We start from the raw sequence: 57,671 nt of genomic DNA, 5'->3' as shown, positions 1-57,671 counted from the left end.
AGACGTTTTTTCGTTTATCTACCAACTTTTTAAGAAATGAATAAAAAAACTAGCGAAATATAGTGCGTTCAGGACTAAAAAACGACCGTTTAGGATAGTTTGGCTGCTTTTGCTGAAAATTACTCTATAGTTAAGTTATAGAAAAGAGTGTTCAGAATGAAAGTGAGGGAGCCAGTGGGACAATGAAATTTGTAGAACAGTTTGATGCTTGGGTATATCAAACATGGAAGAAATTCAAAGGCTTGACGGAAAAGCAGCAGCAATTCACCTATTGTTTGCTGATCCTTCTCGCTTTCTTTTTAATCAGCCTGATCAATGAACAGGCTGACAACAATGCGATGTGGCTGGATGGAAGCTGGAAAGGTCCATCTGACGTTTATTTGATTAAGAGCAAAAAAGACGAGTGTCAATACTGGGATATTAAGCAAAACGACTTTTTCTTAATGGAAAATGCCCAAATCGCTGTGAACTCATCGAAACGAAACATTGTACTGACAAAAACTAGCGGTAATACGGAATACCACATCATCAAATTAGATAGAAAACGAATAATATTGCAGATTTTTAACAATCAAAAGAAAATAAAAGAGTTGGGATTGGAGAGAAACGACTAAATAAAAAGCCGAATGGGCAAATTGCTTTAGTAATTTAAAGTAAATTGTCCATTCGGTTTCATTTTGTTAAGTATTTTTCAAAACGACCTTTGAGTCAGTAGTGAAATTTTTTACTCTACCTCGATTTTCTGTCGCTGTGCTTTGCTGATGACAAGTTCAGCGTCAGCTAACACATAAATCCCTTGCACATCACCCGTGTTTAGTGCGGCAATCGCTTCATTAGAAAAGTGCAGGGAGCTTGTTTCAAAGCTCAGCTCTTTTTTCCCATCTGTTACGGTGAAGGTTTTTGTCGCTGGTTGATTGATTAATTTGAATTGTTTGGGCATTGATTCAAGCTTGCCTAAGTTTTCTTCGATGATGAGATCTTCGACTTTTTGATAGCGAGAGACAAGAAACTGATTTTCTTGTTTGGTTACCAAGATAGCAGCAAAATGACTGTCATTGATCAAACTCAAAATACCAATTTTCCCATTATTGATGGCGGTGGTGTCTGCAACATCGACAGTGAATGCTTCTGCCTTTTCTGTTTGCCGAATTCCGAGAAAGGCGGGGGTGGCTTCTTGCTCGATAGCTATTGAACGTCCTTTTAGGGTCAAGGTGTCGTTTTGCAAAACGATATTTTCCTTCAGCGAATCACGTAAGCTTAGCCATTCAGGATTTAAAGCAGGCTGTTGGAAGGTATCGCAAAAGGCAACGGCTTTCTGTTCATTGGTTAGAGCACTCTGATGTTTTGGGAAGTCTGTCATATCGACGGTTTCGCTTGGAATCCCGTTATTGATTTCAGGCCATTCGCCTTCCCAGTTGACTGGGTAAAGCAGGGTCTCGCGTCCCATATTGGTAATCTGCTTGAAGCCGATCGTCGAAGGCCGTGTTCCTAAACATGTCAGCCACCAATTTCCTTGCACATCTTGAAACAAGTCAGCATGCCCGATGTTCTGCAAGGGTTCATTTGCCCGATCACGGTTTGTAAAGATTGGATTGATGCTACCTGTATCTTCAAACGGTCCCCAAAGATTTTCTGATTGAAACATCGTGATCATATGTCCTACACCAGTACCGCCTTCAGCGGCAAGAAGGTAGTAGGAGTTGTTTCTTTTTATAATATGCGGCCCTTCAACATCTCGTCCCCCAGTTCCCATACTAATGACTTCTGGTCCTCTGACTATTTTTCCAGTTGAAAGCTCGATTTCTGCTTGCTGGATGGCCTTTGTCCCTTTCTCGTCAATATACCCAGTGAAGGTGACATAGGTCCGCCCATTCTCATGATATAGATCAGGGTCAATCCCCATAATATCAATTTCTACTCGCTGTTTTTCCCAAATGATTTCGTCAGTATCGGTTAAGCGGCCTTTAATAATAAAGTTCTTGAACTCGGCAAAATTTGTTGTAATGACATAGAAATGATCGTTAAAAAAGCGAATACAAACGGCAAAAATTCCTTCATTTGACTTAGCCTTCGATAGATCTGCTTGTTCTTTCGATTCAGTGATTCCAGGTACCTTTGTCCAGTTTAATAGGTCCGTGCTTTTGCTTAATGCAATTCCGGGGAAATATTCAAATGTACTATTGACCATATAATAAGTATCCTTCACTAAGACGATACTAGGATCAGGGTACATACCTCGTAAAATTGGATTTTGATAACTTTCGATCATAGGAAACGCTCCTTTTGCCAGAGACTATAGCTTGTGCGAATAGTCTCCAATTTTAATTCAGATGTGGTTAGAAAGGGAAGGTTAGCGGACTTCAGTTCAGGATTAGCTCCAACTGCAACTGAGAATGCGCCGATTTCATTGATAGCAGTAATTCCGGCAATGGCATCCTCGATTCCGATACATTCTGACGGATGGAGGTCCAGTGCTTTTGCTGCAGCGATAAATATATCTGGAGCGGGCTTGCCGCAGGGAACCTTACTCGGATCAGCAATGGCATCAAAAGCTTCGCTCAACGCCAATTTTTCCAAAATGACTGGGCCGTTTAAGCTAGCTGAGGCTAATGCGAGCTTCACGTGATGCTGCTTTAGTTCAGCTATGAATGTCGTGATCCCCGGTAGAATGTTCTTAGGGGACAACTGCTTTAGCGAGTCCTTGTAATGTTCATTTTTCTCCAGCAGTAATTGGTGGAACATACTATCGGAAACGGCAACATCAAGATAGTTCAGAATAACATTTAGCGAATCGCTGCGGCTTACTCCCTTCGTTTGATCCTCTATACTTGGGGGCAGTTCGGCAGCAAAGTAATTTCTTGCAAGATCTTGCCAAGCCTTGAAGTGCAAATTGGAGGTGTCAGCAATGACACCATCCAAATCAAATAGAGCGCCTTTAAACAAGAGAAACTTCCTCCCGTTCACTTAGAATAGGCGTCGAGGCCAATACTTCATTAATTTGCGCAAGCTTTTCCGGTGAAATTTGAATAAAAGGTAAGAGGGTATTCAGTTTAGTCAATGACATAGTACCCAATCCACCTTGAACAGCACCCGGATCGGCTCTAAAGAAATTTAATATAGGGTCAATTGCATCGATCTTTTCAACCAGCAGCGCATCCGCCATGATTTCCGCCGCCGTTGTTTCGCTGTGATAATGTTCGACGTAATCTTCAGAAGGAACATAGCTGATCGCATACGTACCGCAGGAAAGAGAGAAGTGTCCGTTGGTTTTAAGCTCGCCGTTTACTGTAACAGAAGCATTTTCGGATCTAGGCAATTCAACATTCACGGTAGTGCCAAATGGGACAGTCAAATGGATGTTGATTGTGTGTTCCTTGTCTGCTTCGATTTGATAGTCGGCAGCGATTCTTCCATAAGGTGTGTCGAAATGCCCACTGACTTGTTTCAAACGATAATCGAAAAGCGGCGCAAACGTCATTTCTTGATAGCCGGGTTTCGTATTTTGAATGCCTAGAAGATAATTATAAGCCCATTCCATGATTGCCCCGAAACTGTAATGATTCAAAGAATTCATCCCTTCAGGATTCATCGAACCATCGGGCAGGACGGAATTCCAGCGTTCCCATACGGTTGTCGCACCAAGATTTACAGCATAGAGCCAGCTTGGAAAATCCTCCAAAAGAAAAATCTTGGCGGCTAGTTTATGATACCCATATTGAGAGAGGACCTGACAAATGAACGGAGTACCAACAAAGCCGGTCTTAAGATGGTCGTTGTCTTTTTTTAATCGTGCGACTAGGTCTTTTACGACCCGCAGCCGCTGTGACTCAGGAACTAGTTCAAAATACAAGGCAATCGCATAGGCTGTTTGAGTATCGATTGCTAAGCGGCCATTTCCAGTAATATATTCCTTCACAATCGCCGCTTTGATTTGTTGCGCCTGCTCGTGGTAGTGAGCTGCATCTTTAGGCAGGTTCAAAATTTCTGCTGTATCGGCTACGATAGTACTAGAGTAATAGTAGTAGACTGATGCGATAAAATCTTCTTCTGTTTTTCCCGTTGGCAAGGCAGGGTTTTCACCATCTAACGCCAGCCAGTCTCCAAATTGAAAGGTCCCAGTCCACAAATCATTGGTGTGGCTGTTCTTTTTGATCCATTCGACCCAAGCCTTCATAGCTGGATAATTTTGGCGCAAGATTGCAGGATCACCATAGCTTTGGTACATATTCCAAGGGATAATCGTTGCTGCATCCCCCCAGACGGCAGCGCCGCCGTCAGAATTTCCCATTGCCGGGGCATACATAGGCACCATTCCATCATGCAGTTCTTGTTCGACTGCAATATCTTTTGCATACTTTTTGAAGAAAGGGAAGACATTCATATTCAAGGCGGCCGTTTTGGAGAATACTTCAGCGTCGCCTGTCCAGCCTAGCCGTTCATCCCGTTGCGGACAATCAGTCGGGATGTCTAAGAAGTTTCCTTTTTGTCCCCATAAAATATTTTCAAAAAGACGATTGACCTTTTGATTGGTTGTCTCGATTTTTCCTGTTGTTGCCATTTCAGAATAGATGACCGCTGCTTGGAAGTCGTCCTTCATCAATGATTGGGTATTTCCTTCGACTTTTACATAACGATAGCCATAAAAAGTGAAGTGAGGGCGTACCCATTTTTCCTCACCATCAGAAATGTAGACAAAAGCCGCTCGTGCTTCGCGCAGGTTTTCCCGATAAAAGTTGTCCTTTTGCAGGATTTCTCCCATTTGAAAGACAAGCTTAGTGCCTTTAGGTTCTCGGTTATAAAATTCCAGCCAACCCGTTTGGTTTTGTCCAAAATCAAGGACCTGTTCGCCAGCAGGTGTTTCAAGAATTTCTTGAACAGACAGGCGTTCCATAATTTTTATCGGCAAACTTAAGCGGTCTTGCAGAAGGGACTTCTCTTTATTTAATACAATAGCTGCTTGCCAATCACCAGGTGTCTTCGTGTCATCTAGGTCTTCACCATAATAAATTTCAGATTTTGTGACATTTCCGCTAGTTGTCAGCCAGGAATCGTCCGTTGTGATAATTTCACTAGTACCGTCTGTATAATTTACATGATATTCAGCAATCACACAGTGCTGGTCGCCATAAATGTTCGCCTGTCCACCGTCAAAGCCCAAAGTTCCTTTGTACCAGCCATCGCCAGTAGTGAAAAGCAACTCATGGCTATTGGTCCCTTGGAATGCTTCGGTAACATCGTAGGTTTGAACTTGAACCCATTGATCATAGGCTGTGACACCTGGGGTGAGGTACTCGTCACCGACTTTTTCACCATCAATAGAAGCTTCATAAATTCCCAAACCAGTCGCATATAAACGCGCGCTGGCTACTTTAGCTTTAGGAGTGAAGGAGCCTTTAAAAAGTGTGTTCTGAATCGTTTTATCTGGATGAGCAATCCAGTCTGCCTGAAACGCTTCGTCCATTTTACCGGTCTCAAAAAAGCTTGTTTTGGAAAAATGGTTGTTATCTGCATCAGAAAGTGAAATCTCCACATGATAGCGAGTACGTGGACTCATTTTTAAGGGAACGTCAAAATAATTATTTTCAAACGGCTGTTTCTCGCTTTGATAAACGGGCTGATTGTAGTCATTCGTCCAAATAGTTACTTGTTTGTTTAGTTCGATAAAATGATCAGCGTCAACGATAAACTCAATTCGTAAATCATCCAGCTGAAAACCTACAGGCTCGGTCATATGATTGATTAAAATACTTGAAATCTTCATTTTTCACACTCCTAAAATAATTGTTTAGCGGTTAAGTCACCGCAAAATGGGTCAACCGGGCTGATACCCTCAAAGGCTTCCGTTCCGGTCATTTTTCTAATGACAGCGTCAATGCTTTCCTTATTTCCAGTATAGGTGTTGATGTAGGTAGATACGGCTGGAATATCAAATAAATGATAAGGATTAGCAGTAGAAATAAAAATCGTTGGGATCGACTTCATGAACCATGGCGCATCAGCGGCCATTAAATGAATCCAATCTAAGCGAGTCGTTGTTTGATTGCTGGCGGTTTCGATATTGGCAATGTAAAGTGCTAAATCAAACTTTTCCTTCATTTCAGCGACGCCTTCCTCAAAAATCTCATGGAAGTTCAAGTGCTGCCGGTCATATAAGCTCACTTCAAAGCCAAGGGACTCTAGCTGACTTTGAAAAAGCCCTGAGACCTGACCGCCTTCCTTGAAGCCGCCATCATCTGAATCCCCTAAGACGACCATGCGAATTCGCGGATAGCGTTTCACTGTTATCGGCAGCAGCTGATCACGATCCTTAACGAGAGTGACTGATTTTTTTGCTGCGGCGGCTGCTTTTTCCGCGTGTTCCTCAGTGTTTAAATCTAACGTTTCAGGTAGCTTAGAATCAAACAACCCCTGAGTCAGCTTAGTTGCGAGTATTCTAAGAACGGCTTCTTCGATACGTTCCAGCTTCAGCGTGCCATTTTCTACTGCTTTTTTGATGAAGGCGTAATCCTCATCGATATTTTTATTGAAAAGGATCATATCGATTCCCGCATTGATTGTTGCTGGCAGCAGCTCTTCACGAGGCAGAATCGCATTGTAGCCGATCATCGGTGTAGCATCGGTGATCGCTAATCCGTTAAAGCCCAATTTGTCCCGCAACAGTCCGTCAATCAAGAGTTTTGAAGCAGAAGCAGGTTTTAAATCCGCGTCCGCTATTTCTGGAGACAGATTTCTTTCCCAAGCCGGTTGCAGGATATGACCGATCATGATACTGGTAACCCCTTGGTCGATGAAGGTTTGATAAATCTTTCCATAGGAGTCCATCCATTCGTCAGCGGTTAAGGAGTTGACTGTACTTAACAGATGCTGGTCACGCTCATCGACACCGTCACCTGGAAAATGTTTGATGACAGGCAAAATACCATTTTGCTCAAGCCCATTGATTTGGGCCGCTGCCATTTGGATGACACGCTCTTGGTCGCTGCCAAAGGTTCGCGTGTTCGTGATAGGATTGCGGAAATTTTTATCAATATCAACAATTGGTGAAAACGACATATTGCAGCCAACCTGAGCGGCTTCGTATCCGGCGACATTGCCTAGTTCGTAAGCATGGGTTGGGTCATTCGTTGCTGCGATTTGCAGCGGCATTCCGAACCAAGTGCCTTCAGAAATAATTCCATTTCCGCCAGATTCCAAATTTGCCGAAAAGAATAGGGGAATCTCACTAGCTTCTTGAGCTGTAGCCAATTGCCGCTTGATTTTCTCTGCTGAAGCAGGGCGATACATCATCCCGCCAGGACGATAGGTTTGAATAAATTCGTTAATGTCTACTTGATCCTCGTCTTGTCCGATGACAAAAAAGAGCTGTCCGATTTTTTCATCTAAGGACATTTTTTGAACGTTGTCGTGAAGCAGTTGAATTTGTTCTTCTGTTAAGTGATACGGTTTTTTTGCTAGATCTAACATGAATGATAAGCCTCCAATGATTTAAATATACTTGTTCACGCTTTCATTCTAGCCTGGAAAAATAAAGTGAACCATTGCGAAAAAACATCTGAGGTGTGTTCATTTCACTGCTCCTTTCATTTGTCGCCAATTGCGTCTTGCTTGAATGATTCATTCATGAGATAGTTTAGTCGAAGCGCGGAAGGAACATCATAGAAAAAAACGACTTGAGAAAGTTAAACCTGTAATTACTCAACTTATTAAGGAATAAGTGTCTTTTTTTGAGAGGGGATAGGATCGTGGAGAACGAGCTATTAAAAATATTGCAAGAGAAAAATCAACCTCGCAGCTGGGATGAGCTGGGGCCAGAAATGAAGCCAAAGCGTGCAGGTGTGTTGAAAAATGAGCCTGTATATGAGTTCTTTCACACGTTGGATGACTCTTTAGAGGTCAATCCACAGTCAATTGCGATTTCCGTCCAGCCTATAAAATCTTTTATTCCTTACCACATACACGATTATGTAGAAATAATCGTTCCTATCGTGGGCAGCTGCACGGTCATTACGAAAAATGATGAGCTGAAGCTAAGACAAAATGATTTGATTATTATTGGCAATCATACGATCCATCGTGTTGAGCCGATCGAAGCCGAGAGTGTCGTAATCAACCTAACGCTTAAGGACACAGCCTTCAATTTGAACGATTATCATTTTATGTATGAAGATCGAGTAACAAAAAAAGTGTCCTCTTTGCTTTTCTCGTTGCTCTCAAACGAGACTCAAGGAGAAAACATCTACCGTTTGTTTCGCACCCATCAAGATACTAAGATTCATCTGTTGGTGGAGGATATTATTCAGGAATATTACTACCCTGATACTCAATCGAATCAAATCATTCGTTTGGAGCTGCTAACACTATTTGGCCGCTTAATCCGTTCGGCCGCCAATGAACAAGAGGTGATCGCAGGCGTCGACGATACGTCTGTCAATTTATTGTCGCTGCTTTTGTATATTGAAAAAAACTACGCTCAGATTACTTTGGAGGAAATGGCTCAGCATTTTGGGTTCAATCCAAATTACTTATCTTCTTATTTAAAAAAGCACACAGGACTCACCTTCATTAAGCTGGTCCATTTGCAGCGTGTAAATATAGCGGCAGAATATCTGACTTATACAAATGCGCCGATTGAACAAATCGCGCTGAAGGTTGGGTATGAAAATCCTTCTTACTTCTATAAGATGTTTCGCAAAAATTTAAAAATACTGCCAACTGAATATCGTGAGAAATATTCTTTTCATGCAAAAAAAACCGATTGAGCGCCTTCAATCGGTTTTTTAGAGCTTAAATTTTTGACGGTATTGATTAGGGGAGAGACCGGTCTGTTTTTTAAAATAATGATAAAAGTATGCTTCGCTGGAAAAACCTAAACGCTCAGCGATCAGTTGAATGGTTAAATCGGTCGTATTCAACAACTGCTGCGCCTTTTGCGTGCGAATCATCTGGGCATAATTGGCGATCGTCATTTTCGTTTGCCGCTTTAAAAGCCGGTTTAGGTACTCAGGATTGTAGTGCAGAGACGCTTCGATTTCTTTTCGAGAAATATTGCCGAAGCTGCCTTCAATCAGGTGGATCACGCGATTGACCAGGTAATCTTCTTTGGAAAGATCCAGATCAATTTGCTGCAGCGAAAAAAGATTGGTGTTTTCTAATGCATCCAATAAGCGCAAAATCAATCCCCGCTGAAAATAAGAGCGGCCAATCTTAGAAGTAGCCACCTCCAATTGCAGCGAATCAATAATCACATGAAAGCCAGCGCTTTGATAGGGCAGGCATGGGGTAAATTCAATGTAGCTGCGTTTCCATTGAGAATCTGATTGCAGATTTTGTTGGAGAAATTGAAAAATCGGCCCCTCACCAGAGTCGTTTGACAACAGTTCCCTCAATAAAGTCGGCGATAGGTTTAAAAATACTACATTACAGCCATCCGAGAGAATCTCCCGATGCAAAATCTGTGTGTTCAACAAACAGCCTTCACCCGCACGGAAAACATATTCCTTATCTTCTATAAAGTTCGTCAGTTCGCCTTGCAAAACATACATCAGCTCAAAGCTTTGATTTTTATGTAGCGCTTGGTATTCTTCATCCTCAAATGCGACGATTTCGCCATCCTGCACTTTCGTATAAAGTACTTTTTCACCGATTTTTTGCTTATAAAAAATAGCGATGGGCGTATGGGTTCTGATCTGAGGGATTTCTGCATCGTTAGAATGAAGCTCAGAAAAAGGATTTTTTGTCATAGGACACCTCCAATAGGTCGGGAAAATGCAGTAAACGTTTTCTTGAAGTCGGTATTTTTGATTATATCACACCGGCAGACTAACTAGAATGAAGAATATCAGAGGAGGAACACAGATGCGAGATAAGAAAAAAATAAATCAGCAATGGCTATTTCATTACGGAGAAGTCGGAATGCCTAAAAAGACCGCTAAAAAAGCGCATGCTTTAGGAGGCTTTACCGCACCGTTGAATGAAGAGGCTGGAAAGAATGTGGAATATGGTGCAGGAGGTGAACATTTCTTAAAGCTGATTGCCCGAGGCGATGCGACTCAAGGATTGAAAAATCTGGCTGGAACAGACTTTGATTCTGCACTAGATCAAAGCTGGCAAGCAGTCACGCTTCCTCATGATTGGAAAATCAGCCAGCCTTACAAGCAAGACCCCGAGCTTTTAATGTCCGGTTCAAAAGAAGACGGCATCGGCTATTATCGCAAGACCTTTATGTTGTCAGATCGTTATGTTGATCAAAGCAGAATCATTTTGCATTTTGAAGGGGTGATGCGCTCTGCGGATGTTTGGCTGAATGGTGCTTACTTAGGTCATAATGATAGCGGATACACAGAGTTTTCTTTTGATATTAGTGAAATGGCTAGGTATGGGGATGAGGGCACGAATGTATTGTTGGTAAGAGCGGATACGACCACTGGGGCAGAGGGCTGGTGGTACGAAGGTGCTGGAATCTATCGAGATGTCTGGCTGGAATTTTTACCGCTAACGTCATTTGATCAGTCCGCTGCCTACATTTATACAAAAGAAGTCAATGCTGAGCAGGCTGTTTTAGGTGCGGAGGTATGCATAGAAAATCATTCGCTGGATACCGTCGAGGTCGCACCAACGATCAGAATCAATGAGCAGATCCTTCAGCTGGGAGTACAGATGTTACAGCCCTTTGAAAAGAAAACTATAACAGAAACCTTTACTCTGCCGAACCCAACACTTTGGACTCCAGAAAATCCCTATTTATACGAAGCCGTTTTTCAAATGGAAACGGATGAATGCCGCAAAAAGTTTGGTATTCGCACATTTAGCTATGATACACAAGGCTTCAAATTAAATGGACAGACCTATGAGCTGCGCGGCGTTTGCGAGCATCAGGATTTTGCGGGTGTGGGTGTGGCTCTGACCCAGGATATCATCGATTATAAAGTAAAAGTAATGAAGGAAATGGGGGTCAATGCTTGGCGTAGTGCGCATCATTTTGCTTCTGAAGAATTGCTGGAGGCCTGCGATCGCTTTGGGATTATTCTAATGAATGAAAATCGTTTGCTGGAAAGTACGCCGTGGCGAATAGCCGATCTAGAAAGAATGGTCAAAAGAAGCCGTATGCATGCTTCGATTGGTTTTTGGTCTGTGGCAAATGAAGAGGTCATCGGCAACACGGATCTGGGAAGCCGAATCGCTAAGAAATTGGTTCGCTGCATCAAGCAAAACAATTATGAAAGCCTCGTGGTATCGGCCGAATTGCTGAATCCAGAAGGGATAGTTAACGAAAACTACTTGGCAAATTATGATGTATTAGGTGTAAATTATCCCGAAGCAGATGCGATGGGACCAGGCGCAATCAAGATTAAGGAACAGCATCCGGAGCTTCCGATCATGAGTGCGGAAAGTGCCTCCTATTTTTCTACTAGAGGCATCTATAAAGACAATGAAGAAAAATGCCAGTGCTCCAATTTTGGTTCGTTGTTTTCAATGATTCTGCCTGGAAAGCGCCAGCCAGAGGAACCAGGCGCCGGAGGAACCGCTAAACCTGAAAGAGTATTGAAGTATCTATCTCAACATCAGTATATGGGAGGCGTCTTTCTTTGGACCGCCTTTGACTACTATGGGGAGCCTTCACCATTTGCTTGGCCAGCTATCTCTTCTCAATTTGGCATCGCTGATTTGTGCGGTTTTCCTAAAGATTATTACTATTATTATCAAGCGTTTTGGAAAAAAGAGCCTGTTCTTTATATCATGCCTCATTGGAATGAAGAGGGTCTTGAGAAAACTGCTGATGGCCTTGTGGCGATTCGAGTGTTCAGTAATGCTAGTGAAGTAGAGCTTTTCGTCAATGAAAAAAGCTTTGGGAAAAAACCAGTCGCTGAGTGTATAGTGAATTGGGAAGTCCCTTATCAGGCAGGGAAAATAAGTGTGGCAGCTTATGAGAATGGTCAAATCGTTGCTGAAGCTAGCCATGAGACCAGCACTGCGATACAGTCAGTTAGAAGCGAGAAAGTGTTTGAAGGAGCAGAGTATACGCTCTATAAATTAGAGGGAATCGATGAGCAGCAGCGTTTAGTTCCTACGGCAGATGAGCTGTTAGCGATCCGTGTCGAAAACGGTGAAATCGTTGGATTAGCCAATGGAAATCCAATAAATCAGGCTGCCCACAGCTTAGAAACGATTCGTCTATTCCAAGGAAAGGCACTGGCGATCGTTCGTACAGCAGCGAAGCATGCTCAAGTGACGGCAGTGATTCGAAACTAAAGTAGGCAGCGGAAAAGCCATCTATGAAAAGACCACAAAGCGCATGAATTTTGCATATGGTGAGGCGGCTTTTTCTAGCCTATACTTTATTCATTGGTTGAAAGCGGAAACAAAAATATGAAGGAGTGCAATTATTATGAATAAGAAAAAATTATCTCTTGCTTTAGGTATTTTAAGTATGAACCTTTTACTGATGTCGGGCTCGGTCGTTGGAGCGGCTATCGCGGCTATCTCTAAATCCTTTCCACAAGAACCGATTTCAAAAGTACAAATGCTCAGCTCGATCCCACAGTTAGGACAGCTGGCAGCAACGTTACTTTTCACTTGGTTGACGTATAAAATGACTAGAAAGAATATTGGGGTCATTTCGGTGGCGATCGTAGCAATCAGTGGTTTGCTGCCGGTTTTTTTCAACAGCAGTCTTAATATTATCTTAGCCTGCATGATCGCACTAGGATTTGGTCTGGGCTTGATCAGCAATGTCGGACCAGTATTGCTGCAGGAGCATTTTGAAGGGGAAGAGCGCGCATCTGTTATGGGGTGGGCTGTTGGATTTAATAATTTAGGAATGATGGGATTTACGGCTATTGGCGGAGTATTAGGAAGTACAAATTGGCAGAACTTATTCTGGGTGTATGGGGCAGCTATTATTATTCTTCTAGTCGTATTAGTGCTAGTACCGAAGGATCGAAAATTATCAGAAGAAGAGCTCTCAAATCGACAATCTGTTAGCTTTGGAAAAACAGTAAGAAGCTTGAACGGCTATGTTTATGTAATGCTGATTGTCACCTTTGTTACTTCTTTATGTCTGATGATCTTTATGGCAAATCAATCACTTCTGTTGTCTTCAAAAGGAAACGGAACGGCCTATACGGCTATGGTCACAGCTTTAGGAAATGTCGGCGGAATCTGTACGGCATTTGGTCTAAAATACATTCGTCGACTTACTAAGACAGATACCATGGCTTGGGGATTTATTGCCTTTGCATTGTCTTATATCTGCATCGTCTTCTTCAACAATCCATTCCTGCATATCGCTGGAAATATGTTTTCAGGGATGGGGATCGTAATGGTAAATGCGACGATTCCATTTGAGCTGTCAATTTTAGCGAACCATCAACAGTTTCCTGTTGCCATCGCGATGAACACATTGATTTCGTCTTTAGCCGGATTTGCTGCACCGATTTTACTTGCGGCAACGAAAATCTCAGCTGGAGCAAATTCCTACCTTGCAGGTATCGTGATCAGCGGTCTGATGGCAGTTGTGTTATTGGTTACTCGGTTAGGAACACGCATCGAAAAAAAGTCTGATCAAGCAGCTCTCAGTCAGAGTGAAGGAGTGCAAGAGGCTTAAGGGTGTTTAATTCAATGCTATGAAACATGGAAAAGGATCGGATGATTGTCCGGTCCTTTTTTTATTTTCTGCGGATATTAAAATTTGGAAAAACTCTAAAAGGCTGCTGTATGAGAGATGCAAATAAACAATGGATAAAAGAGCGTTGCACATTTATCGGAAGGAGCCTCTGTGAAAAAGATGCTTAAGTTGTTCTGACTTACTAAAATGAGTGAGATTTTATAGGAATAGTAGATTTTTCTAAAAACATATATCAACTAACATATTGACTGTTTTTTCCGACTAATCGTACTCTAAATCATTTTGGAAAGGGGTTACAATTCTGGTAGAAACTGAAAAGGAGGCATCATTTATGCCAATTAATGTTCATCAAAATGGAAAGCTCTTCCATTTGACCAATCAAAAACTCAGCTATTTGATCCAGATACTCGAAGATGGCACACTTGGAAATTTATATTATGGGAAGAAAGTATCTGATCGAGAAGATTTTTATCACCTTATTGAAAATGAATATCGACCTAACACGGCATATGTCAATAAAGGAGAGGTAGATTTCTCTCGGGAGCATCTTCGCCAGGAATATCCGGTATATGGAACAACGGATTATCGTCATCCTGCCGTATCTGTTTTGCAAGAAAATGGGAGTCGCATAGTTTCCTTGAAATTTGTTGAATATCATATTTATCAGGGAAAGAAAAAGCTCGAAGGCTTACCGGCGACATATACGGAATCAGAGGAAGAAGCGACCACTATATATTTTATTCTGTTTGACGAGCTGATAAATTTAGAACTAGTACTGAGCTACACTGTTTTTGAAGAGCATTCAGCTATTAGCCGGTCTGTTCAAATAATCAATAAAGGCGTCGAAAAGCTTCACCTTGAAAAAGTGATGAGCTTAAGCTTAGATTTGCCAGATTGCGAGTATGAGATGCTACAGCTTTCAGGTTCATGGGGAAGAGAACGATTTCCTGAGTTTAGAAAACTGGTTTCCGGTGTTCAAAGCATTGAGAGTACAAGGGGTTCCTCTAGTCATTATCAAAATCCGTTTCTCGCATTGAAGCGCCTTGATTGTACAGAACATACAGGGGAAGTACTTGGCTTCAGTTTTGTCTATTCAGGTAATTTTTTAGCACAGGTGGAGGTAGATACATATGATGTATCTCGTGTCACTATGGGAATCAATCCTTTTCAGTTTGATTGGCTGCTCAAGTCTGGGGAGACCTTCCAATCACCAGAAGTCGTCATGGTCTATAGTGATGAAGGCTTAAACGGTATGAGCCAAACGTATCACAAGCTCTATCGTGAACGACTTGCACGAGGAGCATGGCGTGATAAGGAACGTCCAGTCTTAATCAATAATTGGGAAGCGACCGGCATGGATTTTACTGAGGAGAAACTACTTGAGTTTGCCGAGACTGCTGCAAATGATGGTGTTGAACTGTTTGTCTTAGATGATGGCTGGTTTGGTGGCCGCAGACATGAACGAGCAGGATTAGGTGATTGGGTAGCCAATAAGGAGCTATTACCGAACGGAATTACAGGGTTGGCGCAAAAAATTAATGAACTGGGTTTGTTATTTGGTTTATGGTTTGAACCAGAAATGGTTAATGAGGATAGTGAGCTATTTCGCAGTCATCCTGATTGGATCATCAAAGTGCCAGACCGACAGGCATCACATGGTCGTCACCAATATGTGTTGGACTTTGGCAGAGCGGAAGTTGTAGACTACATTTATCAGATGATAGCCAAAATTTTGAGGGAAGCGGACATAAGTTATGTTAAATGGGATATGAATCGTTGTATTACTGAACCTTATTCCATTGCGCTGCCACCAGAAAGGCAAGGAGAGGTTTTTCACCGTTACATGTTAGGTGTGTATGATATTTATGAGCGATTAACGACAGAATTTCCTGATATTCTATTTGAATTTTGTGCATCAGGCGGCGGCAGGTTTGATCCTGGAATGCTCTACTACTCGCCTCAAGGCTGGACGAGCGATGATACAGATGCGGTTGAACGAATGAAGATTCAGTATGGTACATCGATGGTTTATCCGTTAAGCATGATGGGAGCACACGTTTCCGCTGTTCCCAATGAACAATCCTACCGAAATGTGTGTCTCAAGACTCGTGGGAATGTCGCTCTATTTGGTTCCTTTGGGTATGAATTAGATTTGAACACACTTTCTGAGGAAGAACGAATAATTATTCGTCGGCAGGTAGAGTTTGTGAAGGATCAGCGAAAGGTAATTCAAGAAGGAACGTTTTATCGTTTGTTGAATCCTTTTGAAACCAATTATTGTGCATGGATGGTTGTTTCTAAAGATAAAAATACAGTCATTGTCGGTTATTACAAAATACTAAATGAGGTAAATGCTCCTTTTAAACGACTGTATTTAAAAGGACTGGAGCCTGAACAGCAATATCAGCGAATCGATAACGCGCATCTTTATTATGGGGATGAACTAATGAATATAGGATTGATAACTAGCGATACATCCTGTGGTCAGATTATTGATGGACGTGTTCCTTCACATGACTTTGACTCTCAGTTAATCGTTTTTAAAGCAAAATAGAAGAAGGAGTTAAACCAATTTATTTGGTTTAACTCCTTTTTTAGTTATGTCAAAGTAATGGATTGGCCAGTTTCATCATAACGTTGCTGTCTTTCTTGCATCTTTTTACGGTATTGCGAGGGAGTGAGACTGAATTTTCGTTTAAACGCTTTTGAAAAAACTAACGGATCTCGATAACCGCTGTATTCGGCGACAATTTCAATTGAGAAATCACTGATTCCCAAGAGTTCAGCAGCTCGTGTCAAACGGTACTCTGTGATGTATTGCTGCAAGGTCAGGTCCATTTCCTTTTTAAAGATAGCGGACAAATAGCTTCGATTCAGAGAAAGCGTATGAGCGAGACTTTGCACAGAGATATCAGCGGCGTAATTTGCTTTGATGTAGTCAATCGCATTTTGTACATGGGGGTTGGTTACCTGATTTGTCGTTGCTATCTGCTCTTTTGATTGCTGTAGGAGCGCTAAAAATTCATATAGCAAGGCGGAGAGCATCAGTTCTGAGTAGACAGAAGTTTGATCTAAGAGAAATGTTTTTTCGAGGAGCTCAACAGCTTTTTCTAAGTGTTCAACGAAAAAAATTGGATGATTCTTATCAAATCCCAGACCTTCCAGATAAGGTGATGCTAGCTCACCAGTAAAAGCCGCCCAATAGTAATTCCATGGCTCCTCTCGATCAGCTTGATAAAAGGTTAGCTTATCAGGTGGAATAATGAATCCTTGTCCTGCAGTAACTTGATATCTCCGATTATCTATCTGATAACTTCCTTTACCGGATGTGACAATATGAATAATATAATTGGGACGAACTGCCGGACCAAAGCTATGAAGTGCACCACAAGCAGCTTTTCCAGTAAACAACAACTTCAGGTCCTTTTGTGTATCAAAAGCATAGGTTTTAACAAAAGATTTCTCCAAGATATTCACCTAACATTTTCACTGATTTTGATTACATTATACTATATGGAATGCGCTTACACAAACGTATAATGAGTTCAAAGGTAAGCGCATACCGAATTTGAAGGGAGTTAGGAAAATGAAAGTTCCGTTTAGAGAAAAATATGCATTCGGTGTGGGTGCATTAGGTAAAGATGCTGTGATTTGTTTTGTGAATACTTTTCTGCTTTTTTATTATACAGATGTGTTGTATCTATCTCCGGCATTTGTTGGAACACTATTTTTTGGCGCAAGAGTCTGGGATGCGATCAATGATCCTGTTATGGGAATGATCATTGATAATACTCGAACTAGATTCGGAAAATTTCGTATTTGGCTAGTAATAGGAACCGTATTGAATGCTATTGTTTTTGTATTACTTTTTACCACATTTAATTTAACAGGCGGCAGCCTTTATCTTTATTGTGCGATTATGTATGTAATTTTTGGTATGACCTACACAGTAATGGATGTACCTTACTGGTCTTGGCTGCCAAATCTAACCAGTGATCCAGAAGAAAGAGAACGAGTCTCTGTCTTACCAAGAATATTCGCTAGTTTAGCGGGTCTGTTGACGGGAACTTTCGGACTTCAGGCAGTCAATCTTTTAGGCAGCGGCGATCAAATGAAAGGCTTCCAGCTAATTGCTGTCCTTATTGCGATTGCGTTTATCATTTTTATTGGAATCACAGTGACAAATGTACCAGAGGCATCGACACTTGATCAGCAAAATGCACCAAAACTGACTATGAAGAAAGCGGTACAGGTTATTAAAAGTAATGATCAGCTGCTGGCTTTTATTGGACTGCTTTTAACCTTCAATCTGTCCATGCAAATCATGAATGGTTTTATGATCTACTATTTCAAATATGTGACTGGGAATGAGGCCTTGTTCTCGTTGTTCTTTTTCACTATTTTTGCTGAAATGCTGGGCCTGATGCTGTTTCCAAAAATCAGCAGGAAAATCAGTCGCGAAAAAACCTATATCTTAGCATGTTTGCTTCCAGTAATCGGGTTGCTGATTTTATTTGTCGCTGGATTTATCGCACCGACAAATGCCATTTTTGCCATGGCTGCTGGTTTGGTCCTAAAATTTGGTTCCGGACTTTCTCTGGGTGTAACCACTGTTTCGATTGCTGATTGTATCGATTATGGTGAAATTAAGTTTGGTACCAGAAATGAGAGTATTATTTGTTCAGCCCAAACTTTTTTAATGAAATCCTCTCAAGCGGTTGCAGGCTTATTGACTGGTGTCGGGTTATCTATTGTAGGTTATGTGCCTAATGCAGCTCAGTCTGCAACAGCAATTCTAGGGATAAGATTGTTGACTTGTATCGTTCCGATTTTCTGTGTGATTTTCAGCTATTTGATCTATAAAAATTGGTACAAACTAAAGGGACAAAGATTGCTCGATCTTTCAAAAAGGATAACCAAATTTCATAGTGAAGCAAATAAAACTCAAAAGACAAATGAAGGTGTATTAGAAGAAGATGTCAATTTCGAAGTATGATGTGCTTGTTCGGCCAGCCATCACTGTCCTAGGCGTCTGTCTAATCAGTTTTGGTATTGCTTGGATGAGATTTAGCCAGTTTGGAACCGATCCTTTCGTTACAATGAATATCGGAATCAGCCATTTTCTATCCCTTGAGTTTGGCTTCATTCAGATGATCGCAAACATTGCTTTATTAGCTGTTATGCTAAGGTTTAGTCCCAAGCTGATTCACTTGGGAACTGTTTTAGGAATATTCCTTGTGGGATATCTATCTGATTTTCTTTTAAAAGTTGTCTCGCTTCTTCCAGAAAACTATGGGATGAGGATCATCGCTATGTTACTTGGACTGGTTCTTTGCTGTTTTGGAGTCGCAGTATATATGTCGGCTGATCTGGGAATCGCTCCTTACGATGCGCTAGGAATGGTTCTTGAGAAAAAAATAAAAAGAAGATTTAAATACAGAGAAATTCGAATTTTTACCGATGTTTGTTGCGTCATAGCAGGCTTTTCTTTAGGCGCACCAGTCGGTATGGGAACGGTTTTGACCGCTTTTTTTACAGGACCACTAATCAATTACTTTAAGAAGACAGTAGATAGTTACTTGAATGAGGGGGTGCTGCAAAAGCAAAGGATATCTTAAAAAAAAATCAACAGAGTGTCATCAAATACAAATGATGATACTCTGTTTTTGTTTTACCATTGCAAGATTAAGCAGAAAAAGCTGTCTATTTTAGTTTGTGATGAAAATGGATTTTTTTTCAACCATCATCATATAGAGGGAAAATGTTACTGCCCAGAACATGTTTTTCCAATGAACCTCATCTAAGTATTTGTGTGAAATAGTTTAACTTTAGGTTGAAATCATAAATAGTTATCGCTTTCATGAGGTGCTATCTTTAAGGCATAGAAGAAAAGAGGGGGAAAGACATGCTGGAAAATGAACAATTTCAATTGGCTGTCGCAGAGGATGGTCACTTATCACAGCTGTATTTTAAAAATGACCCGTATCATATGAACTGGGTGATCGAGGAAAATTATCTGAATGAAGTAGGCTATAATGATAGTGAAAAGCTATTTGGACATTTCGATCTAACTGTGAACGGAGAAAAGCTGCAGAGCACGCGAACGCTGCCTGAAATTACTAAAACCACGAAGGCGATCAGTGTGAACTATCGGTTCAATAATGTAAGCGTGAACATTAAGTATGAGCTAGACAAACAGTTAAATTGGGAAATTGAACTGATGAACGAAACGCAGCAAGCTCTGAAAATTGATGAGTTTGGTATTTGGACGGCCTTGAGCTATGTGATGTTTCGCGATAAAAATGTCCTTCGAAACATTCATGATTCTGCTGCCGTATTTCCATCAATCTCAACGAATTACACGAAAATCAATGCTGTTCGTCGCGATAACCAGGGCGGTAATTTAGGAATCTACCAAACAAAGGGAGAGACCCGCTCGATCGGAACCTATTGTGTATACGAAAATCTCTTTTTTGAAAATGTTTCTCCTTCATTAGACGGGTTATTATTTCACAAGTTGATTTTAGCCGGCGGATACCCAGAGAATTTTAAAAATCGAGACTGGATATATTCCAAAGAGGGGCTGACCCTCGAGGCGGCAGAAACAAAAAAATGGTGCTATGCGTTGGCAAGGAATAAGGATCAGGAAGAATTTTATCAAATCGGTTTGGAGCTGGCACATCCTAAAATCACTTATACACCGTTAAATGTTCTAGGAAAGCCTGTACGAATCACCGTGGAACTACCGAGCAATTTGCAAATTGAACAAATACACGTTCATTCTTGTGAGGAGCATGAATTACACAAAGACGTACTGAATCCCAAAAAAGAAAGTAATGGAAAACAGGTAATCACCTTCAGACCAGTCTGTTTAGGTGAACACAAAATCGTTTTTAGCTTTACTGATGGGAGCGAAGATTTTGTGGTTCTAAATGTCATGAACGAGTTAGCAACAGTGATTGAGGAGCGCGCAGCATATATCTGTGATGCGCTCTACAGCGGGCAGGCTGGAGCTGTCCCCTATTCATTTGAACCCGTATCAAATCAAGGCGAATCGCTAGGAAAGCTGAATTTAGTACTTAAGAAGAACTTATTAGGAAAGCTTGATCTAGAGCAGGTTCGAAAGGTTGAAGAAAGCGCCGTTCGGTACGTGAGGCCTAAATGGTTCGTTGACGGGGATTTCACCCAGCCACAAAAACTATATGGAGACTTTTATCGCTGTATGGATTTTGAATACATTGGGCATCTATTTTACCTGCTTTCAGAGTTTGAGGATGGCATTCTTCAATTGCACACGAGCGAGGTTTACTTAAGCTGGGCCGCGGATGTATTCGATCTACGGGTGAATCCCGAGCTTCATCAGGATTCTCGAGGCAAAGAAGAAGCACAAATGTTGGGTGTTTATTTCCTGTATATTCAAGACCTATTAAAAAAATTGAAGAGATATGGACTCACGGAAAAATATGAAACCATTAACAGACTTTGGGAGAAGGTCACTCATCGAGTCGACAGTGAAACATTAACATATAAAGCCGCTATCACCGAACATTTCTACGACAACGCGGGATTTGGACCAACTGCTGGTGCACTGAGTGAAGTCGGGTTAAAGGAAAGCGCAGAAAAGTATGGGGAGCTGCTGCTGGCGAATATCGGATATTCGAATGATTTTCGAGCGCAAAATGCCGATCGCTGGTGGGAAGCATTGACCTATATGATTCACTCTCTATGGGGCGGAGTTACTGCTTCGGCTGCTTTCAAGGTGTTTGAAAAGCTGAAGGACCCAGCTTATCTAGAGGCGAGTTATCGAGCGACTGCCGGCATATTGTATTGCTACGACACACATTCATCTACGACCCTGCCGTTGGAAAAAGGAATGGCGGCATCAACGTATGCCGTTGCCGGACCGCATCTGAATCGACCAGATTTATCCAGAGAACGATTTGGTCAAGCAACATTCTGGCGCGATGGCGGAATTTTCAGTCGTTTGTTCGAAAACGATAGTCAAACGCCAGACTGGGATATGGGTGAAGAGCTGGTAGCTTACATGGAAAGCTTTGGGCAAAAAACATTTATTCTTAAGCAGTCGGACGGTATACAAGTAATCAATGGCAGCTTTGAAGAATTTGATGATAACTATCGAGTGGTTAGCTTTGCGCCATTCATTCAATCGTATTATTTGATAGATAATGACAGTATTCGAGAACTGAAGGAAACGAGCCAAGAGCTGATTTTGAAAAAGAAAGATTTATGGCAATTGGAGTCCATCAGATGATGAAGTAAAACGTTAAGAGAGGAGCGCGTGTTATGTCAGGAGCAATCATTTCAATCTCGATCCCGCCATTTCCAGATTTTATCGAGGGCAACTATCGAGTGTTTCAAAAGGGTCAAAACCATCCAAATCGTAAGGCTCTAGGTTACTTTGATTTGATTATAGTGAAAAAAGGCCGTCTCTTTTTAGTTGAAGATGATCAGCGCTTCGAAGTGAAGGAAAACGAGATGTTGATCCTGCTTCCTGACAAACACCACTACTCTTGGCAACCCGTTGAGGAAGAGACCGGTTTTTATTGGCTGCATTTCTATACGACGGCTCAATGGAAACAAGATTTTCGCCCAAGCCGGTTTATCTCTGATCTGCCTATCCCTGAGCTTCACTATCACCAGCGTTCATATACGTTGCACCTACAAAAACAGGCAACGATTAAAGAACCGGAGATTCTGTTTGAGCTGATCCAGACGATCCTTGATAGCACAGTAGCAGAATCTGGAGAGCAACATGATATTTGGCAGACAGAAGAGCTGTTTTTACGTTTTTTAAAGTTTATCGAAAATCAGGGGATCCATCGTGACCGTTTGACTGTGCTTGCTGAACAAGTGCAGCTGTTTCTAGAAAATAATTATGAGAAGCCGGTCACGAATCAATTGCTGGAAGATCATTTTCACTTGCACAGCAATTACATTTCCACAGCGATGAAAAAGACCTTTGGAAAGACCCCGTTAGAGGTTTTAGCTGAAATCCGTTTGGAACGCGCCAAACAATACTTACTTCGTTCAGATTTGGATATTCAACAAATTTCAACGATGGTGGGCTTCAATTCAGAAATCTATTTTTCGAATCGATTTAAAAAACTAGAAGGACTTTCTCCTCAACATTTTCGTAATAAATATAAGGAGCACTGATATTTAATTAAGGAGAGAATTTTATGGAGCATACAAATGCGAACGATGCAGCAACAACTGAAAAGAAGGGCTTAACTTTAAACAATCGTTTAGCCTATGCAGGTACAGATGCTGCTGGGAATTTACTGTATTGTACCTTGACCAGTTTTATCAATTTCTTCCATACAGATGTTTTTGGTCTTTCAATCGGCACTGCGGCGACGATCGCTTTGCTGGTTCGGATTATTAATACGGCAACCGTACCATTATGGGGCTTAGCGATAGATAAAACAAAATCAAAGTATGGCAAAGCACGTCCTTGGTTTGCTCGTTTGGCCATTCCGTTTGGTGTTTTTATGGCATTGACTTTCTTAACACCTAGCTTAACTGGAACAGCAAAAGTAGCATACGCTGTTTTCACTTATTTGACTACTAGTATTTTATACACCGGGATATCGACACCAATCACGGCAATTCTTCCCAATTTGAGTAATGATTCGCTGGAAAGAACCAAGCTTAATTCCTTTCGGATGATTGGCGGGAATGTCGGGTATTTTATGACGGCAACATTTACATTAACCCTAGTTTCTGTCTTAGGCGGAGCGAATCGCCAGAGAGGCTTCTTTTTGACAGTTGCTATCTATGCGATCGTTTCAATTGCGATGTTTTTCTATGCCTTTAAAAACACGAAAGAAATCAACTCTGAGGCAGCCGGTAAAAGTCTGCCTGTACGTGAAAGCTTCAAAGCGCTTAAAGGAAACTGGCCGTGGGTGATCATCGTTTTAGGCAGTATGTGCTATTGGCTGGGAAATTCGACTAGAACCTCATCCTTGATTTATTACGCTCGTTATAATTTAGGAAATGAAAATTATGTTTCAGTATTGAATGGCTTAGTTTTAACTCAAATGATTGGAGTAATCTTTATCCCATTTCTAGTGAAACGATTTTCGAAAACACAAACGATGATGATCGGATTGTGTACAGCAGCAGTTGGCCAAGTGATGTTAGGGCTGGCGGGAAACAATTTCCCATTGGTGGCCTCTATGTGGGTAGTGACGAGTATTGGTACAGGAATGGCTGTCTCTATGCCATTTGCCATGCTGTCAGACACGGTTGATTATGGAGAGTACAAAACTGGAATTCGAGCTAGCGGATTTTTGACCGCAGTCGGAAGTGCAGTTGGATTACAGGTTGGAACAGGATTTGGTGATTTCATTCCGTTGAAGCTGATGCAGCATTTCGGCTATGTAGCAAATCAGACACAGACAGAAGCAGCTTTAGGAGCGATTAAATTTGGCTTTTCCTATTTACCAGCGATTTTCTTTGTGGCTGGCGCGATAATCATGATAAGCTATTTCAAATTTGAAAAAAATGAAGCCGCGATTATCCAAGAGCTGGAGCGAAAACGTCAAACAGAGAGTGCATAATAACGAAGGATATCCCAGTTATTTTCTTTAGAATCAGAGTGTCATCATGAACATGTGATGACGCTTTTTTTTGCTTCTACATTTTAATTAAATAACTCCATTCAAATAGTTTATTTTTTATTAAAATAATTGTTCATATTTTCTATTTACATTTTTTTTAGTTAATGGTTATTATTAAATTATAAAAAAATGAAAACGTTTTTTCGGGGATGGGGGATTGGAAATATGGACGCGGTGAAATTGGGTTCGAGACAAATATTTTTGATGAAAAAGGAGAGTTTGACGAAAAGGGTGCAGGATTTTTACGCCAGTACTAAAAATAATGAGCGTTTGATTCAGTTTATGGTGGCTATTCTTGTACGAAATTCTCTTAGTCAAGGAATCTTTACGGAGCAGCTAAAGGAGTTGATTCGAGAGGTTTATCTGACCGCCGAGCCGAATGACACAATGCGTCGCTATAGTCCGTTTTTCAAGCGTTGCTTTAGCGGAAGCGAATGGAAGGGACTCATAAAAAAACTCTTCAAGAATGAGTCGAATTATTTCGCCAATACCGAAGACGCACGCTTTTATAATAACTATTTAGAAAACGAAGGGACTCTTAAAAATCACAGAGAGGACCTTATTTATCATGTGGAATCGATGTTTGAAGACGCCGAAGGAAAAAAGCACAAACTAACGATTCCTGACACAGATCCGACCAAAAGTGAAGAGCAGACCGTGAATATTTTGCGGACCTTGTCGCTCTTGACGGTTTTTGAAAATGCTGGCGTAAGAAAATTTGTTGAATATGTCAGCTACAAGACACCAGGGCTGACTATCGCGTCTGCTCACAATAGTCGCAAGGAAAAGAAAGCAGCTCAAGCATCACAGACGAAGAACGTGTCGGAAGCTGTCGCCCAAGCACCGCAGCAGGAAAAGGAGCAAAAGCAGTTCGTTCAAAGCACCGCAAACAAAAAAGAAGCAGGTCAACTATTACCGGCTGACCGTGAAACCCGCTATACCCAAGCCCCGAGGGAAGAGTTGCGCTCAGAAGAGCAGGGCGATACTCGCGATTCAGTACCAGAAACAAACGGAAATGACTCGGCTCCACCAATGAGTTCCCCGATATCAGATGGAAAGAAAGGGCAAGAAGATATCCAGTCGGCCACAAAGAAAAAGGCGAACAAACCGGCGGAATTGCCGAAAAGACCAGACACCTCCTACATGCGCTATGGTAAAAGCGAGACGCAGATAGAAGAGGAACGGGAAAACAAACGCTTGCAACGAGAAGCCGACAGGAAGAATGGTAAAAAGAAGAAAAGGAAAAAGCGGAAGTAATTGAGCAATGGCTCCGTTTAATCCAAGCAATGGTATGATTGAAAAAAGGTGAGTCAATCAGGCTTCTTCAGTATGGGCAAAAATAGTCCAAAGGTTTCTTTGAATAAAGTTTCATTCGTTAAAACGGCTTGAGTATTTTTCTGAATGATTCTTTCTACTTATAAGATCAATACTATTTATTAGTTGGTGAAAAAAATGTCAATTACTTAATAAAATGGCGTCTGCTCTGAGTTTTTTAATAGTCTTTGTTTTACCTAAAATAAATGTTGACGCTTTCTTAATTCTGTTATATACTTTGGCCAACGGAATATTAGGCGTGTTACTACGTAATAGTAGGCATAACCGAGTTGAGTCATTCTCTTTGGGGGAATGATTCGATTCGGTTTTTTTGTTGAAAAAAATGGAGGCGAAAAAAATGGAAGAGAAAAACGTAGCAAAAGAAATTTTGAAAAATGTCGGAGGAGCGGGGAATGTATCACATTTGGAGCATTGTTCGACCCGGCTAAGATTTACCTTAGTTGACGATAGTAAAGTCAACGAAGAAGCGATTAAAAAAATTCCAGGTGTTTTAGGCATTACACAAACGGCGCAGACGCAAGTAATTATCGGTGGCGCAGTCATTGAAGTTTTTCGTGAAGTTGAAAAGCTGCTGTCGGGAGTTCAAACTGATAAGGGCGATGGTCCTAAGAAAAAACAAAGCTGGCAAGCAGTTGCATTAGATTTTGTCATTAGCATTTTCCAGCCGTTGATTCCAGCCATTGCTGGTGGAGGAATTTTAAAATCACTATTAATGTTGTTAAACCTAGTGGGTGTACTAGATAAGACAACATCGACTTACCAGATCTTGACCTTTGTAGGGGATGCACCATTGTATTTTCTACCACTGTTAGTCGCGATCACAACGGCGAACAAGTTAAAAGTAAACAGTTTAGTCGCAGTGTCAGCTGTTGGAGGTCTTCTGATTCCTGGATTGACCGCATTGATTACGGAGGGCACAACTTTAGCTGGTTTATCTATCCAAAACATCAATTACGCTTATCAAGTTTTTCCGGCAATCTTATGTGTGATCAGTTATTCATTTTTAGAAAAATTCTTTACAAAAATCAGTCCTAAAGTTATTCGAAGTTTCTTTGTTCCAATGATGTCTTTACTAATCGTTGTACCATTGACCTTATTAGTGCTTGGTCCGATTGGATTTACTTTTGGTCAAGGCTTTGCAAGTGTAATCATGGCGATTTTCGCTCGCTTTGGTTGGATCGCGGTAGCGTTGCTGGCGGCATTCTTGCCGTTCATGGTAGTAACAGGGATGCACAAGGCGATGATTCCTTATGTGATCACTTCTTTGGGGGAAACAGGGAAAGAACTTATCTATAATGCAGCATCTTTAGCACACAATATCGCAGAAGCAGGAGCATGTTTTGCGGTAACAATTCGCTCGAAAGATAAAGGGTTAAAAGCTACAGCAGTCTCTGCTGGAATCTCCGCTCTTTTTGGAATCACTGAACCTGCTTTATACGGTGTAACGATCTTGCACAAACGCGTACTATATGGCGTGATGTTTGGTAGTTTGATCGGTGGTGCGACATTGGGTCTTTTGAGTGTTGAAGCATACGTTGCCGTTGGACCTGGGATCGCTAGTCTGTCGATGTTTATTTCAGAAACACTCCCTAATAACCTGATGTACGCTGTGATCGGTCTAGTCGTTTCCTTCGTTGCTTCATTTACGGCAGTCCTTGTTCTATGGAAAGAACCAATCACAGATGGGGCAGACGAGAGTACAAAACAAAATGAAATAGTCTTTAATGCACCGGTCGAAGGTCAAGTAATTCCTTTATCAAAAGTAAATGATGATGTATTTGCTAGTAAAATGTTGGGTGATGGCGTGGCTATCGTACCTACAAAAGGTGAACTCTACGCGCCAATTAATGGAACAATCAAAATGATCTATAACACCAAACATGCATTAGGAATGGAAACCGAGGACGGCATTGAGATTCTCTTCCATATTGGCTTAGACACTGTAAACCTAGATGGGAAGTTTTTCGAAAGCTTTGTTTCGGAAGGTCAGAAGGTCAGCCAAGGAGATCTGCTAATCAAATTTGACCTTTTGAACATCAAAGAAGCTGGATTCGATCCAACAACAATGATCGTTATTACGGAACCAAAGAGGGTCAAATTGAATCTAGCTTCAGAAGATCAAGTAACCAAAGAAGAGAAAATATTTATTGTTGAAGGGAAGGAAGAAAATGCCATTGCGTAAGGATTTTTTATGGGGCGGTGCGATTGCCGCAAACCAAGTGGAGGGTGCTTGGAATGAGGACAATAAAGGCATGTCTGTAGCAGACGTGGCGACTTTCAAGCCCAACGTCGATGTGAAGGATTACAAAGCACACAATACGGTAACAAGTGAGATGATCCAGCAAGCGCGAACCGATTCAGAAATCATGTGGTATCCTAAGCGCAGAGGGATTGACTTCTATCATAGATATAAAGAGGATATTCAACTTTTTGCAGAGATGGGATTCAAATCTTTAAGAATTTCGATCGCCTGGACACGATTATTTCCGACAGGAGAAGAAAAAGAAGCAAATGCTGCAGGAATTGAGTTTTACAAAAATGTATTTAGAGAATTAAAAAAATATAAGATCGAACCGATTGTCACTTTATCCCATTACGAAATGCCATTAGCGTTGTCTGAAAAATATAATGGCTGGGTGGATCGTAAATTAGTTGATCTTTTTGTTAACTACGCAGAAGTTTGTTTTAAAGAATTCGGAGAGTACGTGACCTATTGGTTGACGTTTAATGAAATCGATAGTGTGGGGCGCCATCCATTTACAACTGCTGGAATCGTCGAAGACAAGTGTATTGATTATTCCTTAGAGGATGCGATCTATCAAGCACTTCATCATCAATATGTAGCCGCAGCTATTGCAACCAAGCTTTGTCATGAATTGATTCCCGGTAGTCAAATGGGCTGTATGTTGACGAAACTAACGACGTATCCTCATACATGCAGACCAGAGGATGTTTTACTTTCTCTAGAAAGTAATTTAAACAACTATGCTCACGCAGATATTCAACTTTTAGGCGAGTATCCTATATTGTATAAACAGCAACTAAAAAATAAAGGGATCGAGATCGCGAAAACTGCTGAAGATGACAAACTCTTAAAAGAGTATACAGCTGATTATTTGGCTTTTAGTTACTATATGTCTCGGACAGAATCATCAGATTCATCTCTAGAGCAAACATCCGGCAATACGATTATGGGCGTGAAAAATCCTTACCTTCCTTCTACTGAATGGGGATGGCAGGTTGATCCAGTGGGCTTGAAAATTTCTCTTCTTGAGCTTCAAGATCGTTACAATGTACCCTTGATCATTGTGGAAAATGGGATGGGTGCCAAGGATGAGCTTACGGCTGATGGTAAAATACATGACAGCTATCGGATCAATTATTTGAGACAGCATATTAAGGAAATCCTTGACGCAGTCGAAGCCGGGGTCGACTTATTCGGTTATACAAGCTGGGCACCGATTGATTTGATCAGTGTGTCGACCTCACAGATGAGCAAACGATACGGCTATATTTATGTTGATCAAGACGATCTAGGAGAAGGAACTTTGCAGCGAATCAAGAAAGACTCCTTCTTCTGGTATAAAAAGGTAATTGAGAGCAATGGTGATATTTTAGATTAGGAGAATGCGTGATGATTATCAGAAAAATATTAAATCCTAATACTATCTTAGCAGCAGATGATGAGCAGCAGGAGTATGTCTTTTTTGGGAAGGGAATTGGATACAGTCGAAAGATTGGGCAAACGGTCGATGATGAGGATGTGAATCGGGTGTTCATTCCCGTGGATAATCGACAAATTCAAGAGTATCTGCGGTTGTTTGACTCGATTCCAGCAGTCTATTTTGATATTACGCAACAAATTATCAAGAGAGCCGAAGAATTATTGGATACACGTTTGAATACCAGTGTTTTCTTTACTCTAAGCGATCATTTGAATTTCTCTGTTGAAAGGTACAAAAATGGGTTGAACATTCTTAATCGAGTGTACTGGGAAATTAAAAACTATTATCCAAAAGAATTTTCAGTGGGAGAATTTGCGTTAAAACTGGTAAAAAAGGAATTAGGACAAGTTCTGCCACCAGAAGAGGCGGCGAATATCGCTTTCCATATTATCAATGCTCAAAATGTGGATACGTCTACTAGCAAAGGGATGGATTACGCAAAGCTAGTTGGTGGAATCTCAGATATTGTTAAGTATGAACTTAAAACGGATTTTGAGCGTGAAGATGTTCATTTCATTTAGATATGTTGAACTCATTTTTAGCGAGCCGATTGTTTTTGAAGAGGTGATACAGGACTTCTCAGCTTTCAGAGTTCATACGAATGTCGAGGTGATTACTGAGTTTGATTCCTCGTCACCGATCCTTAATGATCTATGGCGTGTGGGGCTGCAAACGCGATTAAATAATATTCATTCCTATTTTGAAGACTGTACTAGGGAACGCTTTGGATATGGAGGAGATATTGTCGCTTTAATTGACTCTCATCTCTACTCGATCGATGGCTCAAGCCTATTAAAAAAAGTACTGATAGATTTCATTAATGACCAGACAATAGAGGGCGGGATTCCAGCAACCGCTCCTTTTGTCGGCATTATGACCAATGGGCCTAGTAATAAAGCAGGGGCGATTGACTGGCAGCTGGTGTTACCGACCATCGCAAACAAATTGATAGAATTTTATGATGAAACGCAGTTTGTTCGTCAATTTACTTCCAGCTTGACCAAGCATATCCGCTATCTCCTCAGTTTTGATTTTGATTATATAAAAATGTGCAGCTTGGGAGATTGGGGATCAATTGATGAGAAAAGGGATGGCCCTGTGATTACTTCGCCAGATCAGGAATTTTGTTCGGCTTGCAGCTACAGCATCATTCTTCAAGAGTATTTGGCGGTGATGGAGCAACTGTCTGAAGATGCACTCGTTCAACAGCTCGCAAAAAAAATCGCGGAAGTAAATCAAACGATTCTCACAACCTATTATCGACCAGAAGAAGGATGCTTTGGAGAGGGAACTCAATCAAGCTATATTTTTGCCATCAAAGCAAAGCTGCTTGATCGTAAAAAGCAAAGCGACCTGGCTGAACAATTGGCTCAGCTGATCGAAAGAACTGGCGGTATTATTTCAGCAGGAATATTTGGAATGTCTTGGGTATACGATCAGCTTCATAGGTTTGGGTACAAAGAAATTTTATTCGGCTGGCTGACTAGTTTAGAGCCTCTGAGTTACCATTCGATGTTTGCTGAAACGGGTACTTTAAGTGAACATTTTCCACTTCAGGACCAGCAATCTACCTATAATGGGTCACTAAACCATGCGATGTTTTCTTCCTACTCCGCTTGGATGGTCAAGAAATTTTTAGGAATCAGCTTTCCAGAGGGGATCTTCAAAAAAGTGGTTATTCGGCCGCAAACTGAACTGCCGGTTGAAAAAGTAACTGGCAGCTTCAAAACGCCATATGGGAAAATCCAACTTCAGTGGAAGAAGGTGGAGGAAATGATAATAGGGGAAATAGTATTGCCTAAAAACATTTCGTATGAAATGAGTTTTTCTTCTGAAGATTGGCAAATAGAGGAGCACGTGCAAGAGAGGGAGGAGCATCAAGAACTTCTGCTGAAAATGACAAGGAAGTAATGATCAAGAAGCATAGTCAATGCCCCAGACTTTAAAGTCTTTTTGAAAAATACTTAACAAAATGAAAGCGAACGCTCAAATTACGATCATAATCGATCATAATTTGGGCGTTTGGCTTTCTATTTAATACAAAATAGGCAGACTTAACTCTAAAGAACCTTCTGCAGCAGAAGAATCGTTCCTAAAACGATAAAAAAGCCAAGTGCTGTCGCCAAAGTCAAGGGAGTATGGAAAATCGGGATGGACAGAAACGTCGCAAAGATTGGCTCAAAAGCAGTTAAAATGCTGGCTAATGATGAAGAGATATACTTTAAGCTAGACAGGTAAATGAAATAGGAAACCGCAGTTCCCAGTATGATAACGGTCGAGACATGTATAAGTGACCCGAACGAAAGAATTCCAGAAGTTTGCCAAAATGGCTGGATCAGGTTCGCTGGCATGCTCCCAATCAGCATGCCCCAGCCTACGACTAGCAAGCTGCCATATTGTTTGAGGATATTCCGCGGTTGAACAGAATAAAATGCTAAAGAAATCGCCGAACCGATGCCCCAAAGCAAGGAGATAGGTGTGATTGTTAATTGAGAGATATCTCCATTTGAAACGATGAGGAAGACGCCAGTAAGGGTAAGCAGCATTAACAATAAAGTTTTCCTATTAGGCAGAATCTTCGCTCTGATGGCTTCATAAATAATGATAAAAAAGGGTCCGGTGTATTGAATGATCGTCGCAAAGGAGGCACTGCTCAACTCGATCGTTTTGAAGTACGTGTATTGAACAGCGTACATACCTAGTATGGAGAAGACAAGGATCGCTAAAAAATCCCTCCTTTGCTTAAATGGCGAAAAAATAGAGTGCGGGCTAGTAAGCTTTGAAGCAAGTAGTAAAAGAACGCCAGCGACAAACATTCTGACAGAAACCAGCCATTCTGCAGAAAAGCCGAAATGAGTAAAGAGAATCTCCCCTGAAATACCTGAAATCGCCCATAACGTTGCAGCAAGTCCTGCGAAAATGATTCCTGTTTTCTTTTCATTTGAATGCATAGCGCTCTCCTTTTGATTTCTCGAATGTTGTTGTGATAATGTATTATAAAGCTTTACTATGGGCTTTGACTATCATAATAAATACAAATAGTATCATTATTGTGTAAAGGAGGGGCAGTTGTTGTACTTTGAAATTAATGAATTCGAACAGGAGCAGACTGTGCATCAATCTGGCGACTTTCCAATCGGTATCTATCATAGAACCTTGAGAAAATCACGGAATGATGAGCTAGTGTGGCATTGGCACGAAGAATTTCAGTTAACGTTGGTCCTTACGGGAAGCTTGAAACTTTCTGTTGAAAAGAGCGACTATTCAGTAGGTGAGGGCAAGGGGATTTTAATAAACTCGCGGCGGCTGCACCATGCGGTTCCTCTAACAGAAGCTGCGGAATATATCTGCATTGATTTTTCGCCTCGCTTTATCAACGAAGCGCTCTATCAGTCGAGTATTAAGGAGATCGAGAGTAACAGCAGCTTTGAATGTGCTCTGTTAACACTGACTGCTTCGCAACAAGCGATTCTAAGTGAAATCGTGGAGGCCAACAGGAGCGGTTTCTATAATTTTTTGAAAATCTATGAACTAATCCTCAGCTGCTTGAATGACATTGAAAAATACCCAGCCTCACAGGCGAAGAAAGAGGATCATTCTATTTATCGCCTGCTTGACTATGTTCATCAAAATTATCATCGGAATATTACGGTTGCTGAGATTGCCCAGGTTATTCCCATCAATAAGAATAAGTGCACCCATTTGTTCAAAGAATATACGAATCAATCTCCGATGAATTATACGATTGATTACCGCTTGCTAAAGGCCAAAGAACTGCTGCTAAACACGGACAGCAGTGTATCTGAAATATGCTTTGCAGTAGGCTTCAATAATTTAAGCTATTTTATCGCCAAATTTAACAAGCGATTCCACAGCAGTCCAACGAACTATAGGAAAAAATTTCACCGATAAAAGCATCAAAAATAATATGTCAAACGATCATATACTTCGTAATCGAAAGGAATATGATCGTTTGCTTTTTACTTTTTAAAAGTCTTTTAGCTGATCAGAATCAGATGTAATTAAGCTATTTAGACATGCATGCTATTTTAGTAAAAGCCGATATTGCTTAGGGGTCAATTGGAATCTTTTTTTAAAAAGTCGATAAAAATGACTTTCACTTTGATAGTTGATCATCTCTGAAATTTCAGAGATCGTTTTTGTTGTTTCAGAAAGGTATCTTTCGGCGAGTGCCAATTTTTCATCAGTGATCAGTTGAGAAATCGTTTTTCCAGTTTGTTCTTTGATGTGCCTTGATAAATGGCCTTTACTATAGGAAAAGTGCTTGGTTAGTACTTCTAGAGAAGCATTTGCTGGGTCTTGTTTGATTTTAGTTACTACATTTTGAGTGAGCGTATCCACAGATTTTTTTAGGGGATGTTGCAATTGAATTAGTTGTTCTAAAAAAATCATTAGGTAGCCGAGTACTGTATATGAAAAAGTATACTCTGCTTGATAATACTCTGTAATCAGTCGCTGTAGGTAGTAATGAACATTATCCAAGTCCGACTTATGATAAATCAGATAATCACCAAAATTGAATAATTGCTCGGTTAGTGTTGTGGACTGTTGAGTAGCCTTTTTAAAGGTATCAAAAATTTCTGTGTGAATCAGCAAGTTGACGATCATTGGTTTTTCCGTTTCATTTGGAATTCTTGAGACTAAATGGGGAATCTCCTTATTAATCAAAAACAAGCTTCCTGATTTCATTATAAATGGTGAGTGGTTTACAACATTCAGCAATTTTCCCTTAGGTACATAAACAATTTCAATATAATCATGGTGATGCAAATTGGATGGAAGATCCAGATAGTGAGAAACGATCGCGAAGGGGAGAGAATCATCCAGCTCTAAAGTTTTAAGAATTTTTTTTAGCGGTAGACTAACTTCATTAGAATGATTCAGTTCGCGATAAGGGTCAAATGATGGATCGACAATGACATAAGGGCTCAAAGACTGCTTAGTTTGATCAATTCTTGGAATATGTTCGACATTATAAAAAATGGACTCATCCTTCATTAAAAACACTCCTTTATATCATATTATCACATGTTGTGGTTGTTTTTCCGCATTGTATCCGTTTTCTAAAGTAGATAGAATGACCTTGTAAGTTGAATAATCACATAAAGGAGAATGTAACATGCAAACAAGCTTAAAAGTTAAAATAGGAATTTTCTCATTGAGCATGCTTTCGATGGCTACCCTACTGATGTCGCCTGTGTTAGGACTGATAGTAGAAGCTTTCCCGAACAGTGGTATTAGTCAAATTCAAATGATTCTTTCGGTAGCCAATTTGACAGGCATCGTAGCGGCCTTTGTCGTTGGAAGAATCGCTCTGTCAATTCCCAAACGAACGATTGCCTTGATTGGATCAGCTATGACTTGTATTTTTGGTTTGATCCCGTATTTTTTTCATAGCCAATTGCTGGTATTGATTATTTGTTCAGGGCTGATTGGAGTGAGTGTAGGATTTATTACGAATGTTATCCCGGGCTTAATCGCTGATTATTTCTCAGTTGAAGAACGACAAGGAGCCATGGGGAAACAAGTATCTTTTGTAAGTATCGGAACAATGCTCCTCATGTTTATTTCAGGTAATTTAGGTGCGAATATCTGGTATCATTCTTATTTGTCTTATATTTTCGCTGGAATTGTCTTCGTCATTGCTTGGGTCTGCTTGCCTAAGAGCAACATTGAAGAAAAACAAGAACAAAAAGGAAATCATTCTGTGACAGAGGTTATCAATAAGAGAGTGGTCATTGTTGCTTTGATGGGCTTTTGTTTTATGGTGGTGAATAATGCCTTCAATAATAACATTTCACTTTTGATTATAGAAAACAACCTTGGAGGAAGTGATGTTTCTGGTTTAGTTACTATGCTTGCACAATTAGGTGGATTGGCTACTGGACTATGTGTCGGCAGAATATCGAAGGTGATTAAATCACACATGGTCGCCTTTGCCTTTGTAATTGAAGGTGTTTCATTGGTGATTTTAGCAATCGCTGGTAATTTACCACTAGCAATTATTGGAAGTTTTCTTTCTGGCGCCGGCCAAGCGTTATTCTTTTCACAGGCCCCATTCTTGATTACGATTTTGGTTCATCCAGTTTTGATTCCTATGGGTATGGCTGTACTGTCAACAGCAAACTCAATAGGAGGCTTTCTAAGTCCTGCGATCATCAATTTCTTGAATCATACGTTGCTGGGCTCTACGGCTTCTGGTGCAATGTTAGTGGGCTGTGTAATTTCAATAATTGTTGCGGCAGTCGCGATATTATCGAATTTTCAAAAGAAAAGTATGAGTCATTTAGAACAAGAGAAGGTGTGAAGAGATGAGAGCAATAGAAGAGCGTTTTAAGGAGCCGGAAACGGAAAGTCGTCCGAGACTAAGATATTGGTGGCCTGGCGGGTATGTTTCGAAATATTTGGATGAGTTAGACAAGGAGATAAAGGCTATCGCTGATGCGGGATTTGGAGGAGTTGAAATTTCTGATGTGTATGATGCGATTGCAACAAAAGATGCACAAGTCCTTGAACCTCAAAAATATGGGTTCACTAGTGAAAATTGGCGTAAATCTGTAAAGCAAGCAATGAAATCTGCTAAGAAATATGGTGTGAAGATTGATTTGACCGTTGGTCCACATTGGCCTGCAGCTACTAATGAAGCAGATCCTGATGAGGCAGGTACGGCAAAAGAATTGGTTTACGGAAGTTACTCGTTTAAGGAAAATCTTTTAGCGGGTACAGCAATAGAAGAGCTTTGTCCACCGCACTATGTGACTAGAAATCAAAAGATTGACGGTAGTAAAATAAAAAATAAACTAATTGCTGTATATACTGCTTCACATATCTCCCATAAGGAGGTCGAAATGCCGCCAGCAGTCCCTTGGGAGGAATCATATACAGTAATTAGTGATGACATTCAATTTGATTCCTTGAAGGAGATCACTTCAAAAGTAAAAGAAGGGAAATTTGTTGAAACAATATTTCCATCTTATAAAGAGAATATACTTATAGCTGTTTATGAAAGAGGAACAGGTCAAAGAGTAAACATGTTTTCAATGGGGAGTACTGATAGACCCGATGTAATGGCTCCTTATGCCTATGTAGTGGATCATTTCTCATCAAAAGGTGGGGAGCTGATTCAGTCATTATGGGAAAAAAATTTCTTTTTCGATAACGAATTTGTTGAACTGTTAAATGAAGTGGGCGATTGTTTTTTTGAGGATTCTTTGGAATTACAATCAACCGGGCACTGGACGACAAATATGTTGGCTCAATTTAAAGAGCGAGCGGGTTATGATATACGTCCATTTTTACCATTCGTTTTAGGAATTAACCAAGACAAAGGGTTGGGGATAGAGCGTTCAAGCTTTCAAGTTGAGCAAGAAATGAACGATAAAATAAAAGATTTGCGACACGATTACTTCAAGGTCCTTAATGAGCTGTATCAAGAAAATCATTTAAAACACTTGAAAGAGTGGGCTAATTCATTAGGAATGAAGTACCGTGCTCAGCCCTACGGATGGGCGATTGATTCTGCATCGGCTGCCGCAAAATTAGATATTGTGGAGGGCGAATCTTTGGGATTTGGTGAAGACGGAAATGATGCTTTTCGCCTACTTGCGGCTGGACGTGATTTTGGAGAAGCAAAGGTTTTATCTGATGAAGTTGGTGCGTATCTATTTCAAGGATATGCAACAACATTATCTCAATTATTTGAGACACTGCACAAAAACTATATGGCGGGAGTGAATCAAACGTATTGGCATGGCATGCCTTTCAAGTATGCTCCAGGTGCGAAATGGCCAGGATTTTCTGCTTTTAGTCCCATGCTAGGCGGACGAGGGTTTGCTGAATCTTGGGGAGAACGCCAACCAGTTTGGGAGCATTTATTTTCCTACACTACCTATTCCGGACGATTGCATGAAATATTGAAATATGGAAAAAATGAGTTAGATGTGTTGATCTATCAAGAAGGGCATAATGCGAGCGAAAACAAGCAGACAAGTCTTGGAGATCAGTTGACGAAATTAGGTTATCGCTATCAAGTTATGACTGAAGGTCTTTTTTTAGAGCCTAGTCGGATAGAGGACCATAAATTGCAGGTAAAGGGAGCGGATTATCGAAGCTTGCTTATTCCTAAAGGTACCTATCTCACTGAAAAAGTAAAAACGGCCATCTGCAAATGGAGAGATTCTGGTTTACCAGTCATTTATCAAGAATCAGAGGGGCTGAATGAATTGGTAATGGTTCTTCAGAAATCAGAGACTAGCAACTCAACAGGCAACTTGCTAACTTACCAACGGTCGGATAAACAGCATAAATTCCTTGTTTGTTATAACCAGGGAGTCGAGAGCATTTCTCTTTCGCCTCTTTTTCAAACGTATAAAGTTCGAGAGTGGTTTCCTTGGACCGGTGAAATTGGTTTGGTCAAAGGAAATCAGCTATCAGCCAAAGAATGTCGTATTTTTGAATTACTCGAAGTAGGTGAGACAGTGATCGAGGAAAAAGAACCAAGCCAGAGAGTCTCGCTTAAGAAGCATCCATGGTCATTGACAATTGAAAGTTGGGAAATGGGTCCGTCAGATGATTTTAAAATAGAAAAACGAATCAAACAGAAACAGTTGTTAGAATTAGATTACTGGAATAAGCTGCCTGAGTTTGAAGCAAATTCTGGCATCGGAACCTATCGTGCTACAGTTCAGTTAGAGAATCAAAAGCCTCGAAAACTTTGCATAAGAAATACGAGGGGCAGCCTTTTAGTTAAGATCAATGGAAAAGAAGTATTGGGAAATGCTTTGCTTGGAGAGTACTTATTAAGTGATGAAATGTTGGATACCGTAATTGAGCTCGAGATTATTATCGGCAGTACGCTGAACAATTATCTGAATACTTCCTCCTTAGCTACTTATTACGGACAATTCCCTCAACAGGATTATGGTATTGAAGATGTCGAATTGCTTTTTTAATTTTCTTTATCAGAAAGCTCAATCATTCAAAAATGATTGAGCTTTTTGTATGTTTGCTAAACGATCAACGTTCTGAAATTTCTAATTAAAAAAATCAGCGAAGAATGGTATCGGTACTACGATAATCACTAGGTGAAACGCCTGTCTTTTTCTTGAACAACCGGCTGAAATAAGCAAAATTATCAATCCCTATTTCCATAGAGACTTCCTTAATAGAAAGGTTGGAATAGCGTAATAAATCTTTAGCGTAGGATATTTTACAGCTGATTTGATAATCTACCGGCGGCTGTCCCATGTATTTTGAAAAGTCTTTGACAATTTGATATTTATTGATATGAAATTGCCCCTCCATCTCCTCTAAGGTCACTCCGCGCCGAAAATTCTCATCAATATAATTTTTCACAGCATAAAGATAGACAGGGATTTCGCTGTCAGAAAAGTCCATTTGATATTTTTGCAGGATCAACTCATTCAATAATTCATGGACCAAAATTGATGATTCAAAATCTGTTTTCGCATTTGGTTCCTTTTGCAGCTGCAATAGTTTGTCCACGATTAGGTGAACCTGGTTGGTTCGAACATTTTCGCTGTCGGTATGAAACACAGGAGAACCGTTTTTAATAAATTCCTGATAGAAGCTGTCTGAGTTTCCGCCAGAAAAATGAATCCAGTCCATCTCCCAAGGCTCTTTGCTGGTTGTTTTGTAATACTGATATTTTTTGCAGTCGATCAAAAAAATATCGCCGGCCTTCAATGAATAGACCGCATCCTGGTAATGCAGCTCTCCGGCACCAGACAAGGTGAACTTCATAAGATATGACGGCAGATTTTCTCGTTCAGTGAAATAAGGCTGATGCGCTTTAAAATAACCGATTTCTTGAACGAAATAAAACAATTCACGGGTTCTTTGTTTTGGAGTAAGGATAAATCTGGTTGAGTCGGACGTCCATGAATGGTTTGCATTTTCCCAAAAAGTCATTTTTTTACTCCTTTCACCAAGATAGTGCAAGTATACATCAAAATCGTGTAATGTAAAAGCTTACATCAAATTGTAGAATAGCATTATAAGTTTGAGATCAGGTGTGAATGAAAAACAGCACCTCTTTTTAAGTGTGATCAATAAAGTGAAAGGAGTAGAAAATGAAGAAATACATTGCTATTGATATTGGCGCATCCAGCGGTCGATTGATGGAAAGTGAATTAATTGACGGACAGCTGACGCTTCAAGAGGTTCATCGTTTCAAAAATGAATTTAGGCTACTGGAAGGATTTCAGCGTTGGGATATTCATTATTTGATCCAAGAGATATTAATTGGTTTAGAAAAGGTAAAAAGAAACGGCACCAACCACTGTTTTGTTGGGATCGACACGTGGGCAGTGGATTATTGCCTTGTAGATAAGACGGGCGGGCTTTTGGGCGAACCTATCGCTTATCGGGATAATCGGACGAAAGCTGCAGTCGAGGATTTTCAGCGAGTGATGAGCTTGGAAAAATTGTATGAAAAGACCGGGATTCAAATTCAGTCCTTTAACACGATTTTTCAGCTGTTTGTTGAAAAGAGAGAGCTGCTGGAAGCGGCAGATAAATTGTTATTGATCCCAGATTATCTTGGCTATGTCTTTACCGGTCGAGGGGTGATGGAGAAGACCAATGCCTCAACCATGCAACTGTTAAATCCTGGAAGTGAGTCTTGGGATGAGGAGCTGTTAAACCTCGTCGGGATAAAAAAGGAGCAGCTGCCGCCGTTAGTTGATGCGGGGACGATTTTAGGCTCGCTTTTGAAGGAGAAATTCGTAGATTTTGATTTGCCAGATGCGACCTTTGTTTCAGTTGCGAGTCACGATACGGCTTCGGCCATTTTGGGGACGCCGGGTCAAGGAAGCGATTGGGGATATATTTCTAGCGGTACCTGGTCGCTTTTGGGAATTGAAACAACGGTTGCGAATGTTAGCCGAGAGGCCTTTAGTGAGAATTATACAAATGAGTGGGGAGCCCATAATACCATTCGCTTTTTAAAAAATATCATGGGAATGTGGCTGATTCAAGAAACGGCTCGTATGCAGAAATATGAATACAGCTATCCAGAGCTTGCTGAACTTGCAGCAAAGGAACCGCCTTTCCAACAATTTATTGATGTCAATCATCACAGCTTCTTAAATCCTGACAATATGATTGCCGCTATCCAGGATTATTGTAAAGCGACGGGACAACTAGTTCCCGAAACGCCGGGGGCGATCGCTCGCTGTATTTATGACAATTTAGCGCTTTGCTATGCGAGTGAATTAGAGAAGTTAGAACAAATGACTGGAACGAACGAAAAAATCAACACGCTGCATATTGTTGGCGGCGGCTCCAATAATAAGTTTCTCAACCAGCTTACAGCCGATGCCGCACAAATTGAAATCAGTGCCGGACCAAGCGAGGCTACGGCGATTGGCAACATCCTCATGCAAATGGTGGCCGCAAAAGAGTTTGCTTCGATAGAAGAGGGACGTAACTGCATTTTAAAATCATTTGCTTTCAGTAAGCATTTACCACAGGCGTTTGATCGGAAAGTATTAGAGCAATACCAAAAATTTATAGCAGAAGGAGCAATGAAAAATGAGTAAAGTAACGGAGAGGTATCAAGCGGCTAAAGAAGCGTATAAAAAAATTGACGTGGATACGGATGCTGTGTTGAAGCAGCTGCAGGAGGTAAAAATCTCCATGCATGTTTGGCAAGGCGATGATGTCAAAGGATTTTTAAGTGATGAGGAGCTTTCGGGCGGGATTTCTGTTACCGGCAACTATCCGGGTGCGGCGCGTACGCCAGATGAGCTTCGTTCGGACCTGGAGAAAGCGTACTCCCTGATTCCAGGCAAGCATAAGCTAAATTTACATGCGATCTATTTGGATACGGAAGAAAAGGTGGATCTGAATGAATTGGAGCCGAAGCATTTTGCAAGATGGGTCGCTTGGGCGAAGGAACAGGGGTTAGGCTTAGATTTTAATCCAACCTTTTTCTCTCATCCAATGTTTAAGGACGGCTTTACACTAGCTTCACCCGATATGGAAGTCCGCGACTTCTGGATTGAGCATGGCAAACGATCACGCAGAATCGCAGAGTATTTTGGGAAAGAAACCGGCCAAGTATGTGTGAATAATTTCTGGGTACCTGACGGCTTCAAAGACAATCCGATTGACCGCTACACGCCAAGAGAACGGTTGATGGAGGCTTTGGATGAGGTTTTTGCTGAAAAACTTGAAAGCCAATATACCGTTGATGCGGTGGAAAGTAAATTATTTGGGTTAGGAGCTGAGGCGTATACCGTTGGCTCGCACGATTTTTATATGGGCTATGGTCTAACTCGCGACAAGCTGATTTGTCTAGATGCCGGCCACTTTCATCCGACAGAAGTGATTTCCAATAAGCTGTCCTCTTTGGGGCTGTTTAGCGAGGGGATTTTGCTGCATGTCAGTCGTCCGGTTCGTTGGGATAGTGATCATGTAGTGATTATGGATGATGAGCTGCAGGAGATTGGCCGTGAACTGGTTCGCAACGATTTACTTAAGAAAACACATATCGGCTTAGATTTCTTTGATGCGACGATCAATCGAGTTGCCGCATGGGTGATCGGGACTCGGAATACTCAAAAGGCACTTTTGAAGGCGATGCTTGAGCCGATCGAATCACTTAAGCAAATCGAATTGTCTGGAGACTATACCAGCCGTTTAGCAATGATTGAAGAGCTAAAAGATTTTCCGTTTGCGGATGTGTGGAATTATTTCTGTGAGATCAATGATGTGCCGGTTGGCTTAGATTGGTTGACTGAGGTTAAGCAATACGAAAAAGCTGTTTTAAGTTCAAGAAAGTAGGAGAAAGATCATGAAGAAAAATAATATATTGAATGCGAATTATGTACAAGAAATGATTGAAGTTACCACCAATCTATATCGTTTGGGTTGGGATGAACGCAATGGAGGAAATATCAGCTATCTGCTGGAGGAAAATGAAATCCTGCCTTTCTTAGATCCTGCTGAAGTTCTTCGTGAGATACCAATGATTTTTGATGCCGCGTCATTAGCTGGGAAATATTTTATTGTCACTGGTTCAGGAAAGTATTTCAAAAATGTTCAAGCCAATCCGGCGGAAAACTTAGGGATCATTCGAGTAAAGGAAGACGGAAATACGCTGCAGCTGCTTTGGGGATTAGAAAACGGGGCGGTGCCGACAAGTGAGCTGCCAAGCCATTTCATGAGTCATATGGCACGTTTAACCGTTGATCCTGACAATCGCATCATTATGCATAATCACGCGACGCATTTGTTAGCGATGAGCTTTACCCATGATTTAGAGGAAAAAGCCTTCACTAGAACATTATGGCAAATGTGTACAGAGTGTCTGGTGGTTTTCCCAGAGGGTGTGTCTATTCTTCCTTGGCTTGTTCCCGGAACGACGGAAATCGGTGAGGCAACAGCAGCGAAAATGAAGGAGACCCGCTTAGTTTTATGGCCGCAGCATGGCATCTATGGCGCTGGAAAAGATATGGATGAGGTCTTTGGGCTGATTGAAACAGCAGAAAAAGCCGCAGAGGTTTATACCTATGTGTGTGCCCAAGGCGGGATCAAACAAACAATCAGTGATGAGAACTTACGCTTATTAGCAGATCGTTTTGGCGTGACACCGCGTGAAGGATACTTAGAAGCCTAAGCGCTGAAGGTGAGGGGATTTCCTGCTCACCTAACCAGATTGAATGGAGGAAGAAAAATGACAGTGAATCGAATGATTTTGAACGAAACATCGTATTTTGGAAAAGGGGCGATTACAAATATTGTTCCGGAAATTAAAAAGCGCCGCTATAAAAAGGTGGTCGTTGTTACTGATAAAGGGTTAATTGATTTTAAGGTTGCCGCAAAAGTCACAGACTTATTGGACGAAGCAACTATTTCTTATACGATTTATGATGGAATCGTCCCGAACCCAACCGTGCAAAATGTGAAGGATGGGGTGGCATTTGTGAAGGCCTCAAATGCAGAGGCGATCATTGCCATCGGCGGCGGTTCACCGATTGATACGGCCAAAGCTATCGGCATCATTTTAACCAATCCAGAATTTTCAGATGTGTTGAGCTTGGAAGGGACTGCGGCAACTCAAAATCCATCCTTGCCAATCCTAGCAATTCCAACTACTTCGGGAACTGCTGCAGAGGTTACGATCAATTATGTTATCACTGATGAAAAGAGCCATCGCAAGTTTGTCTGTGTCGACCCTAATGATATCCCGCTTGTGGCCTTCATCGACAGCGATATGATGATGGGAATGCCGAAGTCTTTAGCCGCTTCCACAGGGATGGATGCCATGACGCATGCCATTGAAGGATTTATTACAAAGGGTGCATGGGAACTGACTGATATGCTGCATCTTAAAGCCATCGAAATCATTGGCCGCTCATTAAGAGATTCGGTGAATGAGCAGCAAGCGGCGCGAGAAGAAATGGCATTGGGCCAATATATTGCAGGAATGGGCTTTTCTAATGTCGGTTTGGGCCTTGTACACGGCATGGCGCATCCGTTGAGTGCTTGGTATAACATTCCCCACGGTGTTGCCTGTGCCGCGCTGTTACCTACAGTGATGAAGTTCAATAAGGATTTTACAGGAGAAAAATATCGCGAAATTGGGAAAGCATTACAAATAGACGGCATCGATACGATGAGTATTGAAGAAGCAAGAACAGCCGCTTGTACTGCGATCGATCAGCTAAGTAAGGATGTCGGAATTCCAGCGACTATTTCTGAATTAGGTGTTAAGTCTGAAGATATTGCCAAAATTGCCGAAGACGCCTTCAAGGACGTTTGTACACCAGGAAATCCGCGGGATGCGAGTGTTTCAGAAATCATTGAGCTGTATCAAAGCTTGATGTAGCCATTTTGATCAATAAATAGTTAACAGCCTTTGTTCTACGACTTGTAGGACAAAGGCTTTTTTTGAAGAAAAAACAGACCTACTGAAAAAAAGCTCTATTCTTCAAGTTCATTTCGTGTATTATGGAGTTAAAATGACAACGTTTTAATTCGTTGGGAAATAGAACAGAATGACTTTGTTGCGAGTCATCTAAAAGAGAAGAGGGTGATATTTATGCGGTTAATCGAGCCATGGGAAAACATAGAAATAACTGTTTTAACAGAAAATCGGGTCATGCAGCATTTTGATACGAACATTCACCTTGTCTACGTGTTAGCTGGAGAAGTAACGATTGAAAGAGAAGATACAGTGATTTCCTTACAAAAAAATGATTTTTATCTTTTAACGAAATCCTTAGTACATACTGTTTATGCCGAGAATACGCGGTCATTTGAAATCGTGTTGGATTATTATTTTGAAGAGAAGGAAGGCCTGATTTTTGAAGGAAATTCGGTAACAGACAGTAAGAGCTCCGATTACCAGCTGATCCAATCGATCGAACGACTGTTAAAACTGTATATTTTACAGGAGAAGCACACGATCTCAGAAGTTTTTGAGGAGTATTTTCATATCCTTAAGCTCTTGGAAAAAGGCTATACGAAAACCGCTGGCTTGGCTGAAGAGCGGAGCATGAAGCAGAAGGTCTACGAGCTGAAATTTTTTATCGATAATAATTTTGACAAGGATATTCGGCTTGTCGATATTGCCAATAAGCTGTATGTCTCTGATCAGTATTTATCACGCAGCTTTTCCAATGAGATCGGCATGCCGATGAATGAATACTTGATTCGCAAGCGACTGGAAAAGGTGCGCAAGGATTTGCTGGAAACGGAAAAATCAATCACAGACATTGCTTTTTCCGCCGGCTTCTCCAATATCAATTCCTTTAATCGGCTGTTTAAAAAGTATCAAGGCTTGACTCCCAGCGAGTTTCGCAAGGAGATCAAAGCGGAAGCAAAGATCGTGACGAAAGCGACTAGTCTGGCAGAAGAGGACATCAAAAGTTTAGAAGTGTATTTCAAAGAAAAAGACGCGAAGATCGATGACGAAACGATTCAAGTATCGATGAAGGAAGCCTCTCCGCAGAATTTTCAAAAGAATATGATCAATCTCGGTTATGCAGGGGATCTGACGCACGCGTCTTTTGCGGAGCAGATTCACTATTTGCAGCAAAATAATCCGTTCATGTATGGCCGGATTTGGGGCCTATTAAGTGAAGAGATTTTAGAGCAGGTGGGAGAGGTCTATGATTTTTCAACCGTTGACGAGATATTGCAAATAATGGTCAAAGCAGGCATCAAGCCTTTCTTGGAATTGGGATTCAAGGGAAAATTGATTCACGAATCCCATACTCAGATCATCAAAAGTCATCTGTTTATACGAAAATCGTATGAGCTGTCGGATTTGATCCAAAGATTTCAAGCCTTTTTCCATCATTGTGTAGATGTCTTTGGCCTGGAGGAGGTCAAGACTTGGATCATTGAGCTCTGGAAACCCAATCAGCTGGTTTTAAAGACGATCGGCTGTGAGGAGCTAACTTGGATCGATGATCACGGGAAGCGGCTGAATCTGGCCAAGGAAAAGACTTATATAGAAGTCTTTTCAATGATCAAAGCGGCTGTTCAGCAAATCGTACCTGAGATACAAATCGGCGGCTGCGGACTTAGCCTGGATATTGAAACCCGCGACTTAGGGGCCTTTCTTTCACAGTGGACGAAAGGAAAAGGGGCGCCAGACTTTATCAGCTTATCGATCTATCCAATGGACGCGGTCAAGCAGCAAATGCACCAGCAAAAAAGTCATCACGAACCGATATCGCCAGATTCGAATTACATGCTCCATCGAATGAAGGAGTTCAAGAAGCTTTTATCGGAGATTGATTATCACGGCAAGACCTATATCTCAGAGTTCAATGTAACGATTTTGAATCGGGATATCATCAATGATACTGCGTTTAAGGGCAGCTATATTTTGAAAAATGTTCTAGCCGTGATTCCCTATTGTGATCTCATCGGCTATTGGCAATTAACAGATTTATCGGTCACCACCTTTGATACGGCGAATAAGGAGATTTTTGGCGGATCAGGCCTGATCTCTAAAAGCGGTATTCCTAAAATTGGCTATTACGCTTATCTGTTTTTAAGTAAATTAAGTAATCTAGTCGTTCATCAATCGGAAGATTTATTGATTACGAAAGATGAACCCAATCGAATTCAGCTCCTCTGTTTTTCTTATAGCCATTTAAATTCTACCTATTATTATGATTTCAGTAGTGTCTTTACGAGAAGAAATGCCGCTGCGCTGTTTGCTTCAGCGAGTGTCCAAAAGAAGCAGATTTTATTGAAGGATTTAAAAGAAGAGGAGAGCCGTTATCGGATTAAATCCTATCGCATTGGTCAGCAGGCGGGGAATATTTTGGAGGAAATTAATCAAGCGGCTAGTTCGGATCGGTTAGATGATGAATTAGTCACCTACCTAAAGCATCGCTGCCAGCCTCAATTAGAGGTAAAAGAGGAGCTTTCAAGAAATCATCAATTGAAAATCGATCTGGAGATCTCTCCTCAGGATATTCAATTAATTGAGATTCAAAAAGTCTCGCGTTAACAAGATTGTGTTATACAATCTTGTTTTTTTGTCTAGCTAGAAACAATCATCCTTTGAAAGTATCAGCCGATTAGCTGGAAAGTGCAGAGTATTCTTCCAAGCGACAGACTAAAATAAGCATTGTAAACGTTTGCAAATTAAATCAATTTCAGGAGGTTCACATGGAAAAAGATGTCTTTGATAATGGAATGAACGTGGAGAAAAAGGGACTAACGAAATTTTCTATGATTGCTTATGGTTTGGGAGACTTGGCGAGTCAGTTTGTTTGGACATTCGTCGGCACTTATTTAACTGTTTTTTATACAGATATTGTAGGGTTAGCACCTGTGGCCGTTTCTATGATTATGCTGATTGCTCGGCTTTGGGATGGGATCAATGATCCGATGATGGGGATGATCGCTGAGAGAACACGAAGCAAGCTTGGGCGTTTCCGTCCATATATTGCTTTCGGCTCACCGTTTTTGGCGCTGTTTTCGGTTCTGACATTTACCGGACCGTTTGGTAATGGCACGGCGGGAATTATTTGGGCCGCAGTCATCTATATTGTAGCAGGCATGATTTACACTTTAGTTAATATTCCTTACGGCGCATTGGCCGCAGTCATGAGTGAGAATGCCAATGAACGGAATCAGCTGAATGCTTGGCGTTCGGTGGGGATGAATGTCGGAATGATCATTGTCAACTCACTTTCATCATTCATCATGCTGGCATTTTCTGATGGCTCGAAGGTCGCGACGGGTCGCGGCTATTTTATGACAGCGTTGATTTACGCAGTGATTTCCATTCCATTATTCTTTGCTGTATTTGCAACCTCTAGAGAAGTTGTTCAGCCAATGAAAAATGAAAAGAAAGTGCCGTTCCGTACAACAATCAAAAATGTGGTTGGCAACAAATACTTAATGATCGTCTTTCTGATCATGATTTTACAAATGACGGCCTTCATGGGAAGAATTGCGGTGACGACTTTTTACGTCATCTATTGTCTAGGTGCCTTTACCTTGATCGCTTTATTAATGACGATTCCATCAATTGGCGGTGCGCTATGTTCACTGGCAATCGTTCCATTAGTGAAGCGTTTTGGGAAACGGAATGTTTTGATGGTTTCGTTGATTCTTCAAGGAATTGGACTGCTGGTTGTTTATTTTGCGGACTTTGATAACTTGCCGATGATTATTGCCGGACATGTCATTTTTGGATTATTCAATATGGGCTTCCCGATTTCCCTTTCCTTAGTAGCGGACTCGGTGGATTATCAAGAATTGAAATCTGGGGTTCGGACCGATGGGACTGCTTATGCTACTTACGGTTTAGCGACAAAAATTGGAAACGCTATCGGCGCTTCTATTGGGATCATGCTGCTTCACTCATTTGGCTATCAAGCCAATATGGAGCAATCCGCGGCAACGAAGGATGGGATTAATCTAGTAGTGAATTTGCTCCCAGCGATCTTATTCTTTTTAGCGGCATTCGCTTGCCTATTATGGAATTTAAGCGACAAAGATACAGACGATATTCGTGAACAGTTAGACCTAAAACGTGAAAGCATCAATGATTAGTAATATAAGTATGATACATTTTTGTTCCTTACGAAAAGAAATTGCGGGATGCGCAAAAATGGTTGATCTTTTCTTGAAGGTTTTGAAGAGTAAGAGGGTCACTCATTCAGTAAACTAATCATTGTAAGCGATATCTATTATAGCCTGCTGCTTAACAGATCCGAGAACAGGCTACCATCATGAGGAGGAAACAACGTGAAAAAATTAAGATTCGGAATTATCGGCTGTGGCGGAATCGCCAATCAAAAACATCTGCCAGCTTTGGCAAAATTAGCTGATCAAGTGGAGTTAGTCGCTTTTTGCGACACAGTCATCGAACGGGCTGAAGCAGCTGCAGCAGAATACGGCGTTTCAGATGCTTTAGTGACTGAGGATTATCAAGAAGTAGTAAAACAGGAAAATATCGATGTGATCCATGTGTTGACACCGAATATTTCTCATTCGTATATTACCGTAGATGCCTTGGAAGCCGGCAAGCATGTCATGTGTGAAAAACCAATGGCGATCAACTATGAAGAAGCGAAAAAAATGCTGGATGCCGCAGAACGTACCGGCAAGAAATTAACAATTGGCTACCAAAACCGTTTCCGTGCTGATTCATTGGCAACTTATGATGCCTGCAGCAAAGGGGAATTAGGCGACATCTATTTTGCGAAAGCCCATGCCGTTCGTCGCAAAGGCGTGCCAACTTGGGGTGTCTTCCCGGATAAAGAAAAACAAGGCGGCGGCCCGTTGATTGATATCGGGACTCACGCATTAGACCTGACCCTTTGGTATATGAACAACTACAAACCAAAAATGGTCTTAGGCTCGACGTATCAAAAATTAAAAGACAATCCAATGGCCAATATGTTTGGGCCATGGAATCCAGAAACCTTTGAAACAGAAGATTCAGCGTTCGGCTTAATCAAGATGGAAAACGGCGCAACGATCTTCTTGGAAGCCGCTTGGGCATTAAATATGATCAACCCGAAAGAAGCACAAGTCACTCTTTGCGGAACCGAAGGCGGAGCGGAAATGTTCGGAAAAGCCTTCTTGGATCAAGGCTATGTGGTCTTTAACAAAGCGGCTCATAATCAATTGGAACAAACAGAACCTTCTGATGCTGGCGGCGTCTTCGGCTTTGAAGGCTCGAGCCTGGAACAAAAAGATGCAGAGGCCAAACAATGGGTCGAAGCGATCTTAAATGATACCGAACCAGTCGTAAAACCTGAGCAAGCGATTGTCGTGACACAAATTTTAGAAGCCATCTACAAATCTGCTGAGACTGGAAAAGTCGTAGAGCTGTAGAAACAGGATTAAGGGCGAGCGGGGCAGCAATCTGCTCGCCCAATCATTATTTATTGGAGGGAATAACATGTCTCGAATCAAGACAGCAGTTAGTTTATACAGTTTACAGGATGAATATTTGAATCATCGGATGGATTTAACCGCGATGATGCACTTCTTAAAGGAACACAACGTTGAAGGGGTAGAAATTTTACCGGATCAAAATATCAAAAACGCGCCGCATCCATCAGAAGCAGACGTGGCACAATGGCATCAGCTTTTAGCAGAAACAGGGATCAAACCTGTCATCGCGGATGTCTTTTTGAACACGAATTTATACAAGAACCGCAGCCTGACAAAACGGGAATGTATTGAGTTGTTGATTGAAGAGATCAAACAGGCCAATCGCCTTGGAATCAAGCTGATTCGCTTAGTTTCGATGGTGCCTTACTGGGTCTGCGAACCGCTTTTACCCTATTGTGAAGAGTATGATGTGACGATCGCGTTAGAGGTTCATGCAGGAATGGCCTTTGATGAGCCTGAGACCCTTGATTTTATCGAAGAAATGAAACGTTTGAACTCCCCTTATGTGGGACTAGTGATCGATACCGGCATCTTCTGTCAAAAATTCCCGAGAGTGGTCAAGGCCTATGAAATCAACAACGGCGCTAGTCCAGAAATGTTTGATTACTTAGATACGTTGTTTGAACAAGGCACCGATTTGCATCGCACAGTAAAGGGAAATAACGGAGAATACCCTGAAGCCTTCAAAAAGGTCATCAAAACAAAAGAAGACCAGATGTTTGCGCCATTATGTGATGGGTATGAAAACTATCCCTTTGAAGTGATGGACGAATTCATGCCTTATATCAAGCATTTCCATATCAAAATGTTTGAAATGACACCAGAAGGTCCAGAATATTCGATGGATTATAAAGGCTTGTTAGAATACTTGGACAAAAAAGGCTATGACGGCTATGTAGCGACAGAATATGAAGGCAACCGCTTCACCCTTCCTGGCACACCAATGCAGGAAAAAGAACAGGTCGCAGCCAACCAAAAATACTTGCAGGCTTGCTTGAAAGAAATTCAAGGGGGACGGGAATAATGTTTGATAATAATGTATTTAAAAAAGATAGCTGTAAAAATATTGAAGAAAACGGTGAAGTGATTGGGTACGAATTACAAACGCTGATCACGTATTATCGCGGCGTGCCGCTTTCTATGGTGGAGTTCATCAAAGTAGTGGTAGATGGTGAAGAGGTTCCAGCGGAAAAAATCCAAATTTCGATCGATCAAGAGGATTGGTTCACTTTAGCAGAAGCTGCGACGGTTACGACATATAAATGGGAATACGGCGAACCGTTGTATATCCGTGTATTGCAAGCGGGCGGCTTAGCCAAAGGCGAACATCAAATCAAATTGACCGTCGCGACTAGAACGGCTTATATCCCAGTTCCATTGGTAGGGGTAAAAGAACGAGCAGTGGCGGTTTAGAGAAAGGACGAGTAAAATGTTGCATTTTGGGATCATCGGTTATGGCTTCATGGGGCAAACCCATGGAGAAATGATCAAAAATTTAGATTATGGGAAGCTTGAAGCGGTTTGCGATATCAATAAGGATCAGTTGAAAGACGTGCCTACGGAGGTCAAAACCTTTTTAAAAGCGGACCAATTATTAGCAGAAGAAGCTGTTGGTACGGTCATCATTGCGGTGCCGAATCATCTCCATTTAGAAATGGTCAAAAAAGCGGCTGCGGCGAAAAAAGACATTATTTTAGAAAAACCAGCAGCAATGAACGGCGACGAGTTTCAAGAAATGATGGCTGTGACAGATGCAGCCGGTGTTCGCTTCACAATCCATCATCAACGCCGCTGGGACAAGGATTATCGCTTGATGAAGGAGGTTGTTGAGAGTCAAACGTTAGGCGATATCTATACGATCAAAAATAGTCTTTATGGCTTTAACGGAAATATGCACGATTGGCACATCTATCCAGAGTTTGGCGGTGGGATGCTTTATGATTGGGGCGTTCATTTATTAGATCAAATGCTTTGGATGATCCCTGGCAAGCTGAAAACCGTTTATGCTGATGTACGGAATGTGATTAACCAAAATGTTGATGATTATTTCAATATCCAGTTATATTTCGATAGCGGTATCACGGGACAGGTGGAATTAGGTACCTACTTTTTAAAGGATGAAGCTTCTTGGTTTGAACGCCATTGGTTTGTTGGCGGAAACAAAGGCAGTGCCTATGTTGACGGCTTCAATCCGCAAGGAAAGATCGTCCGCACCAGTGAGCTATTGACCAATGTACCTGGAAAAATCACTATGACTGCTGCTGGACCGACCCGTTCCTTTGGTCCGCCGCCAGAAGGTCGCTTAGTTACTGAAGAATTGCCTGATGTGACGGTTAATCATCAAATGTTCTTTGATCATTACAATCAATATGTCGAAGGAAAAGAAGAATTAGTTGTCAAACCGACAGAAATCCTGCGCTTAATGAAGCTTTTAGATGCGATTAAATTATCCGCGAAGGAACATCGCTCAGTCGATTTTGAATAGAAGGAGGGGGAAAACATGCAATTAGGATTGGTATCAGCGATTTTTGATCAAAGTGATTTTTATGAAATGATCGATATCGTTGCGGAAAATGGGCTGGACTGTGTGGAAGTCGCTTGTTGGCCAGCAGGGAAAGCTGAGCGCCGTTATGCGGGCGTTTCTCATATTGATACAGAAAATTTAACGGCGGATCAAGCGGGAAAATACCGTGCTTACGCGGCAGAGAAACAGGTCGCGCTTTCGGCTTTAGCCTATTATCCGAATCCATTGGATGAAGATTTAGACAAACGCCAGTTGGTGATCGATCATTTATATTCTGTGATTGATGCGGCAAAACTTATGGAGATCAATTTGGTCACAACCTTTATTGGACGGATGCCGTCAAAAACGATCTCGGAAAACTTGAAGGAAATGAAAAAGGTTTGGACACCGATTCTTGCCCATGCTGAAAAGCAAAATGTGAAGATCGCGATTGAGAACTGCCCGATGCTCTTCACAGAAGATGAATGGCCAGGCGGACAAAATTTGATGACCACACCAGCATTATTTAGAAAAATATTTGCTAGCTTGGATAGCGATTATTTAGGCTTGAATTTTGATCCTTCGCATTTTGTTTGGCAGCAGATGGATTACATCGCACCGCTTTATGAATTCAAGGACAAATTGTTTCATATCCATTATAAAGATATCAAGCTGTATTGGAACAAGCTGCAGGAAGTCGGCGTAATGGCGACACCATTAGAATACATGTCACCGAAGCTGCCCGGCTTAGGCGATGTGGATTGGGGTAAGTATGTTTCTGCCCTCACGGATATTGGCTACAGCGGCTACACCTGTATCGAGGTGGAAGATCGTGCGTATGAATCAGACTATGACGATGTGAAGCGATCAATCAAGCAAAGTACTCACTACTTGCGGAATTTTGTTTAGCAGGTGGGACTATGGAAAATCGACAAAATAAATTGATCGGCATCGATGTTGGCGGAACCTTTATCAAATTTGCTCTAATGGATACAGCAGGAGCGATTGAAAAAGATTGGATGATCCCGACTGATATTGCGGAAAAAGGCAAGCATATTTCCAAAGATATTTGTACATCGATCCGTGCTTCAATCGATCAAAACGAATTGGCGGAAGTGTTGGGGATAGGAATCGGCGTTCCGGGTCCGATCTCCCCAGATGGAAATACCGTCGTTCGAGCAGTGAATTTAGATTGGGAACAGGTCCCCTTGAAGGAGATAATCGAAGCGGAATTAGCTATTGGCGTCTGTTTATTGAACGATGCCAATGCGGCGGCTTTAGGCGAAATGTGGCAGGGGGCAGCCCAAGGAAAATCAAATCTGCTCTTCGTCACCTTGGGGACCGGTGTCGGCGGTGGCATTGTTTTAAAGGGTGAAGTCTTAAACGGTTGTCATTCTGCAGGCGGAGAAATCGGACATATCCCAGTCCGTTCGGAGGAAAATAGATTGTGCGGCTGCGGTGGAAGAAACTGCTTGGAGACTTTTGCTTCAGCGAACGGGCTGGTTATGTCCATGCGGGAAAAGCTGAAAAAAGCTGGTGAACCATGGCATGAAATGACCTCGAAGGATGTTTTTGAAGCAGTGGCGAAAAATGATCCCTATGCTCAAGCGGTTTTAGAAGACTTTATGGATATTTTAGGACAGTCTTTAGCTGGGATCATGAACACGATCGATGTAGAAGAAGTGATTATCGGCGGCGGCTTATCAGAGGCAGGCGATGCATTGCTTGATCCATTGAAGGAAAAGATGGATGCCTATGTTTTCCCGCAAATAAGAAATCATTTCTCCGTCAAAAAAGCGTTACTAGGAAACAAAGCAGGCATCTATGGGGCTGCCTATGCTTACCTGACTTCACACAATAACACCTATGCAGGTACAATTAAGTAGATAAAATACGTAATGAAGCATCTTGAGACTAGGGGAATGAGGCGCCATGTTCATTCAAAGGGTCTCAAGATGCTTTTTCTTCGTTGGATTATTTTGGAATCAGGGCTAGTATTGGCCCCGCTGCTTCCTTTACCATGAGAGTAAGTAAAAAAGAACGGTACATAGAAAAGAGGGATCATATGGATAAGGTAGTGAAAATAGATATTTATGATCAGCTACTAGAAAAACGGCCAGATAAAAATTTTTATCTCTATTATGTTTTGAAGGGACAGATCACGATGACTCTGTCTCAAGGTGCGACCGTGATGAATGTTAGAGACATCCTAGTGGTGAATCCAAATGAACAGGTTGCGATTGATTGTGCAGACAGTGTTTATGTTCAAATAAGTATTTCTAGCAATGAGCTGCTGCGAATGCTTGACTATAAAAAGGTAGTGATCATGTGCAATAGTCAAAAGGAGACTGGCAGGCTGTTTGATAAATTCAGGGTGTTATTGGATGAACTAATCAGAGTCAGCTTAGAAAAAGACTACTACTATCTTCATTATCAAAAAGAAATGTATCAATTCCTTTCATTTTTGATCACCAATTTTTCGAATAATCTTTTTATTGAAGACGAAGAAGAAGCGAGAAAACATAGTATTCTTGCCTATATACACGCCAATTATGCTGAAGACCTTTCCCTGCAAATGATCGCCGAAAGGTTTAACGTCACTCCACAGTATTTCTCAAAATATTTTAAGGAAACATTTCAGAGAACCTTTTTGAAATTTCTAACAGAAATTCGCTTGGAGCAGGCGCTGATCGAGGTAGTCAATACTACAGATACAATGTTGAAAATAGCGCTGGATCATGGTTTTCCGAATCAAAATTCCTTCTCGAAGGCTTTTAAGGAGGTATACGGAGTCAATCCTACCGACTATCGCAGAACACACTTTGAAGAAAGGGACATATTGGAAAGTATACGGAGCTCAGAAGTGAAACAGCTGCTAGCTGGAAAAGTTGCAGAACCGAACAACGATAGACATGAAGTAACTGTCGTAATGGATCAGGGTCGAGAGTTACTGACACCGTATTGGTTCAATCTCCTTAATCTGGGCTCAATTTCAAAGATTTTTGATAACGGGCTGAACAAACAGATACATGAATTAAAAAAGGAGATGCCCTTCAAAACTGCCAGAGTCTTTCTTGATAATCAGCTAACAGTGAATCCTACTTTTTTTATTGAAGAAAAAGCGTTGGATTTCTTAGTTAGTCATGAATTTCGTCTCATGCTGGTGATTGATTATCGCGACATCGCAGAAAATTCTCGATTTGACGAATATTTTGAAAAATTTTTAACACACTTTATTAATCGCTACGGCATCAAGAGTATTCGAAATACGACCTTCGAACTGCTGTACAACACTTATTTCACTAGGGAAAAAGCAAAAAAATACGCTGCTCTTTTCAATAAACTTGCGGCTATTTTAGATAAGCTCAAATTATCAGGGAATCTGCTTGGACCAGGACTACAGATGGATAATGAGGGCGAAAATTTACTGCAGTTTCTGAAAGAAAATCAACAATTAAGACGGTTGACATTGACTATCGCCCCGTATTCAATAGAGAAATATGGGAATAAACTGTATATCAATCGGAAATCAGACACAAGCTATATCTTGCAACAATACGAGTTAGCAAAAAGAATCGGGAGGACCCAAGGGATCGAGGACATCATGATTACAAGCTGGAAAGATGGACTGAATGAATATTCCACTTTAAATGATTCCTCCTATAGAGGCGCGAGTATATTAAAAAATATGATCGACGCTTATGGAAGGATTGAAAGCTTACCCATCGATCAGCCCTTCGATTTGATGCTGCCGGTTACATCAAATGCACCTCTGACAGGCATGCCGGGACTTATTACCAAAGATGGCGTTAAAAAAGCTTCCTTTTATAGTTTGAAATTTCTGAACAAGCTGGACAGATATTTTTTGTATAAGGATGAAACAATCTTGGTTTCTCGCAGTGATGACCATTATCTGCAAATGGTCTGTCATAATTGCAAACGGCCAAACTATAAATTTTATTCTCATGAAGATGAAGGCGTGCTGACCGACCAAATTGACGAGCTTTTTGAAGACAGTGATCCTAAGCGGGTCAAAGTCACGATCAACAGGATAAAAAATGGTCAATATATTTTAAAATCACGAGAAATAAGTGAGGGACAAGGGAGCTGCCTAAGTGTTTTTCATGAGATGGGGTTTGAAAATCTTTCTTTTTTTGGACGAGACGAGCTGGATTATCTTTTATCAGCTTCAAAGCCGATTATTCGAGGACAACAGCTGACAGCCGATAATCACTGCTTGGAAATAGAGATCGAGATGAAGCCGAATGAAATTAGGCATTTACATTTGGTTTATGTTCATTGAATGTTCTTCATGTTAAAAAGTAATGAGTGAATATTAAGCCGTTTTGGTTGATCCGTACGATAGGTTAAAAATGACACAGGATTCTTTTTCCTTTAGATAATAATACGAAAGATAAGGCCAATGGTATTAGCGATAATTAGGTATATCATTGAAAGGAGCAATTATCATGAAATACAAAAATCTTGCAGAAATTATTGTTCGTTGTGTTGGGGGAAAAGAAAATGTTTCATCCTTATCTCATTGTGTAACCAGATTGCGTTTTGTACTGAAAGACGATTCGCTGGTTAAGCGAAATGAGCTGGAAAATGAGAGCGATATCATCGGAACGGCAACTTCAGGAGGGCAATTTCAGATCATTATTGGCCCAGAGGTCGATAAGGTCTACAAGGAGGTAATAAAGGAACTTGGGGATTCCATTCAAGATGCGGCTCCGGCGATGGAGAAGAAGGATGGCAATCCAGTAATAAACTTAGGAAAACAAGGGCTAGACACCTTGATCAGCTGCTTTGTTCCTGCTATTCCGGTGATCGCCGGCTCCGGGATGATCAAAGTTTTAGCTGTTCTGTTGAACTTTGCAGGAGTGTTAGCACTGGATTCTTCCAGCTATATCCTTTTGAATATGATCGGCGACACGGTCTTTTATTTCTTGCCTGTGATCGTCAGCTACAATGCCGCGAAAAAGATGAACGTAGATATTTTATTGGCTTTAGTGATTGGCGCGGTGTTATTGCATCCTACTTTATTAACACTAGGCGATGAGGGAACCACCACGACACTGTTCGGAATCGGTGTAAAGATCATCAATTACAGTTCACAGGCGCTACCGGCAGTCTTCGGTGTATGGCTACTGAAATACACGGATAAATTCGCGGACAAGGTGAGTCCTTCGATTGTAAAAGTCTTTCTACGTCCGATGATTTCCCTGTTGATTGTAGCTCCAGTTATGCTGATTATCATTGGTCCAGCGGCTTCTGTACTAGGGGATGGCTTCTTCGCATTAGTAAATATTATGAATCAATGGGGCTGGTTAGCGGTTGGCTTGAACGCGGCACTATTCCCAATCATGGTTCTGACTGGTACGCACAATGTGACGATTCCATTATTGGTTCAA

41 protein-coding genes are annotated in these 57,671 nt (G+C 41.2%); 32 read left to right on the top strand and 9 right to left on the bottom strand.

Features of this window, described 5'->3' with window-relative positions; genetic code table 11:
• Positions 1-182: 182 nt before the first annotated feature.
• A complete protein-coding gene (locus tag IGI67_RS18040) occupies positions 183-614 on the top strand; it encodes a hypothetical protein (RefSeq protein WP_429958706.1) in 432 nt (143 codons plus the stop codon).
• A 110-nt stretch (positions 615-724) separates the two neighbouring features.
• On the opposite strand, the gene IGI67_RS18035 is transcribed toward IGI67_RS18040, so the two are convergent.
• From IGI67_RS18035 to IGI67_RS18020, 4 genes are read right to left on the bottom strand one after another with little or no spacing between them, the layout of a single operon-like run.
• Positions 725-2,269, bottom strand: a complete 1,545-nt coding sequence (locus tag IGI67_RS18035; RefSeq protein ID WP_429958705.1) for a family 43 glycosylhydrolase — start codon at positions 2,267-2,269, stop codon at positions 725-727.
• Complete coding sequence (pgmB, locus tag IGI67_RS18030; RefSeq protein ID WP_429958704.1) at positions 2,266-2,943, bottom strand: beta-phosphoglucomutase; 678 nt, start codon at positions 2,941-2,943, stop codon at positions 2,266-2,268. The genes IGI67_RS18035 and pgmB overlap by 4 nt, the downstream gene beginning before the upstream one ends.
• Positions 2,936-5,761 (bottom strand): family 78 glycoside hydrolase catalytic domain, encoded by a 2,826-nt coding sequence (locus IGI67_RS18025; RefSeq protein ID WP_429958703.1) that lies wholly within the window; start codon positions 5,759-5,761, stop codon positions 2,936-2,938. The genes pgmB and IGI67_RS18025 overlap by 8 nt, the downstream gene beginning before the upstream one ends.
• 11 nt (positions 5,762-5,772) lie before the next feature.
• Positions 5,773-7,464, bottom strand: a complete 1,692-nt coding sequence (locus tag IGI67_RS18020) for a glycoside hydrolase family 3 protein (protein WP_429958702.1) — start codon at positions 7,462-7,464, stop codon at positions 5,773-5,775.
• A 278-nt stretch (positions 7,465-7,742) separates the two neighbouring features.
• Between IGI67_RS18020 and IGI67_RS18015 the strand changes: the two genes are divergently transcribed.
• Positions 7,743-8,759 carry a helix-turn-helix domain-containing protein gene (locus tag IGI67_RS18015; RefSeq protein WP_207107559.1) on the top strand — a complete coding sequence of 339 codons (1,017 nt, stop codon included), beginning with the start codon at positions 7,743-7,745 and terminating at the stop codon, positions 8,757-8,759.
• 18 nt (positions 8,760-8,777) lie between these two features.
• On the opposite strand, the gene IGI67_RS18010 is transcribed toward IGI67_RS18015, so the two are convergent.
• Entirely contained in the window at positions 8,778-9,740 is a 963-nt protein-coding gene (locus IGI67_RS18010; RefSeq protein ID WP_429958701.1) for a helix-turn-helix domain-containing protein, read from the bottom strand.
• A gap of 115 nt (positions 9,741-9,855) precedes the next feature.
• Between IGI67_RS18010 and IGI67_RS18005 the strand changes: the two genes are divergently transcribed.
• The 3 genes from IGI67_RS18005 (at position 9,856) to IGI67_RS17995 (ending at position 16,178) form a co-directional block, all read left to right on the top strand.
• Positions 9,856-12,249 (top strand): sugar-binding domain-containing protein, encoded by a 2,394-nt coding sequence (locus tag IGI67_RS18005; RefSeq protein WP_429958700.1) that lies wholly within the window; start codon positions 9,856-9,858, stop codon positions 12,247-12,249.
• 136 nt (positions 12,250-12,385) lie between these two features.
• On the top strand, positions 12,386-13,603 hold the full coding sequence (locus IGI67_RS18000; protein ID WP_429958699.1) for an MFS transporter: 1,218 nt from the start codon (positions 12,386-12,388) through the stop codon (positions 13,601-13,603).
• Between the two features lie 352 nt (positions 13,604-13,955).
• Positions 13,956-16,178, top strand: a complete 2,223-nt coding sequence (locus IGI67_RS17995) for an alpha-galactosidase (protein ID WP_429958698.1) — start codon at positions 13,956-13,958, stop codon at positions 16,176-16,178.
• Between the two features lie 44 nt (positions 16,179-16,222).
• On the opposite strand, the gene IGI67_RS17990 is transcribed toward IGI67_RS17995, so the two are convergent.
• Positions 16,223-17,092: an AraC family ligand binding domain-containing protein gene (locus IGI67_RS17990; protein ID WP_429958697.1), complete on the bottom strand. Its 870-nt coding sequence runs from the start codon at positions 17,090-17,092 to the stop codon at positions 16,223-16,225.
• A gap of 118 nt (positions 17,093-17,210) precedes the next feature.
• Here IGI67_RS17990 and melB point away from each other — a divergent pair, with 118 nt between their 5' ends.
• The 10 genes from melB to IGI67_RS17940 all read left to right on the top strand — a co-directional run bounded on the left by melB (position 17,211) and on the right by IGI67_RS17940 (position 31,238).
• Complete coding sequence (gene melB, locus IGI67_RS17985) at positions 17,211-18,620, top strand: melibiose:sodium transporter MelB (RefSeq protein WP_429958696.1); 1,410 nt, start codon at positions 17,211-17,213, stop codon at positions 18,618-18,620.
• Entirely contained in the window at positions 18,601-19,242 is a 642-nt protein-coding gene (locus tag IGI67_RS17980; RefSeq protein WP_429958695.1) for a YczE/YyaS/YitT family protein, read from the top strand. Before melB ends, IGI67_RS17980 begins: the two co-directional genes overlap by 20 nt.
• 287 nt (positions 19,243-19,529) lie before the next feature.
• A complete protein-coding gene (locus IGI67_RS17975; protein WP_429958694.1) occupies positions 19,530-21,896 on the top strand; it encodes a hypothetical protein in 2,367 nt (788 codons plus the stop codon).
• Between the two features lie 32 nt (positions 21,897-21,928).
• Complete coding sequence (locus IGI67_RS17970) at positions 21,929-22,801, top strand: helix-turn-helix transcriptional regulator (RefSeq protein WP_207107568.1); 873 nt, start codon at positions 21,929-21,931, stop codon at positions 22,799-22,801.
• A 23-nt stretch (positions 22,802-22,824) separates the two neighbouring features.
• Entirely contained in the window at positions 22,825-24,207 is a 1,383-nt protein-coding gene (locus tag IGI67_RS17965) for an MFS transporter (RefSeq protein WP_207107569.1), read from the top strand.
• 225 nt (positions 24,208-24,432) lie between these two features.
• Positions 24,433-25,524 (top strand): hypothetical protein, encoded by a 1,092-nt coding sequence (locus IGI67_RS17960; RefSeq protein ID WP_429958693.1) that lies wholly within the window; start codon positions 24,433-24,435, stop codon positions 25,522-25,524.
• Between the two features lie 415 nt (positions 25,525-25,939).
• Positions 25,940-27,784 carry a beta-glucoside-specific PTS transporter subunit IIABC gene (locus IGI67_RS17955; RefSeq protein WP_429958692.1) on the top strand — a complete coding sequence of 615 codons (1,845 nt, stop codon included), beginning with the start codon at positions 25,940-25,942 and terminating at the stop codon, positions 27,782-27,784.
• The gene (locus tag IGI67_RS17950; RefSeq protein ID WP_429958691.1) at positions 27,771-29,225 is read left to right on the top strand and encodes a glycoside hydrolase family 1 protein; all 1,455 of its coding nucleotides are present in this window, start codon (positions 27,771-27,773) and stop codon (positions 29,223-29,225) included. The genes IGI67_RS17955 and IGI67_RS17950 overlap by 14 nt, the downstream gene beginning before the upstream one ends.
• Positions 29,226-29,236: 11 nt before the next feature.
• Positions 29,237-29,848: a PRD domain-containing protein gene (locus IGI67_RS17945; protein ID WP_429958690.1), complete on the top strand. Its 612-nt coding sequence runs from the start codon at positions 29,237-29,239 to the stop codon at positions 29,846-29,848.
• The gene (locus IGI67_RS17940) at positions 29,832-31,238 is read left to right on the top strand and encodes an alpha-L-rhamnosidase C-terminal domain-containing protein (protein WP_429958689.1); all 1,407 of its coding nucleotides are present in this window, start codon (positions 29,832-29,834) and stop codon (positions 31,236-31,238) included. The genes IGI67_RS17945 and IGI67_RS17940 overlap by 17 nt, the downstream gene beginning before the upstream one ends.
• A 149-nt stretch (positions 31,239-31,387) precedes the next feature.
• Here IGI67_RS17940 and IGI67_RS17935 read toward each other — a convergent pair whose 3' ends face one another.
• Positions 31,388-32,278, bottom strand: a complete 891-nt coding sequence (locus tag IGI67_RS17935; RefSeq protein WP_429958688.1) for a DMT family transporter — start codon at positions 32,276-32,278, stop codon at positions 31,388-31,390.
• Positions 32,279-32,399: 121 nt separating this feature from the next.
• On the opposite strand from IGI67_RS17935, the gene IGI67_RS17930 reads away from it, so the two are divergent.
• Positions 32,400-33,239, top strand: a complete 840-nt coding sequence (locus IGI67_RS17930) for an AraC family transcriptional regulator (protein ID WP_429958687.1) — start codon at positions 32,400-32,402, stop codon at positions 33,237-33,239.
• A gap of 132 nt (positions 33,240-33,371) precedes the next feature.
• On the opposite strand, the gene IGI67_RS17925 is transcribed toward IGI67_RS17930, so the two are convergent.
• Positions 33,372-34,346, bottom strand: coding sequence for an AraC family transcriptional regulator (locus IGI67_RS17925; protein ID WP_429958686.1), 975 nt, complete (start codon positions 34,344-34,346; stop codon positions 33,372-33,374).
• Between the two features lie 121 nt (positions 34,347-34,467).
• Between IGI67_RS17925 and IGI67_RS17920 the strand changes: the two genes are divergently transcribed.
• Both IGI67_RS17920 and IGI67_RS17915 read left to right on the top strand, forming a co-directional pair.
• The gene (locus tag IGI67_RS17920) at positions 34,468-35,655 is read left to right on the top strand and encodes an MFS transporter (RefSeq protein ID WP_429958685.1); all 1,188 of its coding nucleotides are present in this window, start codon (positions 34,468-34,470) and stop codon (positions 35,653-35,655) included.
• A gap of 4 nt (positions 35,656-35,659) precedes the next feature.
• Positions 35,660-38,299: a glycosyl hydrolase gene (locus tag IGI67_RS17915; RefSeq protein WP_429958684.1), complete on the top strand. Its 2,640-nt coding sequence runs from the start codon at positions 35,660-35,662 to the stop codon at positions 38,297-38,299.
• Positions 38,300-38,393: 94 nt separating this feature from the next.
• Here IGI67_RS17915 and IGI67_RS17910 read toward each other — a convergent pair whose 3' ends face one another.
• A complete protein-coding gene (locus IGI67_RS17910; protein ID WP_429958683.1) occupies positions 38,394-39,278 on the bottom strand; it encodes an AraC family transcriptional regulator in 885 nt (294 codons plus the stop codon).
• A 161-nt stretch (positions 39,279-39,439) separates the two neighbouring features.
• Here IGI67_RS17910 and rhaB point away from each other — a divergent pair, with 161 nt between their 5' ends.
• The 14 genes from rhaB to IGI67_RS17840 all read left to right on the top strand — a co-directional run.
• Positions 39,440-40,909, top strand: coding sequence for a rhamnulokinase (rhaB, locus tag IGI67_RS17905; RefSeq protein WP_429958682.1), 1,470 nt, complete (start codon positions 39,440-39,442; stop codon positions 40,907-40,909).
• Complete coding sequence (rhaA, locus tag IGI67_RS17900) at positions 40,902-42,155, top strand: L-rhamnose isomerase (protein ID WP_429958681.1); 1,254 nt, start codon at positions 40,902-40,904, stop codon at positions 42,153-42,155. The genes rhaB and rhaA overlap by 8 nt, the downstream gene beginning before the upstream one ends.
• 10 nt (positions 42,156-42,165) lie before the next feature.
• Positions 42,166-42,990: a rhamnulose-1-phosphate aldolase gene (rhaD, locus tag IGI67_RS17895; protein ID WP_429958680.1), complete on the top strand. Its 825-nt coding sequence runs from the start codon at positions 42,166-42,168 to the stop codon at positions 42,988-42,990.
• 57 nt (positions 42,991-43,047) lie between these two features.
• Positions 43,048-44,202, top strand: coding sequence for a lactaldehyde reductase (gene fucO / locus IGI67_RS17890; protein WP_429958679.1), 1,155 nt, complete (start codon positions 43,048-43,050; stop codon positions 44,200-44,202).
• A 213-nt stretch (positions 44,203-44,415) separates the two neighbouring features.
• Positions 44,416-46,845 (top strand): GH39 family glycosyl hydrolase, encoded by a 2,430-nt coding sequence (locus tag IGI67_RS17885; protein ID WP_429958678.1) that lies wholly within the window; start codon positions 44,416-44,418, stop codon positions 46,843-46,845.
• A 161-nt stretch (positions 46,846-47,006) separates the two neighbouring features.
• A complete protein-coding gene (locus IGI67_RS17880; RefSeq protein ID WP_429958677.1) occupies positions 47,007-48,401 on the top strand; it encodes an MFS transporter in 1,395 nt (464 codons plus the stop codon).
• A gap of 195 nt (positions 48,402-48,596) precedes the next feature.
• Positions 48,597-49,691, top strand: coding sequence for a Gfo/Idh/MocA family protein (locus IGI67_RS17875; RefSeq protein WP_429958676.1), 1,095 nt, complete (start codon positions 48,597-48,599; stop codon positions 49,689-49,691).
• Between the two features lie 67 nt (positions 49,692-49,758).
• Positions 49,759-50,778 (top strand): sugar phosphate isomerase/epimerase family protein, encoded by a 1,020-nt coding sequence (locus tag IGI67_RS17870; RefSeq protein WP_429958675.1) that lies wholly within the window; start codon positions 49,759-49,761, stop codon positions 50,776-50,778.
• Positions 50,778-51,167: a C-glycoside deglycosidase beta subunit domain-containing protein gene (locus IGI67_RS17865; RefSeq protein WP_429958674.1), complete on the top strand. Its 390-nt coding sequence runs from the start codon at positions 50,778-50,780 to the stop codon at positions 51,165-51,167. The genes IGI67_RS17870 and IGI67_RS17865 overlap by 1 nt, the downstream gene beginning before the upstream one ends.
• Positions 51,168-51,183: 16 nt before the next feature.
• Positions 51,184-52,239: a Gfo/Idh/MocA family protein gene (locus IGI67_RS17860; RefSeq protein WP_429958673.1), complete on the top strand. Its 1,056-nt coding sequence runs from the start codon at positions 51,184-51,186 to the stop codon at positions 52,237-52,239.
• 15 nt (positions 52,240-52,254) lie between these two features.
• Positions 52,255-53,166: a sugar phosphate isomerase/epimerase family protein gene (locus IGI67_RS17855; protein ID WP_429958672.1), complete on the top strand. Its 912-nt coding sequence runs from the start codon at positions 52,255-52,257 to the stop codon at positions 53,164-53,166.
• Between the two features lie 11 nt (positions 53,167-53,177).
• Positions 53,178-54,143, top strand: a complete 966-nt coding sequence (locus IGI67_RS17850; protein ID WP_429958671.1) for an ROK family protein — start codon at positions 53,178-53,180, stop codon at positions 54,141-54,143.
• 179 nt (positions 54,144-54,322) lie between these two features.
• Positions 54,323-56,560, top strand: a complete 2,238-nt coding sequence (locus tag IGI67_RS17845; RefSeq protein WP_429958670.1) for a helix-turn-helix domain-containing protein — start codon at positions 54,323-54,325, stop codon at positions 56,558-56,560.
• 166 nt (positions 56,561-56,726) lie between these two features.
• Positions 56,727-57,671: PTS transporter subunit EIIC (locus IGI67_RS17840; RefSeq protein WP_429958669.1), on the top strand; the 945-nt coding region annotated here is incomplete at its 3' end.

The organism is Enterococcus sp. AZ196 (assembly GCF_050498845.1).
Lineage (GTDB): Bacteria > Bacillota > Bacilli > Lactobacillales > Enterococcaceae > Enterococcus_A > Enterococcus_A murrayae.
This window is presented reverse-complemented; position numbering and strand designations above follow the sequence as displayed.

Coding starts and splice junctions, on each gene's coding strand:
- IGI67_RS18040 (WP_429958706.1), top strand. CDS start 183: ATGAAATTTGTAGAACAGTTTGATGCTTGGGTATATCAAACATGGAAG.
- IGI67_RS18035 (WP_429958705.1), bottom strand. CDS start 2,269: ATGATCGAAAGTTATCAAAATCCAATTTTACGAGGTATGTACCCTGAT.
- IGI67_RS18025 (WP_429958703.1), bottom strand. CDS start 5,761: ATGAAGATTTCAAGTATTTTAATCAATCATATGACCGAGCCTGTAGGT.
- IGI67_RS18020 (WP_429958702.1), bottom strand. CDS start 7,464: ATGTTAGATCTAGCAAAAAAACCGTATCACTTAACAGAAGAACAAATT.
- IGI67_RS18010 (WP_429958701.1), bottom strand. CDS start 9,740: ATGACAAAAAATCCTTTTTCTGAGCTTCATTCTAACGATGCAGAAATC.
- IGI67_RS18005 (WP_429958700.1), top strand. CDS start 9,856: ATGCGAGATAAGAAAAAAATAAATCAGCAATGGCTATTTCATTACGGA.
- IGI67_RS18000 (WP_429958699.1), top strand. CDS start 12,386: ATGAATAAGAAAAAATTATCTCTTGCTTTAGGTATTTTAAGTATGAAC.
- IGI67_RS17995 (WP_429958698.1), top strand. CDS start 13,956: ATGCCAATTAATGTTCATCAAAATGGAAAGCTCTTCCATTTGACCAAT.
- melB (WP_429958696.1), top strand. CDS start 17,211: ATGAAAGTTCCGTTTAGAGAAAAATATGCATTCGGTGTGGGTGCATTA.
- IGI67_RS17980 (WP_429958695.1), top strand. CDS start 18,601: ATGTCAATTTCGAAGTATGATGTGCTTGTTCGGCCAGCCATCACTGTC.
- IGI67_RS17975 (WP_429958694.1), top strand. CDS start 19,530: ATGCTGGAAAATGAACAATTTCAATTGGCTGTCGCAGAGGATGGTCAC.
- IGI67_RS17970 (WP_207107568.1), top strand. CDS start 21,929: ATGTCAGGAGCAATCATTTCAATCTCGATCCCGCCATTTCCAGATTTT.
- IGI67_RS17965 (WP_207107569.1), top strand. CDS start 22,825: ATGGAGCATACAAATGCGAACGATGCAGCAACAACTGAAAAGAAGGGC.
- IGI67_RS17960 (WP_429958693.1), top strand. CDS start 24,433: ATGGACGCGGTGAAATTGGGTTCGAGACAAATATTTTTGATGAAAAAG.
- IGI67_RS17955 (WP_429958692.1), top strand. CDS start 25,940: ATGGAAGAGAAAAACGTAGCAAAAGAAATTTTGAAAAATGTCGGAGGA.
- IGI67_RS17950 (WP_429958691.1), top strand. CDS start 27,771: ATGCCATTGCGTAAGGATTTTTTATGGGGCGGTGCGATTGCCGCAAAC.
- IGI67_RS17945 (WP_429958690.1), top strand. CDS start 29,237: ATGATTATCAGAAAAATATTAAATCCTAATACTATCTTAGCAGCAGAT.
- IGI67_RS17940 (WP_429958689.1), top strand. CDS start 29,832: ATGTTCATTTCATTTAGATATGTTGAACTCATTTTTAGCGAGCCGATT.
- IGI67_RS17935 (WP_429958688.1), bottom strand. CDS start 32,278: ATGCATTCAAATGAAAAGAAAACAGGAATCATTTTCGCAGGACTTGCT.
- IGI67_RS17925 (WP_429958686.1), bottom strand. CDS start 34,346: ATGAAGGATGAGTCCATTTTTTATAATGTCGAACATATTCCAAGAATT.
- IGI67_RS17920 (WP_429958685.1), top strand. CDS start 34,468: ATGCAAACAAGCTTAAAAGTTAAAATAGGAATTTTCTCATTGAGCATG.
- IGI67_RS17915 (WP_429958684.1), top strand. CDS start 35,660: ATGAGAGCAATAGAAGAGCGTTTTAAGGAGCCGGAAACGGAAAGTCGT.
- IGI67_RS17910 (WP_429958683.1), bottom strand. CDS start 39,278: ATGACTTTTTGGGAAAATGCAAACCATTCATGGACGTCCGACTCAACC.
- rhaB (WP_429958682.1), top strand. CDS start 39,440: ATGAAGAAATACATTGCTATTGATATTGGCGCATCCAGCGGTCGATTG.
- rhaA (WP_429958681.1), top strand. CDS start 40,902: ATGAGTAAAGTAACGGAGAGGTATCAAGCGGCTAAAGAAGCGTATAAA.
- rhaD (WP_429958680.1), top strand. CDS start 42,166: ATGAAGAAAAATAATATATTGAATGCGAATTATGTACAAGAAATGATT.
- fucO (WP_429958679.1), top strand. CDS start 43,048: ATGACAGTGAATCGAATGATTTTGAACGAAACATCGTATTTTGGAAAA.
- IGI67_RS17885 (WP_429958678.1), top strand. CDS start 44,416: ATGCGGTTAATCGAGCCATGGGAAAACATAGAAATAACTGTTTTAACA.
- IGI67_RS17880 (WP_429958677.1), top strand. CDS start 47,007: ATGGAAAAAGATGTCTTTGATAATGGAATGAACGTGGAGAAAAAGGGA.
- IGI67_RS17870 (WP_429958675.1), top strand. CDS start 49,759: ATGTCTCGAATCAAGACAGCAGTTAGTTTATACAGTTTACAGGATGAA.
- IGI67_RS17865 (WP_429958674.1), top strand. CDS start 50,778: ATGTTTGATAATAATGTATTTAAAAAAGATAGCTGTAAAAATATTGAA.
- IGI67_RS17860 (WP_429958673.1), top strand. CDS start 51,184: ATGTTGCATTTTGGGATCATCGGTTATGGCTTCATGGGGCAAACCCAT.
- IGI67_RS17855 (WP_429958672.1), top strand. CDS start 52,255: ATGCAATTAGGATTGGTATCAGCGATTTTTGATCAAAGTGATTTTTAT.
- IGI67_RS17850 (WP_429958671.1), top strand. CDS start 53,178: ATGGAAAATCGACAAAATAAATTGATCGGCATCGATGTTGGCGGAACC.
- IGI67_RS17845 (WP_429958670.1), top strand. CDS start 54,323: ATGGATAAGGTAGTGAAAATAGATATTTATGATCAGCTACTAGAAAAA.